The following is a 54,849-nucleotide window of genomic DNA, read 5'->3' as shown; positions in this document are numbered from 1 at the left end:
ATTGGGCGCGGGAGCGGCGCTCGCGGTGGCGGTTCCGGCCCAGGCACAGGCCTCGACGGTCACCGGCAGGCTGCGGCAGCTCGAGAAGCAGCACAACGCGCGCCTCGGGGTGTTCGCCGCGGACACCGGCACCGGTCGCACGGTGCTGCACCGCGCGGACGAGCTCTTCCCGATGTGCTCGACCTTCAAGACCATCGCGGCCGCCGCGATCCTGCGCAAGGACCGCGACGGGACGTTGCTGGGCAAGGTGATCACCTACACGAAGTCCGATGTGGACAAGTCCGGTTACGGGCCGATCACCGGCAAGCCGGAGAACCTCGCGAACGGCATGACCGTCTCGGCCCTGTGCGAGGCGACCATCACCTACAGCGACAACTGCGCGGCCAACCTGCTGCTCAGGGAACTCGGCGGCCCCACGGCGATCAGCCGCTTCAGCCGGTCCATCGGCGACCCGGTCACCCGCCTCGACCGCTGGGAGCCGGAGCTCAACTCCGCCGAACCCGGCCGCGTCACCGACACGACCTCGCCACGCGCCATCGGCCAGAGCTACGCACGCCTCACGCTGGGCCACGCCCTCAACTCGAACGACTCCGACCAGCTCACGAAGTGGCTGCTGGCCAACACGACCGGAGGCAAGCGCGTCCGCGCCGGGCTGCCGGCCGCGTGGGGCTGGGGCGACAAGACCGGCACCGGCAGCTACGGCACGACCAACGACGTGGGCATCGCCTACCCGCCCGGCCGCGCGCCGATCGTGATCGCCGTGCTGTCGACCCGCGAGGACGAGCCGACCGGTGCCGCGGACGAACCGCTGCTCGCCAAGACGGCCGAACTGGTGGCCGCGACGTTCAGCTGACAGCCGCTAGCCGCGTCGCCGCCGCACCGGCTACGGTGCAATGCGAATCTCGTTCACGTTCCCAAAGGCGGCGGCGATGCGGCGAGCGGTTCTCCTGACGGTCCTCTTCCTCCTCTCCCTGGTGATCACCCCCGTGCGCGCGGAGTCGTTCGACGGCTCCGAGCTGCGAGTGTCCGGCGGGGTCTTCCGCGACGAGCACGGCCGCGAGGTCGTGCTGCGCGGCTTCAACGTCTCCGGCACGGCGAAACTGGCCGAGCACCGCGGCCTGCCGTTCGCGAACGTCGCCGACGCGCGCAGGTCCGCGCGGGCGATGAAGCAGCTGACCGGCGCGAACGCCGTGCGGTTCCTGCTGACGTGGGCGTGGATCGAGCCGCAGCGCGGTCAGATCGACCACGCCTACCTCGACGGCGTCACGGACCAGTTGCGCGCCTTCACCGGCGAGGGCCTCCGCGTCTACCTGGACTTCCACCAGGACCTCTACTCGCGCCACCTGTTCAACAAGGACAGCTGGTACACCGGCGACGGCGCGCCGGCGTGGGCGGCGAGCGGCTACCCCAAGGAGTCGTGCGGGCTCTGCGTGCACTGGGGCCAGAACATGAAGAACAACAACGCCGTCACCGCCGCCACCTACGACTTCTGGCACAACAGGAACGGTGTGCAGGACTCGTTCGTCAACGCGGCCGGCGCAGCGCTCGAGCACGTCCGGGAAGCGCTGCCCTCCGGCGAGTTCAAGCTCGTCGCCGGGGTCGACCCGCTGAACGAGCCCTACGCCGGCAGGTACGACGCCGGGCAGACCTCCCAGACGTGGGAGCGCGACCTGCTGATGCCGTTCTACCAGCGGTTCCGCGCCGAGATGGACGAGGCGGGCTGGGCGCACAAGGCCGCGTTCGTCGAGCCGCTGGTGTTCTGGAACCAGAACGTCGACTTCTTCGCCGAACCCGGTGGCCTCACGCTCGTGCCGGGCCTCGGCGAGCGGTTCGTGTTCAACGCGCACTTCTACGACGGCAAGGCGCAGTCCGGGGTGCTCATGCCGGGCAAGGCCGCCGACGGCCAGTACACGCAGGCGTTCGGCACCATCCGCGACCGCGCGCGAGCCCTCGGCACGACCGCGATCGTCTCCGAGTTCGGGCACCCGGTCGCGGGCTTCACCTCCGACAAGACGCCGTCCGTGCTCAAGGCGATCTACCAGGGCCTCGACTCGACGGCACCGGGCGCGCGCTGGTGGTCGGCGCCGCGCGGCAGCGTGGTCTCGGGCAGCCAGTGGCACTGGGACACCAACTACGGCCGCCACCGCGAGCTCATGAACGACAACCCGAACAAGGTCAAGACCGACGGCGACGCCATGAACGACGAGCACTTCTCGGCGGTCCGGCTCGACGACGCGGGCACGCCGGTGCTGACCGTCGACCGGGCGGTCGTCGACCGCGTCTACCCGCAGGCCGTCGCGGGCACCACCCTCGCGTTCACCTACGAGGACCGGGTCTACCAGACCTGGCAGCAGATCCCGCTGCCGAACGTCCGCGCGCTCGTCGGCTCGGCGCAGTTCGCCGTCCTCGTCTGGGACTCGAACGGGGGCACCGCGCCGACCGAGCTGCACCTGCCCGCGTCACTGCGGTCGCCGCTGGTCGTCAGCTCGGCCTCGTCCACCGTCCAGGGCGGCAAGCTGCTGCTGCGGTCCGGCGCGGGCAGGCAGTTCGCGCTGGTCACGGCCCCGTCGAACGGCAACGTCGCGGCAGCGGAGGCCGAGCTCCGCCAGTGGTACGTAAGCTGGTGAGGTGCGAACTAGGCCCACTCTGAGCTGGTCGAACCGGGGCCCGTCACTGCCGCGCACCACCGCCCTCACCGACGTCGTGCCGATCGTCGCGCGGGGCGGGGTGCTGGTGCTCAGCGGCGCGGGCCTCTCCACCGAGTCCGGCATCCCCGACTACCGCGGCGAGGGCGGGTCCCTGCGCAAGCACACCCCGATGACGTACGAGGAGTTCACCACCAACGAGGCCGGCCGGCGGCGCTACTGGGCGCGCAGCCACGTCGGCTGGCGCACCATCGCCCGCGCGCACCCGAACGCGGGCCACCACGCCGTCACCAGGCTGGCACCGGTGCTCTCGGGCGTCATCACGCAGAACGTCGACGGCCTGCACCAGGCCGCGGGCTCGCGGGACGTCGTCGAACTGCACGGCGGGCTCGACCGCGTGATCTGCCTGGACTGCGGGCTGCTCTCGCCGCGGCTCGACCTCGACCGCCGCCTGCGCGAGGCGAACCCGGACTTCCACGCGACGACGGACGAGGTCAACCCGGACGGCGACGTCTTCCTGCCCGAGGACCAGGTCCGCGGCTTCGAGGTCGTGCCGTGCGAGGCGTGTGGCGGAGTGCTCAAGCCGGACGTCGTGTTCTTCGGCGAGAACGTGCCACGGCCTCGCGTCGAACAGTGCTACTCGCTCGTGGACAACGCACGGTCGTTGCTCGTCCTCGGCTCGTCGCTGACCGTCATGTCCGGACTGCGGTTCGTGCGCCGCGCGGCCACCGCCGGGATCCCGGTCGTGATCATCAACCGGGGTGAGACGCGGGGTGATCCACACGCCTCGCTGAGGGTGGACCTGCCGCTCGGGAAATCGCTCACGGAGCTGGCTGAAGTCGTTGTAGGGTAAGGAATGCAGACCTTTCCGGTCGACGACGTGACGCCCGTGACCGACGCTCTGCCCACCCGCCCGACCGCCGACCTGTTCCCCGGCGCGCTTGCCACCGGAGGCGACGCGCGGGTGCTGAAGCCGAACGGTGTGCACCCGCTGCTGCACGCGGTCGCCCAGGCCTTCGCCGAGCACCGGCCGTTGGTGCTGTCGCCGGACGCGGTGTGGCTGACGATCGCGCGGGGGATCTCCGAGCACGTGAAACTGCACGCGGAGGAACTGCGGCCGGCTCTGGTGGGGCACGAGGGCAAGAAGGCCCTGCGCGTGGAGTACGGCCCGGCCGACACGTGGGAGCAGATCGTGGAGGGGCTCGCGAAACAGGTGGGCGACCCGCTCTTCGAGTGCGACTTCAGCACCAGCACCGAGGTCGAACGGCTGGCGGGCCGGATCGCACTGCTCGACACGTATTCGCCCTTCCACGGCTACTGGATGATCTCGATCTGCGGCATCCCGTCGATCACGCTGACCGGGACGCCGGACGACTGGCGCCGCATCCGCGCCCGCGTCGACGACCTGCCGCGGTTCGGCCTCGACCACTGGCGCCGCTCGCTGGCCCCGATCGCCGACGAGTTCGTGCGCGCCGCGGACGGCGAGGCGGACAGGGCGTTCTGGCAGCGCGTCTACAACCCGGTCGACGCGTACGGCGGTGAACTCGTCACCGGCTGGATCACGCGCTTCTACCCGTACCTGGACCTCAGCGGGGGCGGGCTCGAGCCGAATCCGATGCTCGACCTCCCGCTCGGCGATCCGCGCGACCGCACGGATCTGGGCATCTCCACGGCTTCCGTGCCCGCCACCCTGTGCCGCGCGGTCATCGGCGAGGTCGCCGTGGACGCGGGGCTGGTCGGCGTCACCCAGCACGACAACGGCGCCCTGGAGCCGGTGGCGGGCTGGGCCGTGTCGTCCGCGCCGGTGGACCTCGCGGCCGCGCTGGACCGCGTGGTCGCCGAGCACGAGTCGACGCCTCCGCGTCCGGTGGAGGAGGTGGTGGAGCTCGGGGCGAACAAGATCGTCCTGCGCCACCAGGTCCAGGGCAGCGGCGAGCTGATCTCGCTCTACGGTCAACTGGGCACCGCGTCGCTGCACGGCGGCACGTGGCGGGTGCCCGCCTACGCCGAGGCGCGGGGCGAACGGATCGGCCGGCACCTCGCCCGGCCTGTGCTCGAGCACGTGGACGGACGCGTGGTCGGCGAGGTGTACGACTTCCCGAGCGGCCTGGTCCGCTGGGTGCTCTTCCGGCCCGGCGACGTGCCGCGGGACGTCCCGGTGCTCGGTGCCTCGCTCGCGCTCGTGCTGCTGTCGGTGCTGGAGCACGACGACGTCGGGCATCTGGAGACGCAGAGCCTGGCCGAACTACTGCCGTGAGCGGAATCTGTCCATCTCGCGCCGTTCCCGCTTCGTCGGCCGACCCGCACCCCGGTCCCGCCGCGCGATCGGCACCTCCACCGGCGGCTTCGGCGTGCGGTCGATGAAGCACATCGCCGCCACCTCCGCGCCGACGCGCTTCTGGATCACGCGCACGACCTCGACCACGCGGGTCTTGTCGCCGACGCGGGCCTTGACCTGGTCGCCGGGCACGACGGTGGTGGAGGGTTTCGCGGGCTTGTCGTTGATGCGCACGTGGCCGCCCCGGCACGCCTGCGCGGCGTCCGGGCGGGTCTTCGTCAGCCTGACCGCCCACAGCCAGCGGTCGATGCGCGTGGACTCCACCCCGCCATCATGGCACTCTCGGAGATCATGAGGCTTCTGGCGGTCGCTCTGACCCTCGCCGCGTCACTCACCCCCGTCGGCCCGCTCGGCGAGCTCACCGGCCTCGCCGTGCAGCGCGTCCAGGTGGCGGATCTGGTCGCGGCGGCCAAGTTCGGGACCACGCAACCGATCGACGACCCCGTGCGCGAGCAGCAGGTGCTCGACGGCGTGCGGGTCAGGGCGGTGGAGCTGCGGCTCGACCCGGAGAACGCGGCGCGGTTCTTCCGGGCCCAGATCGAGGCGAACAAGCTCGTGCAGCGCGGGCTCCACGCCCGCTGGACCGCGCACCCCGAGGAGGTGCCGACCCACCGGCCAGACCTCGCCACCGAGGTGCGGCCGATCCTCGACCGGCTCACGACCGGCATCCTGGCCGAGCTCAAGGACACCGAGGAGCTCCGCCGGCCGACGTTGCGGTGCGAGATCCACGCGACCATCGCGGAACGCTCGGCGGTGGTGGTGCACCGCCTCGACCGGTTGCACGAGGACGCGCTGGCCGAGGCGATGCGGACGGTCTGCTCCTGATCCGCGGAACTCAGATGTCCACTGTGGACTGAAGGCCGAGCATGCGGGCCAGGCCGGACAGTTCCAGCACCTTCGTCACCTGCTCGGACGCGGCGGAGAGCCGGAGCCCTCCTGCCGCGGCCGACGCGCGGGCGTGGCCGCGCACGAGCGCGCTCACCCCGCTCGAGTCGCAGAACGTGACGCCCGAGAGGTCGAGCACCACGTAGCGGTGGCCGTTGTCGAGCAGGCGGTCGAGCCGCGCGAGCAGCCGTTCCGAACCGGGACCGGCGAGCTCGCCGGACACCGTGACGAGGGTGGAGGCAGGCGACGACTCGGTCACCGTGACTTCGAGCATTTCGCAGCTGTACCCACTGGTGACCGCCGGGAAACTGACTTCCGTGCGCTTTTTGCTGACTTCTCTGCCGATCGGCTCCCACCTGCTGCCGACGATGCTGCCCCTCGCGCGGGCGTTGCACGCGAGGGGGCACGAGGCGGTGATCGCGACCGGACCCGCGCTGGCGCACGTCGAGCACACCGTCGTGATGCCCGACGTCCCGGCGCCGGCCGCGCCGCCTCCGTGGCGTCCGGAACGCGACGGCGTGCTGGAGGTGCCGCTCTTCTCCGGCCCGCTGGTGGTGGCGTTCGCCGCGAACGTCCTCGACTTCGCCCGCACCTGGCGCCCGGACGTGATCGTGCGCGAGACCAGCGAGCACGGCGGCCAGATCGCGGCCGAGGTGCTCGGCATTCCGCACGCACTCGTCGACATCGCCCCGTTCGTGCCGCTGGAGATCCCGCTGCTCGACGAGCTGGTGGACAAGGTCCGCGCGCGGTTCGGGGTCCGCGCCGCGGAACCCGCGCTCGTGGCTGGTCTGACGCCGCCCTCGTGGCACCCGGCGCAGCACCACTTCCGCGTGCCGATCGAGGAACCGCTGGAGGGACCGGAGATCGTCGCGTCGTTCGGCACTCATGCCCGGTGGCTGATGCCGGACTCGACGCTGCCGCACGTCCTCGTCGAGGCGCTCGGTCAGGTCGGCGTGAGCGCGGTCATCGCGACCGGACCCGGCGAGTGGACCGGCCCGCGCCCGGCGAACGTCGCCCTGGCGGAGGTGATCCCGCAGCAGCGGCTCCTCGGGTCCGCGAAGGTGTTCGTCACGCACGCCGGTTACGGCGGTGTGCGGGAGGCGCTGACCGCCGGGGTGCCGATGGTCGCGCTGCCGTTGTGCGCGGACCAGCCCCGCAACGCCGACCGCGTCCAGGAACTCGGCGCCGGAGTCCGGGTCGACGTGAAAGAACTGACCGCCGGCGTTCTCGCGGAAAAGATCGAGCACGTGCTGAACACGAAGACTTGTCACGACGCCGCCGCGAACCTGGCCGCGCAGATGATCGAATTAGAAGATTTCCGGAATATTCCTGACCACCTCGTATCCGCAGTGTGACGACTTTTTGGTTTTCGTCAAAAGCTTCGACGGCTTTTTCGTCCGTCTGGAGACTGGCGGTGGGGCAGGTGCTTGTTGGGGAGAACAGGTGGCCTGTACGAGGGGAATAACAGGGGGATATATGAAGAGGCACGTGCGCGACAGTTTCTTCGTCGTGGGCGAAGGTGTGCTGGAATTCGACGGCAGAGGTGAGGCGACCACGCGTCAGCCCTCCACGGCGGAGGAGTTGCGCAGGTTCCGGTTCTCGCGACTGGGACCGAAGGGACCCCGCACGGACGAGGCGACGCGGGTCGCGCTCGCCACCGCGATCACCGCGGACGTCCCGCAGCCCGACTCGGCCGACCCGGCCGTACCGGCGGGCTTCACCTACCTCGGCCAGTTCGTCGACCACGACCTGACCATGGACCGCACCGAGTCGCAGCTCGGGCAGGACGTCAACCTCGACGAGCTGACCCAGGGCCGCTCGCCCGCGCTGGACCTCGACTCGGTCTACGGCCGCGGCCCGCGCGACAAGGACGACCAGGTCTTCTACGCCCAGGACGGCGTGAAGCTCAAGGTCGGCACCACCACGCCGGTCCCGTTCCCGGACGAGGGCACCAACGTCCCGTTCGAGGGCTTCGACCTGCCGCGCCGCGGCGGGACGGCGGGCACGGCCGCGGACCGGCGGCTGCCGCTGATCCCGGACGCCCGCAACGACGAGAACCTCGTGGTGGCGCAGACGCACCTCGCGTTCATCCGCTTCCACAACCGCGTGGTCGACGAGCTCGCGCTCACCGGCCTCACGGGCGAGCGGTTGTTCCGCGCCGCCAAGGAGCTCGTGGTGCGGCACTACCAGTGGATGCTGCGGACCGACCACCTGCCGCGGATCATCGACCCGGCGATCGTGGACGACGTCTTCACCAACGGGCGCAGGTTCTTCGAGGTGCCCGGACGCTGCCGCGACCACTCGCCGACGATGCCGATCGAGTTCTCGGTCGCCTCGTACCGCTTCGGGCACAGCCAGGTCCGCGGCGCGTACCAGTGGAACCGGGTGTTCAACTCGACCGGTCCCGGCGGGATCGCGTCGCTGTTCGCGCTGTTCACCTTCACCGGTGTCAGCGGCAACTTCGACCCGAGCTCCGGCACGCCCGCCGACCTCGACGACGTGAACCGCGGCCCGATCTTCACGTTGCCCAGCAACTGGATCGCGGACTTCCGGCGGCTCTTCGACTTCACCGAGGCCGACCGCGACGACCTGGTCGCACCCGCGGAGCTCGGCGGCGGCAACGTCACCAAGCGGATCGACACGCTGCTGGTCGACCCGCTGACGCAGCTGCCGGCCGGCACGTTCGGTGGGCGCGGCACGCAGTTCCGCGAGATCGAGCGCAACCTCGCGTTCCGCAACCTGACCAGGGCCTCGATGATGGAGCTCGCGACCGGGCAGCAGATCGCCGAGCTGTTCGGCGTCGAGCCGCTCACCGCCGAGCAGATCCTCGTGGGCAACGGCGGCGCGGTCGTCGAGGGCCTGACCGAGGAGCAGAAGGCGCAGCTCGTCGCGGCCACCCCGTTGTGGTTCTACATCCTGCGCGAGGCGGAGGTCGGCAACGGGCTGATGGGCCCGGTCGGCGGCCGGATCACCGCGGAGGTCTTCCACCGCGCGATGGAGGGCAGCCGGATCTCGATCGTGCGCTCGCCGTACTGGCGGCCCACGCTCGGCCCGGACTCGAGCACGTTCCGCATGGTCGACCTGCTGCTGTTCGCGTTCGAGGGCAAGGCCGACCTGCTGAACCCGCTGGGCGACCCGGTCGTCTGATCCCACCTCGTTCGTCCTGTCTGGCTGGGTGGTGGCAGTCAGACAGGAGAGGGAGATCATGTCGCGTCCAGAAACCACACGTCGGAAGAGCGCTGGAGAACGGCTTACTCGATTTGCGCGCGAGTCCGGGATTCCGCTGCTGCGCGCCGGCCTCGGGGTCGTGTACCTCTGGTTCGGCGTGCTGAAGCTCTTTCCCGGGGGCAGCCCCGCCGAGGACCTCGTCGAACGCACGGTCTCCGCGCTGACGTTCGGGATCGTCCACGGGGACCTGGCCCGGATGAGTGCCGCGATCACGGAAATCGGGATCGCGCTGGTTCTGCTGAGCTTCCGCGCACCGCGCTGGTGCGCCGTTCTGCTGGTCGGTCACGTCGTGCTGGTGTCGACACCGCTGGTGTTGTTCCCCGGCGAGATGTGGTCCGGTCCGCTGCAGGCGTCGTTCGAAGCCCAGTACATCCTGAAGAACCTGGTGACCGTCGCCGCCGCGGTGGTCATCGCCTCATCGCACCCGAGGGTGCGGTGAACGGGAGCCGCTCGGCCGCGAAGGTCGGGCGGCTCCCGCCGTTGTACGGTGCTGGGAATGGGGGAAATGTTCGCGCCTTTGGCGCATCCTGCTTTCCGGTGGTTGCTCGCGGGCCGTCTCACGACGGTGATCGGCAACTCGATGGCACCGATCGCCCTGGCGTTCGCCGTGCTCGACCTGACGTCGTCGGTCACCTCGCTGGGCATCGTCGTCGCCGCGCGGTCGGTGACGAACGTGGTGTTCCTGCTGTGGGGCGGGGTGGTCGCGGACCGGTTGCCGCGCCAGCTCGTGCTCGCCGGGTCGTGCGCGGTCAGCTTCACGAGCCAGGCCCTGATGGCGGGGCTCGTGCTGGCCGGGACGGTGTCGATCCCGTGGTTCGTGGTGCTGTCCGCGGTCAACGGCATGTCGAGCGCCTTCGCGTTCCCGGCCTCCGCGGCGCTGGTGCCGCAGACGGTACCGGTGGAGCTGCGCCAGCGCGCCAACGCGTTGCTGCGCCTCTCGCTGAACAGCGGCAACATCGGTGGCGCGTCGCTCGGCGGACTGCTGATCGCGTTCACCGGCCCCGGCTGGGGGCTCGCGGTGGACGCCCTGTCGTTCGCGCTGGCCGGCGTGTTCTTCGCGTTCGTGCGGGTGCCCGCCGCCCGCGTCGCCGCCGAGCACAAGCCCTCGGTGTTCTCGGAGCTCAGGGTGGGCTGGACGGAGTTCGTGGCGCGGCAATGGGTCTGGGTCGTCGTCGTGGCCTTCACGTTCGTCAACGCGGCGTACGCGGGCGGCGTGTTCATCCTCGGCCCGGTGCTCGCCGACACCACGTTCGGACGCGAGGTGTGGGGCCTGGTCCTCGCCGCGCAGACCGCGGGCATGGTCGCCGGCGCCGTCGTCGCGATGCGGATCAAGGCCCGCCGCCTGCTGCTGGTCGGTGTCGCCTGCGTCGGCTCGTTCGCGCTGCTGCCGCTCGCGATGGTCCTGCACCCGGTGCCGTGGGTGCTCGTGCTCGCCGCGTTCGCGTGTGGGCTGGGCCTGGAGCAGTTCGGCGTGGCGTGGGAGACCTCGTTGCAGCACCACGTGCCCGAGGACAAGCTCGCGCGCGTGTACTCCTACGACATGCTGGGGTCGATCATCGCGATTCCGCTGGCCCAGCTGGCGATCGGGCCGGTGTCGCACGCGGTGGGCACGTCCGCCGCGCTGCTGGGGTGTGCGGCGATCTACGTGCTCGCGACCGCCGGGATGCTCGCGTCCCGGTCCGTGCGAACCGTGGAGAACACGCCCGTCGCGCAGCCGGTCTGACCAGGCCCTGTCCTGCGGTCCCCGCCGTCGCGCTGCTGTGCGCGGCCTGGTCGTCCGACGAGAAACCGGCGCCACGGCTCACACGGCGGCGGTGCCGATCAGCCCGTTGCGCGTCACCAACGCCGCGAGCTCGCTCTCGGTGAGGTCCTCGGTGCCGTCGGGCCGGCGCGGCAGCACCATGTACCGCGACTCCGCGTTGGCGTCCCACACCTCGATCCTGGTGCTGCCGGGCAGGGTGAGGCCGAACTGCTCCAGCACCTCGCGCGGGTGGCTCACCACCTTCGAGCGGTACGCCGGGCTCTTGTACCAGGTGGGGGACGGGCCGAGCAGCGAGAGCGGGTAGCAGCTGCAGAGCGTGCACACGATGACGTTGTGCACGTCCTCGGTGTTCGCGACGACGTGCAACTGCTGCACCTGGAGGCCGCCGCCCATCGAGAGGCCGAGCTCGGGCAGCGCGTCGTTGGCGTTGTCCAGCAGGCGTTCCCGGAAGCCGGGGTCGGTCCAGGCCCGTGCCACCACGCGGAAGCCGTTGGCGGGGGAGGCCCGGTGCGTGAACGCCTCCAGCGCGCGGTCGAGCTCCTGCGCGTCCAGCAGGCCCTTCTCCTCGAGGAGCGCCTCCAGTTCCCGGACCTGGGCGGCGATCGGGGAGTCGTCGTGGTCGTCACTCATCGCCGAGGTAGTCCTCCCAGAGGGACAGCGTCACGCTGTGGTCGCCGTGGCCGAAGAGCTCTCGCGCGGAGAAGCGCACGTGGTAGACCTGTTGGGGCTGCTGGACTCCCTGCGCGCTCAGGTCCGCCAGCGGGTGCACGCCGTCGCGGCCGACGACCGTGCCGACACGGCCGCGCGCGTAGTGCGGCAGCCTGGTGTGGTGGTCCGGGTCCACTGTGGACGTGCGGACGCGGTCGCCGGTGCGGAAGCGCTCAGACAACGCCGCGCTCCTTCAGCAACGTCCGGATCGCGCGGAACCAGTTCTCGTAGTACGACGACTCGTGCGACATCGTGCGTTCGACGGCGTCGCGGAACTCGTCCAGGTTGTAGACACCGCGTCCGATCAGGGCCCGGTTCATGGCCATGACGTGCGCCTCCCAGTCGGCGTGGAACGGCGGTTCGTCCAGTTCCTCCAGGACCGGGCCGAACCCGTCCTGGCCGCCGACGTCGTTGATCCTCGGCATCTCACCTCCTGCGCTCAGCCAGATTCTGCGCCGCCTCCCGCCAGTTCGGGAAGTGGAAGTCGAGCCCGGCCTCGCGGAGCCGGCCCGGTACGACGCGGCGGCTCTTGAGCAGCAGCTCGGTGTCGCTCCTGATCGCGAACGCGCCGATCTCGGCCATCCAGCTCGTCGCGGGCAGTCCGACCGGCACCTTCCAGGCCCGGCGCAGCTCGCGCATGAAGTCCCGCTGCGGCAGCGGCTGAGGTGCCGCCAGGTTGACCGCGCCCGCGATCGGTTCCCTGATCAGCAGCGCGACCGCCCGCACGAAGTCGTCGTCGTGGATCCACGAGACGTACTGGCGTCCGCCCGCCACCGGTCCGCCGAGGCCGAGCCGCGCGAGCCACGACAGGTAGTCGAACACGCCGCCCCGGTCCGGGCTCATCACCATCGCCGCGCGCAGGGCGACCTTGCGGGTGCCCGGCGTGTCGGCCTCGTCGAGCTCGGCCTCCCAGCGCTTGGCGATCTCGACGCTGTACGCCCAGTAGCCCGGCACGTCCGGCTCGCGGCCGCCCATGACGCCGGTCGCCTCGTCGTTCGGTGCGTCGAACCGGTGCGCGTAGATCGTCGCCGTGCTCATCTGCAGCCACACCGCGGGCGGGTTCTCCGCCTTCGCGATCGCCTCGCCGACGACGCGCGCCGAGTCGACCCGCGAGCGCATCATCTGGCGGAGGTTCTCGGCGGTGTAGCGGCAGCTCACGCTCCGCCCGGCCAGGTTGACCACGACGTCGGCGCCGTCGATCTCGCCGGCCCACGCACCGAGCGAGTGACCGTCCCAGCGGATGTCACCGCTGGTGCGGCTGATGATCACCACCTCGTGGCCCGCCGCCCTCAACGCGCGGGTCAGCACGCCGCCGACCTGGCCGGTCCCGCCTGGAATCACGATCTTCATGTCGTCCGTCCCCCTCGCGGCCGACGCTAGTCCCCGGTTGCTGAGAGGTGTTTCAGTTATGCTCGCGCAAAACGCTCAAACGAACAGGCGGTCGGTCATGCGGGAGTCCAGCGAGGCCCGGCGGCAGCGGATCCTGGCCGTCACGGCGTCGCGCGGCACCGTCAAGGTGAGCGATCTGGCCGAGGAGCTCGACGTGTCGATCGTGACGATCCGGCGCGACGTCGAGGAGCTGGCCCGGCTCGGCAAGCTGCGGCGCGGCCACGGTGTCGCGCGGTCGCTCACGCCGGTCGCGCAGCCTGCGCCGGTCGAGGCGGCGAACGGGTCGGTCGCGCTGGTCGTGCCGGAGCGCCACACGTACCTCTACGAGACGATGAACGGCGCGCGCAAGGCCCTCGAAGAGGCCGGGATGCGGGTGGTCCTGCACATCGCGCCGCAGGTCAGGGGTGCCGAGTGGCCCATCGTCGAGAAGGCGCTGACCGAGCCGGTGCTGGGGCTGCTGATGGCGCCGCGGTGGCGCACGTCCGAGGAGGAGGCCGAGTACGACTGGCTCGCGGACACCGGTGTGCCGACCGTGCTGATGGAACGGCGACCGAGCGGTGGCCTGCGGGCGATGAACTCCGTGTGCTCGGACCACTGGTACGGCATGCATCTGGCCGTGCGGCACCTGACGGACCTCGGGCACCGTCGGATCGTGCTGGCCGCACGGGACGACAGCCCGACGGCACGGGTGTTGCGCAGGGCGTTCATGGAGATCTCGGCCGGGCTGGAGGACGCGGTCGTCATCGGCAGCTCGCCGGACGGAGATCTGGTGAACACGCTGCGGCGGCACCGGGCCACGGCGGCGGTGCTGCACGGTGACGAGGACGCGCTGATGCTGGTCCAGCAGATGACGGCGGCCGGCATCGACGTGCCGGGGAAGTGTTCGGTCGTGTCGTACGACGACGTGGTCGCGTCGCTCGGCAGCATCCCGCTCACCGCCGTCGCGCCACCGAAGACCGAGGTCGGCAAGGTGGCCGCCGAACTGCTGCTGCGGAAGCTGAAAGGCGAGGTCGCGGCCACCGAGCGGGTCGAGCTGCTGCCCACGTTGAAGATCCGCTCATCGACTGAGCGTTTGACCGTTTCTTGACGTAAAACCGATCAGGCGATCAGGATGCGATCCATGCGCCTGAGTCGTCGCACACTCCTCGCGGCGGGCCTCACGGCACCACTGGCGGCCTGTTCCACTCCGCAACGCCGCGGTGCCGGAGGCCCGGTAGAGATCACGTTCTGGTCGGCCCTGCGCGGTAGCCAGCAGGTCGTCGACGCGTTCAACTCCTCGCAGAACCGCATCAGGGTGGTCTTCCAGCAGATCCCCTCGGGTGGGCAGGGCGGGTACGCCAAGCTCAGCAACGCGGCTCGTGCGGGCAACGCACCGGACGTCGCCACGATCGAGTACCCGCAGGTCCCGGGGTACGCGATCGACGGCGTGGCCAGGGACATCACCGACCTCGTGACCGACCGCGTGAAGCAGAAGATCCTCCCGCAGGCCCTGAAGCTCACGACGTTCGACGACCGCGTCTTCAGCGTCCCCCTCGACGTCGAGCCGATGGTCCTGCACTACCGGGAGGACCTGTTCCGCGCCAACGGGTTCGAGGTCCCGGGGACGTGGGACGAGTTCGCGGACCTCGCCCGCGCCGTGCGCGCGAAGTTCCCCGACAAGCGCCTCACGATCTTCCCGACCGACGGCGCCATGCAGTTCGCCTGCTACGCCTGGCAGGCCGGCGCGCAGTGGTTCGACACCAGCGGGGGCAGGTGGCGCGTCTCGCTCGCCGACGAACCCACCCGGAAGGTCGCGGCCTACTGGCAGCGGCTGATCGACGAGGACCTGGTGTTCCGCAACGCGGGGGACAGCAAGCAGCACGACGCGCAGATCGGCCAGGACAGGGTGATCGTCCGGCTGAGCGGCGCGTGGGACGCGGGGGCGCAGATGCGGGCGAGGCCCGCGCAGAAGGGCAGGTGGCGCATCGCCCCCATGCCGATCTGGGACGAGCAGGTCGTCGGCACCCACGGCGGCTCCACGTTCGCCGTCACCAAGGACTCGCTGCAGCCCGAGGCCGCGATGGAGTTCATCGAGTGGCAGTGCACGCACCCGGACGCGCTGACCGCGCGGTTGAAGAGCGGCACCAGCAGCCAGTACCCGGTCGCGCCGGGCCTCGTCGAGGCGGGCGCCAAGGCGTTCCCCGGCGAGTACTACGGCGGCCAGGACATCTACCGGCTCTTCCAGCAGGAGGCGGACAAGATCCGCGACGGCTGGGTGTGGGGGCCGCGGATGACCGCCACGCAGAAGGTCATGCAGGACGGGTTCGCCCGCGCCGGAGCCGGTGTGGGGACGTTGCTCGACGCGGTGCGCGAGGCCCAGAGCGGCACGATGCCGGACCTCAAGGCACTTGGTCTGTCCACTGAGGAGGGTACGCGGTGAAGAACAAGCTCGCCTGCGCCCTGCTGATGGCGCCGTTCTTCCTGTTGCTCGTCACGGTGTTCCTCGTCCCCACCGGCACGGCGGTCTGGCTCAGCTTCTTCGCCGCCGACCAGCCGGGGCTGGGCTTCGGCCCGGAGAGCACCGTGTTCGTCGGCCTGCGCAGCTACGGTGCCGTGCTGAGCGACCCGACGTTCCTCACCAGCCTGCTCACCGTGCTGCTGTACTGCCTGATCTACATCCCGCTGATGGTGGTCGGCGCGCTGGGCCTCGCCCTGTTGCTGGACTCCGGCGTGGCGAAGCTGCGCGGCTGGATGCAGATGGGCCTCTACCTGCCGCACGCCGTTCCCGGCATCATCGCCGCCTTGATCTGGCTCTACCTCTACACCCCCGGCCTGAGCCCGATCATCGACCTGTTCGCCAAGGCCGACGTCGAGATCAGCTTCCTCGGCGTGAACACCGTGCTGCCCTCGATCGTGAACATCGCCCTGTGGAGCAACCTCGGCTACAACATGGTGATCTTCTACGCCGCGTTGCAGGCCGTGCCGCGCGAGGTGCTCGAAGCGTCCGTCGTGGACGGTGCCGGCCCGGTCAAGCAGGCGCTGCGGATCAAGACCCCGCTGGTGCGCGGCGCGATCGTGACGGTCGGCATCTTCACGCTGATCTGGGCGCTGCAGCTCTTCACCGAACCGGTGCTGCTGAGCCAGTCCACGCCGATGATCAGCGCCCGGTTCTCGCCCAGCATGTACATCTACGACGCCGCGTTCACCCGCAACAACTACGGCCTCGCCGCGGCCGCCTCCGTGATCTTGCTGGCCTTCACGGTCGCGCTGTCCTACGGCGTCACCCGCTGGACGAACAGGAAGGCCGCCTGATGACCCTCCTCGGCCGCACCACGGTGAACGTGGTCATCGGTGTCTCGGTGCTCTACACCCTGCTGCCGGTGATGTGGCTCGTGCTCGCCGCCACCAAGAACGTCGACGCGTTGTTCAACAGCGACCTGTTCGGCGGGTTCTCCTTCGTGGAGAACGTCAAGAACCTCTTCGCGATGGACAAGGGCCTGTACCCGCGCTGGTACGCCAACAGCCTGCTGTACGCGGTGATCGGCGCGGCCGTCAGCGCGTTCGTCTCGATCGCGTGCGGCTACGCGTTCGACAAGTACGCGTTCCGGCACAAGGAAAAGCTCTTCGGCCTCGTGCTCGCTGCGGTGATGGTGCCGCAGACAGTGCTCGCGCTACCGCTCTACCTGATGGCGTCCGAGGCGGGCCTGGTGAACACGTTCTGGGCGGTGTTCATCCCGGCGCTGTTCAACCCGTTCGGGGTCTACCTCGGCCGGATCTTCGCCCAGGGCTACGTGCCCGACGAGGTGCTGGAGGCCGCCCGCATCGACGGTGCCGGCGACCTCGCCACGTACTTCAAGGTCGCGTTCCGGATGCTCGGAACCGGTGTCGTCACGCTCTTCCTGTTCCAGCTCACCACGATCTGGAACAACTTCTTCCTGCCGATGGTGATGTTGTCCGACCAGTTGCTCTACCCCGTCAGCCTCGGCCTCTACCAGTGGAACAGCTCGGCCACTGTCTCTCCCGAGTACTACCCGGTGGTGATCATGGGATCTCTGTTCGCGGTGCTGCCGCTGATCGTCGCGTTCATGTTGCTGCAACGGTTCTGGAAGGCCGGCCTGACCGCGGGAGCCGTCAAGTGAGGGCCGCGGGCGTGATGTCGGCGGAAGCCGCCGCCGCCGTCCTCACGCCCGTGCTCGCCGACCTGCGCCCGCTCTGCGACTTCGCGGGCGTGTGGCCGGACTTCGCGGCCGTCCCGGACGTCGACCTGCTCGTCACGGGCTGGGGCTGCCCGCCGATCACCGCCGAGGTGCTGGCGCGGATGCCGCGGCTGCGCGCGATCGTGCACACCGCGGGGTCGGTCAAGGGCTTCGTCACCGACGCCTGCTGGGACCGCGGCATCGCCGTGTCGTCGGCCGCGCAGGCCAACGCGCTGCCGGTCGCCGAGTACACGGTCGCGATGATCCTGCTGAGCGGCAAACGGGTGCTGGAGCGCGCCCGCGAGTACCGCTCGACGAAGCGGATGTCGGTGTACGAGGTGCCGTCGTCGGTGGGCAACTTCGGCGCCACGGTCGGCATCCTGTCCGCGTCGATGATCGGCCGCCGGGTGGTCGAGCTGCTGCGGCCTTACGATTTCGAGGTGCTGGTGCACGACCCGTTCGTGACCGAAGTGGACGGTGCCGAGTCCGTGAGCATCACCGAGCTGTTCGAGCGGAGCGACGTCCTCAGCGTGCACACACCCCTGCTGCCGGAGACGGTCGGACTGGTGAGCCGCGACCTGCTGCGGCGGCTGCGCGACGACGCCGTGCTCATCAACACCGCGCGGGGTGCCGTCGTGGACCAGGACGCGCTGGTGGCGGAGGTCGGCCGGATCCGGGCCGTGCTCGACGTGACCGATCCGGAGGTGCTGCCGGCGGACCACCCGCTGTGGCACCACGACAGCGTGCTGATCACGCCGCACCTGGCCGGGTCGCAGGGCAACGAGTGGGGGCGGCTCGGGCGGCACGCGGTGCGGGAGGTCGGGCGGTGGGTCGCGGGGGAGCCGTTCGAGACACCGGTGCCGGCGGACCGCAGGGAGCGGATCGCATGAGTTCCGGAAGAGCGCACGCGCCGTCGAACGACCCGAAGGGACCACACCGCGTGAAGCTGCCCGAGCCCGACCACGTCCTCAGCCCCTGCACCGGTCTCACCCGCGCCCACTGGGTCGCGGCCGCCGACGGGCTCCTCGCCGCCGCCTGGCGCCACGCGTCCCCGGACCAGGCCTTCCTCGACCTCCCGGGCCGCCCCTCCCGCAGCGGCGTCCGCTCGGACGGGCTCGAGGGCTACGCCCGCACGTTCCTCGCGGCGGCCTTCCGCACCGCGCACGGCGAGGACCCGCACCATCTGCTGGAGCGCTACGCGGCAGGTCTGGCCGCGGGCACGGCGGGGGAGTGGCCCGCGATCTTCGACGTCGGCCAGCCCATGGTCGAGTCCGCCTCCGTCGCGCTGGGCCTGCGCCTCACCAAGCCCTGGCTGTGGGACAAGCTGCCCGAACCCGTTCAGGACCGCGCCGAGGTCTGGTTGCGGGAGGCGCTGCGGCACGTGCCCGCAGCCAACAACTGGTACTTCTTCCCGTACACCGTCGCGTCGTTCCTGGAGGCGGCCGGGCGCGGCGACGACGAGACCCGCCGGGCGAAGCAGCGCGCGATGGATCTGCTCGAAGGCTGGTACGTCGGCGACGGCTGGTACTCCGACGGCGACGGGCGCGCCTTCGACCACTACAACGGCTGGGCGCTGCACCTCTACCCGGCGCTCGACGCGCACCTGGCCGGCCGGCCGGTCACCACGCACCTGCGCGAGCACCTCGAGAGCTTCCACCTCCTGTTCGGCGCGGACGGCGCACCGCTCTACTTCGGACGGTCGCTCACCTACCGGTTCGCCGCCGCGTCCGCCGTGGCGCTGGGGGCCGTCACGGGGGAGACGCCGTTGACGCCCGGCCACTCGCGCCACCTGATCAGCAACGCGCTCAGGTACTTCCTCGACCGGGGCTCGCTCACCGACGGGCTGCTCAGCCTCGGCTGGCACGGGCCGCACGAGGCGAGCCTGCAGCCCTACTCGGGACCGGCATCGCCCTACTGGGCGTCGAAGGCGTTCGCCTGCCTGCTCGCCGGACCGGACCATCCACTGTGGACCGCGACGGAGGAGGCGCCGGACGCGGACCGGACGCTCGCGCTGCCGGGACCGGGCCTGTTGATCCAGCGGCACCACGGCGTCACCAGGCTGCACAACCACGGCAGCGACCACGTCCGGCCGTTCGAGGGCGAGCACGCGACCGACGACGACCCGCTCTACAGCCGGTTCGCCTACTCGACGGCCACCGGCCCGACCTCGAAGCACAACGTCGCCGACAACCACCTGAGCCTGCTGGTCAGGGGCGATCGCAGCGTGCGCCGCAGGATCCACCCGCTGGGCGCGCGGGACAACTGGGCCGCGTCGTGGCACCGGCCGGTGTTCGAGGCGAACCAGCCGATGGTGCCGGGACTGCGGGTCGAGAGCGTCACGGCCGTCTGGGGCGACCAGGAGCTGCGGATCCACCGGGTGGTCGGCGCGCCGCCGGGCACCGTCGCGGAGCTGACGGGTTGGGCCACGGACCTGCCGGCCCAGCTCGTGGGCGTGCGCGGCTGGACCGGGCGGGAGACGCGGACGGCGCCGCAGGGCACCGCGTTCACCACCAAGGCGGACGTCCCGGTGCTGACCGCCGAGGTCGAGGGCACCACGACCCTGGTGGCCGTCGCGGTGCTCGGCGGCACCGTCGAGGACACCGACTGGGACGCCCGCGTCGACGAGATCCTGGCTCTCACGCTCGACCGCTCGGGGTAACGCGGGGGCGGCAGGCTCGATGAACGGGTGTGCGCCTCACCCTCCTCGCCGCCACCGCCTTCCTGCTCGCCGCCTGCACCTCCGAGCCGGACGCCGCCCCGACCCAGGCCCCCGCGACCCAGACGACCGTCGAGCAGCCCGCGGGCACCGGCCCGACCTGCGCGAACGCCAACTCGTCCGTCGTGGGCAAGGCGCTCAACCTGCGGCTGCAGGGCCAGCGGGAGTCCGTCGACAAGGCCGTCACGACGTGCAACTACGTGGGCGCGGGCATGCCGGTCGAGGTGCGGTTCACCACGAACGCGACCGCCGCGACGTTCGCCAAGGGCAAGCCGGAGAAGGCGAAGGCCATCGAGGGGCTGTTCGACGAGGCCTACGAGAGCAGCGCGGGCGGCGCCGAGACCGCCCAGCACACGGTGGCCGCGCGCAAGGGCAAGACGCAGATCGAGGTCATGTCGCCCGCGGGCGTCGAGCCGTCGAAGAAGCTGATCTCGGACCTGTTCAGCCGGATCTAGACCGGGACGTCGTAGAACCTGGGCGGCGTATCCGCGCCCAGCAGGACCCGCCGGCAACGTTCTACGCCACTAGACCGGGACGTCGTAGAACGTCATCACCCGCGCACCCGGCGCGAGCCACGGCTCCAGCAACGCCCGCGCGCGCTCCGGCTCGCGGTGGAACAGCGCGACCCGCACCGCGAACACCAGGTCGAACCGCCGGTCGCCGAGGCTCATGTCCTCGAGCGACGCGATGAGGAACTCCGCCTTGCCCGACGCCACGTACGGCGCGTTGCGGCGGGTGGCGGCCTCGACCATCTTCACCGAGCGGTCGATCGCGGTGAGCGTGCCGGTGGACAGCACCTGGCACACCATCGTGGCGGCCACGCCCTGCCCGCACCCGATCTCCAGCACCCGGTCGGAAGGCCGGACCGCGAGTTGGCCGACCACACCCCGCAGACGCTCGCTCATGGTCCACATCATGCGTCAGGGCGGCGGGCGGGGCTACTCCCGCAGCCCCGCCGCGCGACGATCAGCCCAGACCGCCCAGGTTGACCATCCAGTTCACCCCGAACCGGTCGACGAGGTCGCCGTACTCGTCGCCCCACATCTGCTTCTCCAGCGGAGTACCGACCTCGCCGCCCACGGCGAGCTTGTCGAAGTACTCGCGCAGCACCTCCTCGTCGCCGGACAGCGACACGGTGATGCGGGAGCCGGACCGGTACTCCATGCCGGGCGGCGTGTCGGACGCCATGATCGTGTAGCCGAGCTCGGTCTCCAGCTGCGCGTGCATGATCTGGTCCGCCTGCGGCGTGTCCTGCATCCCGAACTCGCCGAAGGTGTTCATCTTCAGCTCTCCGCCGAAGACCGAGTGGTAGAACTCCATCGCCTCGCGGGCCTGGCCGTCGAAGCTGATGTACGGGTTGAGGCGAGTGGCCACCGGAATCGCTCCTTCTGCGAGAAGTAGGGGTCGAATCCTCGCAAAGCCTTGGCACGCCTACAACTTGAACTTATTCCGTGACTCCCGGGTCACCCTGCGCGACCTTGCCCGCGTACACGAGTGTGGCCTCCGGCGTGAGCGGGTGGAACGTCCCGGCCCGCACGTCGCGGTACGCGCGCTCGAGCGGTGACCGGCGGAAGAACGACCGTCCACCCAGGACCTCCATCGCGGTGTCGACGACCTCGATCGCCTCCAGCACGGCCTGGCGCTTCGCGAGCATCACGGTCGTGACCGTCTCGGCGCCCGCGGTGTAGTCGTCGCCCAGCTCCTCGATCGAGCCCATCAGCGACCACCACGCGGTGCGCAGCTTGTAGTCCATGAGACCGATCTGCCGCGTGGCGTTCTTCGACGTCGACCGCACGGCCACGTCCCGCGCGCCCGCCGCGATGCCGTAGTACGTCGACCCGACGACCGGCGCGAAGTGCACGACCGCCGCGAACAGGGGAGCGCCGAACTCGCCGTACGGGCGGCGGGCGGCGATCTTCTCGGCCGGGATGAACACGTCCTGCAGCACGACGTCGTGGCTTGCCGTGCCGCGCATGCCGAGCGTGTCCCAGGTTTCCTCGATGCGCACGCCGTCGGCGTTGAGCGGGGCGCTGAAGTGCAGCACCTCGTCGCCGAGCACGGCGCACGTGGCCACCACGTTCGCCCGCGGCGACTGGCTGCAGAACGCCTTGCGCCCGTTGACCAGGAACCCGCCGTCGACGGGCGTCGCGGTCGTGGTCGGCCAGAGCCAGTCCGACCCGCCGCTGGTGGCGATGACCAGGCCCTCCGCGGCCACGCGCCGCAGCACGCCCTCGGCGTCCGGCGCGCCCTTGCGGCGCCGGTAGCACTGCATCAGCGTCAGGTACAGGTGCATGGTGACCGCGAGCGCCGTGGCGCCGTCGTGCCGGGCGAGCTCCGCCTGGGCGTAACAGACCTGGCGCATCGTGGCGCCGAGCCCGCCCAGTTCCTCGGGTACGGCCAACGCCAGGTAGCCCTCCTCGCGCATGGCCTCGTAGGCCTCGCTCACGAACGTGGCGTCCCTGTCGTGCTCGGCCGCGTGGGCCGCCGCGATCGCGCCGATGCGCGCCGCCATGTCGGTGAACTTCGCGTCGTCTTCTCTGGTGACGGTCGGGAACGTGCTGGTCACCGGCCGTGTCTCGAGTGTCGTCATGGGACAAAGGTAGGAACGCGCAACCCCCGCGGGTAGTTCTGAAAGTGAACCGGACAGCGGTAACGAAACGGCCGTCGCGGCGGAGACTCCAGGTGTGAGGACCTACGCGCAGTACTGCCCGATCGTCCGCGCCGTCGAGGTGCTGGGCGACCGGTGGACGTTGCTGATCTTGCGGGACATGCTCGTCGGCGCCTCGCGCTTCAACGAGCTCTCGCGCGGCCTGCCCGGCCTCTCACGGGCCCTGCTGTCCCGGCGGCTGCGGCAGCTGGCGGGCGACGGCCTGATCGTGCGCACGGGCGACGGCTACACGCTGACGCCGGCGGGCGAGGCCCTGCGGCCCCTGGTGTTCGGCCTCGCCGACTGGGGCGCCCGCTACGCGTTCGGCGACCCGCGCGCCGACGAGCTCGACCCCGAGGTGCTGATGTGGTGGATGCACGGCCGCATCGACACCGGGTCGCTGAGCAAGAGGGCGAACATCGAGGTCCACATCAGCGACCGCCGCCGCACGTTCTGGCTCGTCGTCGAACCCGGTGACGCGTCGGTCTGCTACACCGACCCCGGCCTGGAGGTCGACGCGGTGATGGCGTCCGACATCGCCACCCTCTACCGGATGTGGGGAGGAGAGGTCGACCTGCTCGACGCGGTGCGCGCGGGCACCATCGAGCTGACCGGTCAGCGCTGGGTCGTGCGGGGTCTGCCGGAGTGGCTGAAGCTCAGCCCCGTGGCCGACATCGTGCGTGCCGCACGCGTCTGACCAGCGCGAACAAGATTTTTCGAAGTTTTCTGGGTCGTCGTGTCGATCCGGACTGGTGCCCGTTCGACGCATCAGTGGAAGGACACGACAGCCCAGGAGGAACTCGACATGACCGCCACGATCGCCGCCCCCGCCGCCACCAACAAGTCGGCCGCCGCCCGCCACCTGACGCTCGTCACCCGCGTGCTGACCGGCCTGCTGTTCACCGTGACCGGCTTGAACGGGTTCCTGAACTTCATGCCCGCGCCGGATCCGAGCACGATGGCGCCGGCCGGGGTCGCGTTCACCGCCGCGCTCCACGCCACCGGCTACATGCTGCAGCTGGCGTCCGGCGTGCAGCTCGTCGCGGGCGTCCTGCTCGTCGTCGGCCGGTTCGTGCCGCTGGCCCTCGCGATCCTCGCGCCGATGGTGGTGAACATCTTCCTGATCCACGTCTTCCTGGAGCCCTCGGGCCTCGGCATCGCGATCGCCGTGGTGGTGGCCGAGATCGGCCTCGCGTGGGCGTACCGCGACAAGTTCCGCCCGATGCTGCAGGCTCGCTAGACGCCCCAGGCGAAATCCCCCGCAGGCCGTGTGCCTGCGGGGGATTTTTCGTTGTGTAACAAGGTTTTTGCTCGTCGACGTCGATCCGGGTGGTCCTGGTTCGACGTGTCTGTGAGAGCCGGAAACGTTGGGAAGGAACGGAAATGTCCACCACCCGCTGCGCCACCGCCGTCCTGCGAGTGCTGGTCCGCGGCCGGGTCGTGGACGTCCTGCCGACCGTGCTGGACCTGCTGCTGGACACGGGCCACCTGCTCACCGCGGTGCTCGTCGCGCTGGTCGAGCTCGTCGTGGCGCTCCTACCGGACGAACGCGGCCAGCAGGGCCTGCACCTCGTAGACGTCGACGCCCTTGCCGAACTGCTTGGAGATCGGCGTGTCGTGGCTGGAGACCCAGATCTTGAGCTCCGCGTCGAGGTCGAAGTGGCCGGCCGTCTCGACTGAGAACTGCGTGATCGCCTTGTAGGGCACCGAGTGGTACTCGACCTTCTTGCCCGTCATCCCCTGCTTGTCGACCAGGATCAGCCGCCGGTCGGTGAACAGGAACGAGTCCCGCAGCAGCTGGTACGCCGCGTGGATCTGCTCGCCGTGCGACAGCAGCCGCCCGAACTCCTTCACGGCGTCCCGCGGGTCGAGCTTCGACGCGTTCCCCATCATTCCGCTGAGAAGTCCCATACGTCCACGTTTACCAGGCTTTCCGAAAGCTTGTCCCGATCTTGGGTCCGCACTGTCCGGACGCTTCCCGTCGTAGCCCGAAAGTGGATCTCAACAACCACTCGATCGGGGAGAAGAACACGATGCGAAAGCACCTCACCGCCGCTGCCGGACTGGCGGGAGTGACCGCGCTGCTCGTCGGCTGCGCCAGTGCACCAGCGCAGACGGCCGCCACCCCAGAAGCGGTGCCCACGCCGGAGCAGATCAAGGCGTTGTTCGCCGACTGGAACGCCGCCCTCGCAACGGGGGACCCTCAGAAGGTGGCCGACCGCTACGCACCGAACGCGGTGCTGCTGCCCACCGTCTCGAACCAGGTGCGGTCCACGCGGGCCGAGATCGTCGACTACTTCGAGCACTTCCTGCAGGGCAGGCCGAGCGGCAGCATCCTCGACTCGCACGTCGCGGTCCTCGACGCCGACGACGCGATCGACGCCGGCACCTACCGGTTCGCGCTCACCCAGGACGGCAGGCCGACGACCGTGGACGCGCGCTACACGTTCGTCTACGAGAAGGTCGGCGGCTCGTGGCTCATCGTGAACCACCACTCGTCGGCGATGCCGGAGCGAGCCTGATCCGCACGCACAGGCCGCCGGTGCCCGCCGCCTCCAGCGACACCGCGCCGCCGTCGTCGGTGACGAGTTGCTTCACGATCGCGAGACCGAGGCCGGACCCGCCCTTGCCGGTGAGGCCCTGACCGCGCCAGAACCGGTCGAACGCGCGCGCCCGGTCCGCCTCGGGCAGCCCCGGTCCGGCGTCGATCACCTCCACCAGGCCGGGCCGCGTCGTGCGGACGAGGACCGTGGCGCCGTCCGGGGACACCTCCAGCGCGTTGGACAGCACGTTGTCGAGCACCTGCTCGAGGTGGCCGGGCGTGGCGAGGACGCGGATGTCGAACCCCTCGCTCACCAGCGAGATCGAGCGCTCGTCGGCTGCGGCGCGCCACGCGGTGAACCGCTCCGCGACGACGTCGAGCACCTGCACCGGCTCCGGGTGCGCGACGTCGGCCTCGGCGCGGGCCAGCGCGAGCAACCCGTTGACCAGCCTCGACATCCGCACGACCTCGGCCGCCGCCATCTCGACGTCCTCGCGGACCAGCGGGTCGTCGACGCCGTCCGCCACGTTGTCGAGCGACAGCCGCAGCGCCGTCAGCGGGGTGCGGAGCTGGTGCGAGGCGTCGCCGATGAACGCGCGCTGCGAGCCGACCAGCGTGCCGATCGTCTCGGTGGCGGTGTTGAGGGTGCGGGCGAGCGTGCGGGTCTCGGGCGGTCCCGTCTCCCCGGCCCGCGCGGTCAGGTCGCCGTCGCGCAGCCGGCCCGCCATCGCGTTCAGCTCGCGCAACGGCCTGGTCACCCGTTTCGCGAGCCACAGCCCCAGGAACGCCGCCACGATCAGCACGCCCACGGCGAGCGCGGCGCGGAAACCCCAGATCTGCCACAGCCTGTCGACGATGGGTCCGTCCGGATAGGACAGCCGGATCGCGCCGACCACCGCGCCGTCGGGTGTTTTCGCGGGCACGGTGAGCTTCAGACCCTCGTCGTCCCACACCGTCGACCCGGCCTGTGGTTCCAGCACGTCGATCTGGCCGGGCGTCTGCCGTTCGTAGGCGTCCACCAGGGCGTTCAACGACCGCGTGTCCCCGGACGCGAGCAGCAGCGCGGCGGTGTCGGCCTCACGCCGAGCGGTGTTCACGGCGTCGTCGTAGAGCTGCTGGTTGAGCGTGAACGCCACCGGCACGGTGAACGCCGCGATCGCGATCGCCACCAGGAGCACGTAGCTCCAGGCGAGCTGCCGGATCACGCGAGCACCAGCCGGAACCCCACGCCCCGCACGGTCTCCAGCGAGGCCGCGTCACCGAGCTTGCGGCGCAGCACCCCGACGTGCACGTCGAGCGTCTTGGTGGGCCCGAACCAGTTCTCGTCCCACACCGCCTCCATGATCTGCTCGCGGGTGAACACCGCGCCGGGGTCCTCGGCGAGGAACGCCAGCAGGTCGAACTCCTTCGGCGTCAGCTCGACCTCGGCGCCGTCGAGGTGCACCCGCCGCCCGCGCCGGTCGATCCGCACCCGACCACGAGCCTCGGGTTCACGCTGCGAGGGCTGCACCCGCCGCAGCACCGCCCGCATCCGCGCGACGACCTCGCGCACCCCGAACGGCTTGGTGACGTAGTCGTCCGCGCCGATCTCCAGCCCCACCACCCGGTCCACCTCGTCGGACCGCGCGCTGATGACGATGATCGGCACGTCCCCGCGCGCCCGCAGCTCGCGGCAGACGTCGAGGCCGTCCATGTCGGGCAGCCCGAGGTCGACCAGCACCACTGCGAAGTCGCCGGCGTCGAGAGCCTCCGCGCCCGTGCGCACCCACCGCACCTCGAAGCCGTAGCGGGACAGGCCTCGCGTGAGCGATTCCGCGATCGGCTCGTCGTCCTCCACCAGCAGCACCCGCATGGTGCCTGATCATTCCACCGATCGAGGGAGGGCGTTCCACAGCCGGATGCCGCTGACAGCGGCCGCGTTCCGGCACGGGATTTCTCGGTGACAGCGCACCCGGACCGTCCACGCGGTCGGGCGCTCGCGAGCCTCGCGACGGGGCGGTGGGCTTCGTGTCGCATTACCTGATCGTGTCGTGGCCGCAGGTGGTCATACTGGCCCGCATGCGGAGGCTGACGCTCGCGCTCGTGCTGTTCCTCGCCGCCTGTTCCCCAGGAGGCGCCGACAACGGCGTCGCCTTCACGCCCGTGGGCCTCACGGCCACGCCGGAAGCGTTGGCCACCCACGGCGACATGCTGGTCATCGGCACCCGCCCGTCCGACCACCCCGAGCTCGTCACGCGCACCAAGGACGGCACGCTGACGAACTCCCGGCTGACCCCGGCGACCCCGTACGGCAAAGAGGCGCACTGGTACGGCATCACCTCCGACGGCACCACGATCACCGGTGTCGGCGGCGAACGCGGGGGAGCGCACGGCAACGTGCGGTGGAGCGCGTGGACCGGCGACACCCGTGCCATCACGGAGAAACCGCAGGCCTTCAGCACGTTCGGCGGTTACGGCGCGGGCGAGCTGATCGGACCGGTGCGCACGGCACGGGGGCCGCTGATCATCGGCACCTGGCAGAGCGCCAAGGCGGGCCTCGACATCGCGGCCTGGACCTACGCCGCCGACACCTGGACCCGCCAGCCCTCCGCCGGCACCGTTCTCGAGAGCTCCCAGGAGCTGCTGCGCTTCCCGCTGGCCGTCACGCCGGACGGCGACGGCGCGCTGGTCGCGGGCTGGCAGATCGCGAAGGGCGTGGTGAGCGCGGCGGTCTGGCAGTTCGACGGCACCACCTGGACCACCGCCACCCTCCCGGACGGCGACGCCGCGCTGGCCGGCCGGTGCTGGGGCGGCACCTGCCACGTCGTGGGCCGGGCGCAGGGCAGGCTCGCGTGGTGGTCGGGATCCGGCCAGGACTGGAAGAAGCTCGCCACCCCGGACGTGCCGGTGGGGGACGACGCCGTGCTCGCCGCACCCGTGGACGTCGGCGGCACACCCACTCTCTTCGTCGACCACGGCGGTGTGAAGCTGGTGTCCGAAAAGGACGAAAAGTCGGCGGACGGACCCTCCGGTGAGGTCGCGGCGGTGGAGAAGGTGGGCGATCAGGTCTTCGTGATCGCGGGCGGACGGTTGTGGCGCCTTTCCTAGGCTGCCCTGAACCATCCGTTGTGACGCGGTTCACGCCGTTCGGTCTAGCCGCTTCTGAGCTGCACGGACGTCCGCCCTGCTCCGCATCGATGCAGTTACGGTGGACGCTTGAAGCGCTCCTCAGCGTGATGCCTGATTCCGATCACATTGCGCTGCTTGTCCCACGTCTTCTGGTCAATGCATTCACCCAGATGCGTCACATCCATCCGTGGTGAGACAGAACTTCACGGTGAATACAGCGATCCGGCCGCACAATGGTCACGCTTGGACACACAATTCGCGAGCGTCAACTGTTGATGTGGCTGTTCGCCCGACCAATCGTTCACGCATGGGTGACTATGGCCCGGTCAGTGGGCCTCCACGCAATGGTGGGGGTGGGCAGCGGTCCGCCTGAACGGCGGTTAATCTCTTGCAACTCGTCCACTGCAATCCAGTGAGTCGACGTCGCAACCACCGGGGAGAGGACTGAACACGGGTGGCCGGATTTCTGTTGCGGCGGTTGGTCAACTACGTGGTGCTCGCCCTAGTGGCGACGTTCCTCGCGTTCACGTTGGCCTCCGCCACCTTTGACCCGATCGGGGTGTTGCAGCAACGCAACCCACCGCCACCCGCGGCCTCGATCGAGGCGAAGAAGAGAGACCTTCACCTCGACCAGCCGATCCCCCAGCGGTTCGTGACGTGGATGGGTGGCGTGGTGCAGGGCGACTTCGGTCGCACGGTCGCCGACCGCCCGATCACCGACGAGCTCGGCCGGCGCATCGGCGTGAGCCTGAGGCTGTTCCTGCTCGGCATCACGTTCGGCATCATCTTCGGCGTGCTGCTCGGCGTGGTGAGCGCGATCCGGCAGTACAAGTTCAGCGACTACTTCGCGACCCTGTTCAGCTTCATATTGCTGTCCATGCCGGTCCTGGTGCTGGGCCCGCTGCTCAAGCTGGGCGCGCAGGGCCTCAACGACGCGCTGGGCAGCAACGTGCTGATCTTCGTCGGTGAGACGACACCGGGCTTCCAGGGCAACTGGTTCGAAGGGCTCGTCGACCGGCTGCAGCACCTGGTCCTGCCGACGCTCGCCATCGCGCTCGGCCAGATCGCCTTCTACAGCCGCTACCAGCGCTCGTCGATGCTCGACGTGCTCGGCAGCGACTTCCTGCGCACCGCGCAGGCCAAGGGCCTCACGCGCCGCAAGGCGTTGTTCAAGCACGGCCTGCGCACCGCGCTGATCCCGATGGCGACGCTGTTCGCGTTCGGGTTCGGCCTGCTGGTCGTGGGCGGCACGTTCACCGAGAAGATCTTCACCTGGTACGGGATGGGCGACTGGCTGGTCGTCGGCATCGGCTCGCAGGACGCGAACATCACCGCCACCGTGACCCTCTTCGTCGCGGTCTGCGTGTTGTTCTCCGGCTGGCTCGCCGACGTGCTGTACGCCGCGCTCGACCCCCGAATCCGCGTGAACTAGGCAAGGTGACGACGACGTGACCGTGATCCTCAACGAGGGCGACGCCGCCGGAACCACCGGTGCCGCCTCGGGCAGCCCCGTCGACGCGGCGCCCGAACCCGAGAAGGCGATGACGCGCGGCAGGCTCGTGCTCATCCGCTTCATGCGCAACAAGCTCGCCCTGGTCGGCCTGGTGATCATCATCGGGATGTACCTGATGGCGTTCGTCGGTCCGCTGCTGTCCAAGTGGACCTACGACCAGCAGGACTACGCGGCGTTCCTCGAGCCGCCCTACGCCGACCACATCTTCGGCACCGACAAGATCGGTACCGACATGTTCGCGCTCACCATGCGCGGACTGCAGAAGTCGCTGATCATCGGCCTGCTCGTGGCGCTGATCTCGACGACCATCGCCGCGGTCGTCGGCGCGGCCGCCGGGTACTTCCTCGGCATCGCCGACAAGACGCTCATGTGGGTCGTCGACCTGCTGCTGGTGCTGCCGTCGTTCCTGATCATCGCGATCCTCAGCCCGTGGTTCCGCGGCAAGTCGTGGTGGCTGCTGGTGCTGATGCTCGCGGCGTTCCAATGGATGATCACCGCTCGCATCGTGCGCGGCATGACGCTGACGCTGAAGGAACGCGAGTTCGTGAAGGCGGCCAAGTTCATGGGCCAACCGGCACGCAAGATCATCGCCAAGCACATCGTGCCGAACATGGCGTCGCTGCTCATCATCGACGCGACCATCAACGTCGGTTCCGCCGTGCTCGCCGAGACCGGTCTGAGCTTCTTCGGGTTCGGCGTCCAGTCGCCCGACGTCTCGCTCGGCACCATGATCGGCCTGTACGCCGAGTCCGCGACGACCTTCCCGTGGCTGTTCCTGTTCCCGGCGGGCTTCCTCGTCGTGTTCGTGCTGGCCGTGAACTGGGTCGGCGACGGGCTTCGCGACGCGCTCGACCCCACCTCGACGCGCGTGCGCCGCAAGGAGAAGAAGACCAAGGAGAAGGCCGCCTCATGACCACCTCGGAGATCCAGTTCGACACGCCGGCGAACCCGGTCGTCGACGGCCCGGTTCTGCAGGTCGAGGACCTCCACGTGTCCTTCCCGAGCGAGGCGGGCCGCGTGCACGCCGTGCGCGGCCTGAGCTACGAGGTCTCGCCCGGCGAGGTCCTCGGCATCGTGGGCGAGTCCGGCTCGGGCAAGTCCGTGTCGTCGCTCGCGGTCATGGGACTGCTGCCGTCCTCGGCCCGCATCACCGGCTCCATCAAGTTCCAGGGCCGTGAGCTGATCGGCCAGAGCGACACCGAGCTCTCGAAGATCCGCGGCCGCCGCATCTCGATGGTGTTCCAGGACCCGCTGTCCGCGCTGACGCCGGTCTACACCGTCGGCGACCAGATCGCCGAGGCGATCCTGGTGCACAAGAAGGGCGCGGTGTCCAAGGCCGCCGCGGCCAAGCGCTCGATCGAGCTGCTCGACCTCGTCGGCATCCCGAACGCCGCGGAGCGCGTGAAGGCGTTCCCGCACGAGTTCTCCGGCGGCATGCGGCAGCGCGCGGTGATCGCGATGGCGATCGCCAACGACCCGGACCTGATCATCGCCGACGAGCCGACCACCGCGCTCGACGTGACGGTGCAGGCGCAGGTGCTGCAGCTGCTCGAGACCGCGCAGGAGGTCACCGGCGCGGGCATCGTGATCATCACCCACGACCTCGGCGTCGTCGCCGGGTTCGCGGACCGCCTGATGGTCATGTACGCGGGCCGCGCCGTCGAAAAGGGCAAGGTCGACGACATCTACCAGCAGCCGCGCATGCCGTACACGCTCGGCCTGCTCGGCTCGATCCCGCGCCTCGACGTCAGCGAGAAGCAGGCGCTGGTGCCGATCAAGGGCCAGCCGCCGTCGCTCACGGACCTGCCCCCGGGCTGCCCGTTCGCGCCGCGCTGCCCGATGGTCGTCGACGCCTGCCACACCGCCGAGCCGCCGCTGGTGGACGTCGACGGGTCGGTCGAGCACGCCGCCGCCTGCATCCGCACCAACGAGATCGCCGCGACCGACGCCGAGGGCGCCGAGGCCGCGGTCGAGATCTTCGGCGCCGAGGTGGCCGACGAGCCCGAGGTCGCGAAGATCCCGCGCGACCAGCGCGACATCGTGCTGGAGCTCGACCAGCTCGTGAAGGAGTACCCGGTCAACAAGGGCGTGGTGTTCAAGCGCCGCGTCGGCACCGTGCACGCGGTGGCGGGCATCTCGTTCGACATCCGCGAGGGCGAGACCCTGGGCCTCGTGGGCGAGTCGGGCTGTGGCAAGACCACGACGCTGATGGAGATCCTCGGCCTGCACAAGCCGATGGGCGGCGGGATCTCCGTGCTGGGCACGGACGTGGCGACGGTGAACAACAAGCGCCGCTTCGAGATCCGCCGCGACATGTCGGTGGTCTTCCAGGACCCGATGGCGTCGCTCGACCCGCGCCTCACGATCCACGACTGCATCGCCGAGCCGATGCAGGTGCACGGCTACGCGAAGGACGACATCAACCGGCGCGTGCCGGAGCTGATGCGCCTCGTCGGCCTGCGTCCCGACCAGCTGTCGCGCTACCCCGGTGAGTTCTCCGGCGGTCAGCGCCAGCGCATCGGCATCGCGCGGGCGCTCGCGCTCGAACCGAAGCTCGTCGTGCTCGACGAGCCGGTGTCGGCGCTGGACGTCTCCATCCAGGCGGGTGTCATCAACCTGCTGGAGGAGCTCAAGTCCAAGCTGGGCCTGGCCTACCTGTTCGTGGCACACGACCTCTCGGTGGTGCGCCACATCGCGGACCGGGTGGCCGTCATGTACCTCGGGAAGATCATCGAGATCGGCGAGGTGGACTCGGTGTTCGAGACGCCGCGCCACCCGTACACGCAGGCACTGCTGTCGGCGATCCCGATTCCCGACCCCGTCAAGGAGCGTCAGCGGGAGAGGATCATCCTCACCGGCGACCTGCCGAGCCCGGCGAACCCGCCGTCCGGCTGCCGCTTCCGCACCCGCTGCTTCCTGCACGCGTCGCTGCCTCCCGAGAAGCAGCGCCAGTGCATCGAGGTGGAACCACCGCGCGAGGTCCAGGCCGCCGACCACGAGGCCGCCTGCCACTTCGCCCAGATTCGCCAGGTCCTCTGATGCATCCGTCGCCTCAGAACACGGCCTGCGAGCACGAAGGAACAGTGTCCCCGGCAACTGGTGTCCGGGCACGAGGGAGGTTCACGACAGTGAGTCGACGTACCAAGGTGGGAGTGGTCGCCGTTGCTGCGGTCGCACTCACGCTGACCGCGTGTGGTGGTCCCAGCAACAGCGGGGGCAACTCCGGTCTCAAGGGCGCGGACAACACGATCGGCCAGGCGGACATCAACCCGCAGGACGCGGCCAAGGTCAAGGACGGCGGCGAGTTCCGCTGGCCGGTCGACCAGCTGCCGGACAACTGGAACTACAACCAGCTCGACGGCACCAACGCCGACGGCCGCCGCATGATCGACACGATGATGCCGAACCTGTGGAAGCAGAAGGCCGACGCGACCTTCGAGATCAACAAGGACTACCTCGAGGACGCGAAGCTCGCCTCCTCCGAGCCGCAGGTCCTCGAGTTCAAGATCAACCCGAAGGCCAAGTGGTCCGACGGCTCCGCGATCTCGTGGCAGGACTTCGAGGCGATGTGGAAGTCGCTGAGCGGCGCCGACAAGGCCTTCGAGGTCGCCGGCACCACCGGCTACGAGGACATCGAGAAGGTCGAGAAGGGCGCGTCCGACCAGGACGTGAAGGTCACCTTCAAGAAGAAGTTCGCCGAGTACAAGGGCATGTTCTCGCCCCTGTACCCGAAGTCCATGTCCTCGGTCGCCGAGGAGTTCAACAAGGGCTGGGCGGACGCTCCCAAGGTCACCGCGGGTCCGTTCAAGATCGGCACGATCGACCGCACCGCGAAGCTCGTGACCGTGGTCCAGGACCCGGCGTGGTGGGGCGACAAGCCCAAGCTGGAGAAGATCACGTTCCGCCAGGTCGACCGCCCCGCGCTCGCGGACGCGCTCGCCAACGGCCAGATCGACTTCTTCGACATCGGCTCGAGCATCGACAACTTCACGCGTGCCAAGTCGATGCAGGGTGTGACGATCCGCCAGGCGATCACGCCGGACTACTCGCACATCACGTTCAACGGTGCGGACTCCTCGATCCTCAAGGACCCGAAGCTCCGCGTCGCGCTGACCCGCGGCATCGACACCAAGACCATCACGAAGGCCCTCCTCGGCCAGATGATCAAGGGCGACGCGCAGGTCACCGGTAACCACTTCTTCCTGCTGGGCTCGGCCGGCTACAAGGACAACTCGGCCGTCGCCTCGTTCGACAAGGAAGCCGCGAAGAAGCAGCTCGACGAGCTGGGCTGGAAGCTCGAGGGCGAGACGCGCAAGAAGGACGGCAAGGAGCTCGTCGTCCGCTACGTCATCCCGACCCCGAACCCCACCTCCGACCAGATCGCGAAGCTCGTGCAGTCGCAGCTGAAGGAGGTCGGCGCCAAGGTCGACATCCAGGCCGTCCCGTCGACCGACTTCTTCAAGCAGTTCGTGAACGTCGGCAACTTCGACATGACCGGCTTCCGCTGGCTGGCCTCGGCCACGCCGATCTCGGACAGCAAGGGCATCTACTACCTCGACCCGGCCAGCACCAACCAGAACTACGGCCGCATCGGGTCCGAAGAGGTCAACAAGCTGCTCGAGCAGGCCGTCGGCGAGCTCGACGACACCAAGCGCCTCGAGATCGCCAACGAGGCCGACAAGAAGATCTGGGAGCTGGGCCACCAGCTGCCGCTGTACCAGCTGCCCGGCGCGGTCGCGGTCAAGAGCAACGTCGCCAACTTCGGTGCCGTCGCGTACGCGAACCGTCCGTACGACTACATCCACATGGGCTTCACCGAGTGATGTGTAGTTAGGCTGTTCGACGGCCCGGCGGGTCTCCCCGCCGGGCCGTTTCTTTCTGTCTGGAGCCTGCTTTGTTGCGTACCAGGGTTCGCGCGCTGCGCTACGGCCTGTTCACCACGGCACTCGTGCTGGCCGTGAGCGTCCTCCTCGGTCTGTTCTCGTGGCTGTCCTATTCGGACGCGCGAGCGGAGCTGACGCCGTTGACGGCGCGGGCCACGGGCGAGGTCGTGTCCTTTTCGGACGGTGTGGTCGAGGTGCGCTGGCCCGCCGGGACCGCCCGCGTCGCGTACGAGAACGGCGACCGGATCGTCGGGAAGCAGACGCAGATCGCGTTCGACCCGGCCGACCCGTCGCGCGCGGTGCTGCCCGGCTCCGACCTGATCCTCGCCGCCGACCAGGCGTTCAGCGGCGTGACGTTCGCCGCCGCGGTGGCGTTGCTGGTGCTGCTCGCGTCCGGCGTGCGGCTCTTGCTCGCGGTGCGGGCGGTACGTGCCCCGGCGACCACCGCCTCGGTGCGGCGGATCCGGTTGCAGTCCGGCCTGATGGTGCGCTCGTGGCTGGAGATCGACGGGCCGACCGAGCGCTGGCTGCCCGTCTACTACGACCCGGTGCTCGTGACGCTGCCGTCGCCGGCGGAGGTAGAGCTGCGCGGCGGGCGGGTCGCCGTGATCGACGGGGTGACCGTCTACCCGTCCGGCCGCCCGGTGACGAGGCACCCGCGCGGCCGCCGCCTGGACAACCCCGTGCGCCCCGACCCGGAGACGCGGGCGCCGCGCGGCCTGCTCACCCAGCTGCGGGTGGACGCGGTGTTCATGGTGCCCGCGCCGTTCGTGGGCATGTTCTGGGCCTACGTGGACGAGAGCGGGTTCGTCGGCTGGCTCGTCGCGACGGGGGTCGCCGCCGTGCTCGGCCTGTGGTGGGCGTCCTTCCGGGGTTCCGACCCGTCGTAATGCTTCGTGCCCGGTGAGCGACCTCCTTCCGTAGGAGGCCGCTATGACCGACGTCACACTGCGCGTGCACGAAGACGGCGCCGACGACGAGCGCATCGAGCAGCTCACGGCGTTCCTGAGGACGGAGCTCGGAGAACTGGTCGCCGTCTCCGGCGTGCCGGGCGAGGCCCCCGCCGGGGCCAAGGCCGTCGACCTGAACGAGCTCGGCACCCTGCTGACCACCATCTCCCAGTCCACGGTGCTGGCCGCGCTGATCAACGCGGTGTCGTCGTGGCTCGGGCAGCGGCGCGAGCGGTCCGTGACGGTCGAGGCCGACGGCGAGTCGCTGGAGCTGACCGGCGCCCCCACCCCGGAGGAACTGGCGGCGCGGTCCGCGTGGCTCGGCCGCCACCTGCACCGCCACGCGCTGATCATCGCGAGCCACGAGTTCGCCGACCCGGGCCTGTCCTCGCTGCGCGCCCCGGCCCACGACGCCGCCCGCCTGGGCGAGGTGCTGGCGGACCCGCGGATCGGCGCGTTCGACGTCAGCACCCTGATCAACTCCTCGGCCGCCGAGATCAACGAGGCCGTCGAGGACTTCTTCGCCGACCGCGACCCCGACGACCTCCTGGTCCTGCACTTCTCCGGCCACGGCGTGAAGGACGAGGCCGGCGAGCTGCACTTCGCCACGTCCGGCACCAAACTCGCGCGCCTGGCGGGCACCGCCGTGTCCGCGGACTTCGTGGCCCGCCGCATGAACCGCTCGCGCTCCCGCCGCATCGTGCTGCTGCTCGACTGCTGCTACTCCGGCGCGTTCGGCCGGGGCATGGTCGCCCGAGCAGGCGGCGCGGTGAACCTGGAGGAGCAGTTCGGCGGCAGCGGCCGCGCCGTCATCACGGCGTCGTCGGCCATGGAGTACGCCTTCGAGGGAGCGGCCGTCGCCGACGCGTCCGAGAGCGAGCCGTCGGTCTTCACCTCGGCCCTGGTCGAGGGCCTGGAGACCGGCGACGCCGACCGCGACCAGGACGGCCACGTGGGCCTCGACGAGCTGTACGAGTACGTCTACGACCGGGTCCGCCGCGTGACCCCGCACCAGACCCCGGGCAAGTGGATGCTGGACGTGCGCGGCGACCTGCGCATCGCCCGCCGCGCCCGCCCGGTGTCGAAGCCGGCCGCGCTGCCGTCGGAGCTGCAGGAGGCGATCGACCACTCGCTGCCGGGGGTGCGGGCCGGGGCGATCCCGGAGCTGCGGCGGATGCTGTCGGTGGCGCACGCGGGGAGGGTGCTGGCGGCGCGGCTCGCGTTGCGGCGGCTGACGGAGGACGACAGCCGGATGGTGGCGGGGGCGGCGCGGGAGGCGCTGGGGGAGAAGGCGGCGGATGCGGGATTGCCGCCGCTGGGTAAGACGACGGCGGATGAGGGGACAGCCCCGCCGCCGCGCTCCACACGTGACCCCTCCTCCCGAACCTCCCCGCCGTCGCCGACCTCGAAGCTGGGGACCGCGGACGACCTCGCGGCCCGAAAACTGTCGGTGCTGCCTGAGAAGATTGGAGTGGGGGCCGAATCCCCCCAGGGGGCCGGCGAGTCGGTATCGATTCCGAGGCGTGCGGTGGCAGCGGACCGCCCGGCGAAGCCCGAGCACCGCGCTACTGGGATGCGCGAACCTGAGGGCAGCGCGCCCGCTACCCGAGAACGTGCCGAGCGCACGGCTCCCGCAACCCGAGAACGTGCCGGGCGCGGGGCTCCCGCCACCTCAGAACCCGCGCTCCTGCCCGTACTGCCGCGCCTCACGGCAGGTCTCGCCCTCACCCTCCTCGTCATCGGCCTCGCGACCGTCCACGGCGACTTCAACCCGTTCGCCTTCACGTTCGGCCTGATCTGGCCGTGGGCCCTGGCAGCGGCACTCTTCACGCTCACCTGCCGCGACCACCCGTGGGTCCCCGGCGCTGCTCTAGGCCTCCTGGCCGGCACGACGGGCCTGCTCAGCGGCACCACCACCGACCAGTGGCTCCCACTGGCCCTAGCCGCCACTGCGATCGCCACAGCCACCGCAGCCCGCCCCTGGTGGCTCGCGGCAACAGGCGGAGCGCTGGCCGCGGTCGGCGTCTACGTCGTCGTGGCCTTCTCCAACGACCTGATGTCGTTCAACGGCGACGGCGAGGAGGTGCTCCTGATTGTCGTCGGAGGCGCGCTCGCACTCGTCGCGGCCTACCGGGCGTGGCAAGAGCAGCAGTGGCTCAGCGCGATCGCGCCCGCCCTCCTCCTGCTGGACGCGGTGGTGACCATGACGGCCGAGCCGCCGCCCTACGTCCTGCACGCGAGCCTGGCGGGCCTGGTCGTGATCCCGGCGATCGCGGTGGTCACCACCGGTGTCGCCCGGTTCGCGGCGGTCGTCGCCGTTGCCGCCGGACTGCTGATCCGCGCCAACGAGTACGTGGCCGCCTCCGAACCGACCTTCGCGACGGTCGGCCACGTGGCGCTGCCGCTCGCCGCGGCGGTGATCGCCTACTTCTCGCGTTCCCGCTGAGCCTTGCGCCGCTTGCCCTCGTGCATCGCGGCGACCCGCGCCACCGGGATCGTGTGTCCCTCGGCGATCAGGTCGTCCGGCAGGCGTTGCGGCGCGGGCATCAGCGACGCCCACGGGTCGCCGTCGAAGCGCGTCCGCACGGTGAAGTCGGCCGGCGTGACGTCGCGCAGCGACTCCCACGGGACGGGGAACGAGATCGGCAGGCCCTCGCGCAGGCGTGGCGAGTACGCGGCGACGACCGTGGCGCCCCAGGCGCGCGTCGAGTCCAGGAACACCTTCCCGCCGCGTTCGGCACGGATGTACGCGGTGGTCGCCAGTTCCGGGTCGAGCTTCTCCGCGCGGGCCGCCACCGCGCGGGTCGCGGCGGCCACGTCGTCGGGGGAGTGCTCCGCGAGCGGCACGAAGATGTGCACTCCCTTGGCGCCGCTCGTCTTCACCACGCTCGCCAGCCCGCAGTCCTCCAGCGCCGACCGGATCAGCAGCGCCGACCCGACCACCACGTCGAACCCGGCGCCCTCGGGCGGGTCGATGTCGAGCACCATGTGGCTCTGCACGTGGTCCTCGCCGAAGTGGTCGCCGAGGTACAGCGGCACGTGGTACTCGACGGCCCGCTGGTTCGCGAACCACATCAGCGTCTGCTTGTCGTCGCAGACCGCGTACTTGATCTTGCGGTGCGACGCCTCCGCCCACACCTCGACGGTCTTCACGTACGACGGCGTGTACTTGGGGACGTTCTTCTGCATGAACGGGTCCTGGCCGCGCAGGATCCGCCACACCGACAGCTGCCGGCCCGCGAGGACCGGCACGAACCGGTCGGCCACGAAGTCCAGGTACTCCACCAGGTCGCCCTTGAGCAGCCCGCCGAACAGGGGCTGGTCGAGCGACGAGAACTTCAGCGGGCTACTGCTCATCCGGCACCTCGAGTTCGTCGCGGGCGGCCCACTCCAGCAGCGGTTCGATCGACCAGACCGCGTCGTCGATCCCGGCGTGCAGGTCGCCCAGTTCGGCGTAGCGCTTCGGCATGGTGGCGATGGTGAGGTCGCGCGGGTCGACGTCCGCGATCTCGTCCCAGCGGATCGGCGCCGACACCGTCGCCTCGGCGTTGCCGCGCACCGAGTAGGCGCTGGCGATCGTGTGGTCGCGCGCGTTCTGGTTGTAGTCCACGAAGACGAGCGACGGATCGCGGTCCTTGCGCCACCACGTGGTCTCCACGTCGTCGGGCGCGCGCCGCTCGACCTCGTGCGCGAACGCCAGCGCCGCCTTGCGCACGTCCTGGAACCCGAACGACGGCTTGATCCGCACGTAGATGTGCAGGCCCTTCGACCCGGACGTCTTCGGGAACCCCGTCGCGCCCAGCTCGGCCAGCACCTCCTGCGCCACCAGCGCCACCCGCCGCACGCGGTCGAACGAGCACGTCGGCCCCGGGTCGAGGTCGATGCGCCACTCGTCGGGCTTCTCCGTGTCGGCGGCGCGCGAGTTCCACGGGTGGAACTCCACAGTGGACATCTGCACCGCCCAGATCACGTCGGCGACGTGCGTGACGCACAGCTCGTCGGCGTGGCGGTTGTAGCGGGGGAAGTGCACGCGCACGGTCCGCACCCACGGCGGTGCGCCGTGCGGAAGCCTTTTCTGGTGCACCTTCTCGCCCGTGACGCCCTCGGGGAAGCGGTGCAGCATGCACGGCCGTTCCCGCAGCGCGCGGACGATCCCGTCACCGACGGACAGGTAGTAGTTCGCGAGATCCAGCTTCGTCTCGCCACGCGCGGGGAAGTAGACGCGGTCGGGGTTGGAGATCCGCACGACGCGGTCCTCCACCTCGAGCTCCACAGCCGGGGACTTGCCCATGCCCACCAACCTAACCGGTCGTCCGCCGTCGATCCTTGTAGTTTGCGACGGTGGACTTGTTTTCGCTTGCGCTGGGGGCGCTGCTGAACGCGGTCGGCGAGCTCACCGACGACGACTTCACCCGGCCGTCCGGGTGCGAGGGCTGGCTGGTGCGGGACCTGGTGTGCCACCTCGTGATCGACGCGCAGGACGTGCTGATCACGCTGGTCACGCCCACCGCGGACCCCGTGACGCACGACGCCGTGACGTACTGGCGGGTCGCGCACGAACGCACTGACGACCCGCTGGCCGCGCTGACGGTGCGGCTCGCCGCCGCGTACGGCGAGCCGTGGCTGCTCCAGCACCACGTGGACGACGTGGGGCAGGCGGCGTTGCGCGCGGCGCAGCTCGCCGACCCGACGCTCAAGGTGAGCACCCAGGACATGGTGCTGTGCACGTCCGGCTACCTGGGCGCGTACGTGTGGGAGTGGACGCTGCACCACCTGGACCTGGTCGCGCACCTGCCGCACCTGCCGGGACCGCCCGACCGCGCGCTGGCCAGGTGCCGCGAGGTGTTCGAGACGATCGCCGCGCCGTTTCCCGCCGAGTGGTCCGACGTGGACGTGCTGCTCGTCGGAACGGGACGGCGCGCCCCGAGCGAGTCGGAGCGCGCCGAACTGGGGGACCTGGCGATCCCGTACGTGCTGGGTTAGGCCTCTTCGGCGTCCTGGCGGGCCTTCTCCGCGAGGCGCGCCTCCTCGGCCTTGAACTCCTTGTAGGTGGCGCGCTCGCGCACCAGCCAGTCCGGGTTCTCGTCCTTGATCGCCGTGATCTGCTCGGTGGTCAGCGCGTCGGTGATGCCGGCGCGCACCAGGCCCGACGTCGAGATGCCGAGCTTCTGCGCGATGAGCTGCTTCGGGTGCGGGCCGTTGCGGCGCAGGTCCGCCAGCCACTGCGGCGGGTTCGCCTGCAGCTCGTTCAACTCGTCGCGCGACACGACGCCCGCCTGGAACTCCTCGGGGGTGGCCTCGAGGTACACGCCGAGCTTCTTGGCGGCGGTGGCGGGCTTCATGGTCTGCTGCGACTTCATGCGGAAAGGGTAACGGGCTCGTCCGGTAGCCTCAGCACGTGACCGGATCGTTCACGCTCGCGTACGTCCCAGGCGTGACGCCGGGCAAGTGGGCGCGGGTCTGGCAGGAACGCCTGCCGGAGACCGAGCTGACCCTCGTGCAGGTACCCGGCGCCGACGCCGCCGCGAAGGTGCGCTCCGGCGAGGCCGACGCCGCGCTGCTGCGGCTGCCCGGCGACCGCGCGGACCTGCACGCGATCCCGCTCTACACCGAGACGAGCGTCGTCGTGTTCCCGAAGGACCACGAGTTCGCCGCCGCCGACGAGCTGTGGCTGTCCGACCTGGCGGAGCACGTCCTCTGGCAGCCGCTCGACGACACGCTCGCGTGGGACGCCGTGCCCGGTCAGCCGCCCGTCGAACGGCCGGAGACCACCGCGGACGCGGTCCAGATCGTGGCCGCGGGGGTGGGACTGCTGGTCGTGCCGCAGTCGCTCGCGCGGCTGCACCACCGCAAGGACTTGAAGTACGTGCCGCTCGCCGACGCGCCGCAGTCCCGCGTCGCGCTGTCGTTCCCGATCCGCGACGAGAACCCCGAGCTGGTCGAGCACATGATCGGCATCGTCCGCGGCCGCACGGTCAACAGCACTCGCGGCCCCGCGGCGGAACCGGCGAAGAAGAAGCCGCAGCCGCACCAACAGCAGCAGCGGAGGGGCCCCGCACCTCAGCAGAAGAAGCAGCCCGCCAAGCGAGTGAAGCCCCGTCGCGGTCGCTGACCGTCCACTCAGGACTGCTGCTGCGCGGCGATCTGCTCGCGCATCCGGTCCTCCTGGGCCTGGATCTCCGGCGTGATGACGTCCGCGAACGCCTCGGCGCCGTGGACCTGGCGGATCTCGACCTCGCCCTCCTGGAACGGCGCCTTCTTCAGCCACTCCACCGCGTCCTGCAGCGACGGCAGCTCCCAGATCCAGAAGCCCGCGATCAGTTCCTTGGACTCGGTGAACGGTCCGTCGACGACCGTCGAGGCGCCCTTGCCGTCGAACCGGACCCGAGCGCCCTTCGCGCTCGGGTAGAGGCCGTCGCCCGCGAGCATCACGCCGGCCTTGACGAGCTCCTCGTTGTAGTTGCTCATCTCGGCGAGCTCTTCGGTCGTCGGCATCGCGCCGTTCTCGGTCTCGGGCGTGGCCTTGACGATGACCATGAACCGCATCTCGATCTCCTCTGGCTCGTGTCTGGTGCGTTTCTACCCAGGCGTCGATCGGGGTCCCCGCTGTTTCGACCGGCTCCGGTCGATTGTGACTGGGGTCACACTGACGGGCGTTGGTTAGGGTGGAGGACATGCGCGAAGACGTCGACTGGATCCTCGAGAACTGCCAGGTCTGGGCCGTCGTCGGCCTCTCGGACAACCCGTCGCGCGCGGCCCACGGCGTGGCGAGGTTCCTGCAGCAACGCGGCAAGAAGATCGTGCCGGTGCACCCGTCCGCCGAGACCGTGCACGGCGAGCAGGGCTACGCGACGCTCGCGGACATCCCGTTCGAGGTCGACGTCGTGGACGTGTTCCGGCGCTCCGAGGACGCCGGGCAGTTCGCGGACGAGGCCGTCGCGATCGGCGCCAGGGCCGTCTGGTTCCAGCTCGGCGTGGTCGACGACGAGGCGTACGCGCGCACCCGCGAGGCAGGCCTGCGGATGGTGATGGACGTCTGTCCCGCGATTGAGTGGCGCTCCCGTTGAACGAGTAGCTAACCTGCTGTGGTCGTCTCCGGGCACCTGGGGGTTCCGGGGAGGCACAGCCTGGGGGGCTCGATTCAGCATGCTCGTAGAGATTGCCGCGCTGCGGTCCGCTGACTCGCCACGACTGCGTGGCAGCAGCGAGGAGTTCGTCCGTTCACTGGCGTCGTCCGGCGCCCACCTCTCACCCATCGTGGTGCACCGCCCGACGATGAAAGTCGTCGACGGCACCCACCGCCTCAAGGCCGCCGTCCTGCGCGGCTGCCGCTCCGTCGAGGTCGAGTTCGTCGACGGCCCCGCGGAGGACCTGTTCGGCCTGGCCGTGTCGCTGAACCTCGCGACCCTGTCCACCGCCGACCGCGAGGCCGCCGCCCGCCGCCTGCTGCGCTCTCATCCGCAGTGGTCCGACCGCGCGATCGCTGCCGCCACCGGCCTCGCCGCCAAGTCCGTGGGCGTGCTGCGCCGCGCCGTCGGCGGCCAGGCCCCGGTGCGAGTCGGCCGTGACGGCAAGGTCAGGCCGGTCAACTCCGCCGCGGGCCGCCGCCTCGCGGGCCGGATGGTGCAGGAACGCCCCGACGCGTCGTTGCGCGACATCGCCCGCGCCGCCGGCGTGTCACCGGGCACCGTGCGCGACGTCCGCCGCCGGATCGGCGCCGGGCTCGATCCGGTGCCGGAGCGGATGCGCGCCGCCGAACGCGCCGAGGCCGTGCTGCCCGCCGGGCGGACCGAGGTGCGCGACCCCGACGCCACGCTGCCGATCCTGCGGCGTGATCCGTCGCTGCGGTTCAACGAACACGGTCGGCTGGTGCTGAGGTGGCTGGAGTCGCACTCGGTGTCGTCCGGGGAGTGGGCCGCCGTGGTGGCCGGGGTGCCGTCGCACTGCCGGGAGCTGGTGGCGGACATGGCCCGCGGGTGCGCAGAGGCGTGGGTGGAGATGGCCGAGGCGCTGGAGCGCGAGGACCGGGCGGCCGTCTAGCGGTCCGGTGGGTCGCCCGGGCGGATCCGCGTGATTCGGCTGTACGGAGTACAGCGTTCCGCTACCGTCTGGTCACGTGATGTCACGGGCGACCCTGGGGGACGCATGATCGACCCTGAGCAGCTGCTCAGCCAGTACGAGGGACGGCTCGCCGAGGCGCAGGCCAAGAGCGACGCCATCCGCGAGAACCTCGCGCACCTGCAGGTCACCGAGAGCAGCCCGGACGGGCAGATCACGGTGACCGTGAACGACTCGGGCAACCTGGTCGGCCTGCAGCTGGGACAGGCGCTGCAGCGCAAGGACGGCAACGCCGTCGCGCAGGACGTCCTGCGCACGCTGCAGGCCGCGCAGAGCAGGATCGCGAACACGGTCCAGGAGGCCATGGCGCCGTTGATGGGCGCCGACTCCGAGGCCATGCACATGATGATGGACAAGCTGCGCAGCGCCCAGCCGCCGCCTCCGCCCGAGCAGTACGCGCCGGGCGGCGGCAGGTGGGCGCCCACCGAGCAGCGCCTGGGGGCCATCGAGGACGACGGTGTCGCGCCGCCACCTCAGACCCGCCCGCAGCAGCCTCCGCGACCGCCCCGCCACCGGTCGGACGACGAGGACGACGACTTCGGCAACGGAGGATTTCTCCGATGAACTACCGCATCGACCTCGGCGAGCTGGAAAGCCACGCCGGACGGGTCAGCGAGATCGGCGGACGCGTCAACACCGCCGTCGGCGCGGGCAACGCCTCGGACAACCCCGAGGCGTTCGGGCTGCTCGGCATTCCGCTCGCGGCCATCTGCTCCGGGGCGCAGCACATGGCGATGAACGTGCTCAAGGAAGCCGCCGAGGCCGCCACTGACCACCACAAGCGGGTGATCGCGTGGCGTGACGACGTCAAGAACAACGAAGAGGCGCAGCGCGACCGCTTCAAGGTGGAGGACTGATGACGACCGCCAGCGTGGGGCCCGCGCAGCCCCCGAACCCGTTGATCCGCGAGGGTGCCGAGACCGCGGACACCGAGGGCGCGCGGATGTTCCACGACGCCACCCAAGCGGTGAGCGGCTTCGCCGACGGCAACTGGGCCGAGGGCCTGCTGAACATGGCGAGCGCCGCCGGCGACTTCGCCAAGTTCGCCCTCGATCCCCTCGCGTACCTCGTGAGCGCGGGCATCGGTTGGTTGTTCGAGCACGTCAGCTTCCTTAAAGAACCGCTGGACTGGCTGACGGGCGACCAGCAGACGCTGGACGGCATGTCGCAGACGTGGCAATCGGTCGGCAGCTACCTGGGCGAGATCTCCACCGACCTGAAGAACGTCGTCAACCAGGACACCGGCCAGTGGCTGGGCGACGACTCGGTCGCCTACCGGACGTTCGGCCAGGACCGCGCGGACACCTACGGTGCCGTCGGCACCGCGGCCAGCGGCATGGGCATCCTGATCACGATCTGCCGGACGATCCTCAAGGTCGTCCGGGACATCGTGCGCGACCTCATCTCCGAAGCGGTCGGCAAACTGATCAGCATCTGCCTGCGCTGGGCTCCGGCGATGGCCGCGTTCGGCGCGGGGGTGGCCGGCGCCGTCGCCGAGTGCGTGCCCACCGCGGTGCGCTACGCGAACAAGTGCATCGAGTGGTGCCGCAAGCTCACCAGCGCGTTCGGCAAGGCAGGCGGTCTGTTCAAGAAGCTCGACGACATCCTCGCCAACGCCAGCAAGAACCTCGCCAAGAGCGGTGACGACTTCGTGACCGTGCTTCGAGCGACGAAGGCCGCGGACGTCGCGCGCAAGACGAGGGCGTTCGACTTCGGTCAGATGATGTCGGAGGGCGGTCAGGCGGCCAAGAAGGTCCTCGTCGACGGCCTCACCGGTCTGCCGAAGGACATCGGTCCGGCCATGGGGGAGGAGTTCCGCAAGGAGGTCGCCAAGGTCTGGGACAACGGCGGCTGGCTGAGCTGGCGCGAGCTCAAGCAGAAGGAAGCGGAAGAAAAGGCCAAGAACCGATGAAAGCTCTGTACCGCGTCTTCGCCTTCCTGATCGTTCCGTTCCTCGGCTACCTGCTCGGCGCCACGATCTTCAACTTCTTCTGGGACCAAGCCGAACCCGGCGACCTGAAGAACGCCGACATGATCGCGGTGGCGCAGTCCTGCGAACGCAAGGGGCCGGTGGCCTGGCGAGGTTTCGGCTACCACTACGACTGCAAGATCGAGCGCAGGTTCAAGAGCGGCACCGTCAACACCTCGACCGTGACCGGCTGGCTGGACCCGTCGGACATCGGCAAGGAGTACGCCGCCCACACCATGCGGCGTGCGCAGGTCGCGCCAGACGAACGGCCTCATGTGTTCGTCGGCTGGCTGTGCACGTTCGTCTTCGCGATCCTGTACCTCTTCGTGATCGCGAAGGTCGCTGTGCCGGCTTTCCCGGAACGGTATCTGCAGGTGCCCGAGGACCTCGAGCAGCCGGAGACCAAGCCCTAGGCGAAGAGGATCTCGCCGATCTCGCGCGCGACGTCGCGGCCCGACGCGGGACGCAGGCGGGACAACAACTTGCTGAACGCGGTCAGGTCGATGTGGACGGTCGCGGACCGCACCTGGCGGATGTCGTCCAACAGGTCCACGACCAGTGCGCAGGCGTGGTCGACGTCGCCCGCCGAGGCGTGGGCGAGTGCCCTGCGGAGACCGAAGCGGGTGCGGGCGCGCAGGGCCGTCGGCGCGATCAGCGGCATCTGGGTGTCCAGGATCTCGGCGGCCTCGGCGTGGCGGCCCAGGTCGTGGAACGACCACGCCTTCGCGATGGCCACCTGGTCGACCAGACTCGTTGAGCCGTAACGGGATTCGCTCAGGGCGCGCTGGAGTTCGGCCGCGCGGTCGAGGGCGGTCTGGCAGCGGTCGGCGGCTCCTGCGAGGGCGTAGCCCTGGGCTTCGCGCAGGGCGGCGGCGGCCTGCACCGCGATCGAACGGGACTTGCCGGCCTTGCGGGCGTAGCCGACGGTGGCGTGGGCGTCGCCGCGGTACAGGTTGAACTCGGAGATGCGGACGCAGGCCCAGGAGGCCAGTTCCGGGTCGCCGCCCTTCGCCGCGTACTCGACGGCGCGCCGGGTGAGTTCGGCGGCCGAGCCGTCGTCGCCGCGTTCCTGTTCCATCCAGCCCGCGTACTCGGCGTACCGGGCTGCCAGCAGCCACAGGCCGCGGCCGAGGCCGGGGTCATCCGCGGAGCGGGCCATGGAGCTCAGCACGTCGATCTGGGGGCGCAGGCTCGGCAGCACCACGTCGGAGCTCAGCCGGTGACCGAGGGCGCGGTGGTGGTCGAACATCGAGTCGAACGTGAGCAGCGTCGAGTGGTCGCTCGGGATCGGCCGGGCCGGGGCGTCCGCCAGCTCGATCAGGTGACCGTCAGCCTGGAGGACGTTGTCGAAGAGCCTGGCCATTTCGGGGTTCGGGTGAACCTGGCCGTTCTCGATCTTGCTGAGGTGTCCCTTGCTGTACGGTACGAGACCGGTCATCTGACTGAGCGAGAGCCCGCGCTCGTTGCGCAGGCGGCGAACCTCCTGGGCGAACGTGGGCGACAACGGCATCACCCCCTCCCCCGGAAGTGTGGACGTCGTCAAACACCCGATTGCGGAATGTCCATTAATTGGCCTGTGATTGACGATCAACTGGGGCTATCTGGAGCGGTCGGCGATGGTTCCATGTGAGTCATGGTGATGACGCGGTCCGACGAGGCGGCTGGTGTGGTGATGGTCTGGCAGCGCTTGGCGACCAACGTGGTCCACCGGTCGCAGTGGTTCGAGGTGCACTCCGACAGCGTCGTCAGACCCGATGGCGGTCGCGGCACCTACACGCACGTGGTCGCCCCGGGATCGGTCACGGTCCTCGCGATCCAGGACGACGACGAGGTCGTGCTGACCCGCCAGTGGATCTACACCCACGGCGGCACGGAGTGGCGGCTGCCCGGCGGCGCCGTCGACGAGACCGACGCCGATCCGCTGGCCGCGGCCCGCCGCGAGCTCGCGGAGGAGACGGGGCTGCGCGCGGCGAAGTGGGAGCGGCTCGGCCAGATCCACGGCGCCGACAGCCTCAGCAACCACGTCGACCACATCTTCCTGGCCACCGACCTCACCCAGGGCGAGCCGTCGCTCGAACCCGGTGAGGCGGACCTGCGCGTGCGCACCATGCCGTTCTGCCACGCGCTCGACCTGGTCCGCCAGGGCATGCTCCCGCACGCCGGCAGCTCGCACGCGCTGCTCGTCATGGCGCTGCGCCGCACGACCCAGAAATAGAGTTTCCCGCAGGGTTTCATCATTTAGGTGGAAACAGGAAACCCGTTCTCATTCGACCGGCGAAAAGCCACTCTTGGTGCATCGGCGAGAACATCAGCCCGAAAGCCAGTCAGAATGAGAAGGTGAGTTTCTCGATGAGAATGATCTGCTCACTCGCCACCGTTATGAAGGTTGCCGCGATCTGCCTTTTCGTGGGATTCATGGCCGGCAGTGTCTTCATCGCAACGGTGATCTGACTCGACTTCGGACTGCGGTTCTCCCTGTTCATCAAAGGGAGGTGTCAGCCGTGGAACCGCACTTCTGCATCGAGCTGGTCTGAGCGTCTCCGGTCAAGCGCGTGGCGTCCACTGGACCCCGTAGCCGCGGCCCTGACGAGGGTGGGGGAACTGCACGTCGATCTCCCCGATCTCGTCCAGCGGCAGCGTCTGCGGCCAGGGCGTCAGGTCATCGGTGTCGCGCGCGAGGGCTTCCTCGACGCGCCACACCGATTCCGGGAGGTCGTCCCGGTCGAACCGCACCCGCAACCGGAACGACTCGCACAACCGCTCCGGCCAGAACACGTAGGTCGGACGCATCGATTGTCCGCGCGGTACGCGAACTTCGAGCGCGAACTGGTGCGTTTGCCCCGCGTTGAGGGGTCGGGGCAACCGCAGCTTCATCAGGAAGCGCCGCGGTGACGGACGTTCGTGGCCGATGAGCTCGACTCCGTGCAACACCTCCACGTCCAGGTCGCCTGGAGTACCACCGGGCGTGGGGGCGGGGATCGTGATGGACCACGCGATCTCGTTGACACCGTCGGTGTCGGCCACCACGGTCCGGCGTTCCGTGCACGCGGGCGTCGGACCGTCCAGCTTCAGCAGCGCGTCGAACTCCTTGACGTGCCAATGTTCCGACGGCGCGACCAGCGTCGTCGAGGGGGCCGGCTGCAGCGCCACTTCCACCAGGCGCTGCAGTCCGGCGTCCATCCTCCTGCGCACCGTGCGCGCGCCGCGGTCCTGCTGCCGCGCGAGCCACTCGATGCGTTCGTTGAGGAACCGGAACTGCGCGTCGTCGTGCAGTCCGAGCGGCGCCAGAACCGCGTTGCGGACCTCCACCGGGAAACCGCGCGCCGCGTTCGCGACCCACTCGCGCAGTTTCGTGCGCACCGCCTCCGCGCCGTCGGTCTCGACGATGCCGCACACCCGGCGCAGCGCCGGTCCGACGTGCAAGTCGATACCGGGAGTCTGCACGCCCCGCCCGCGGCACAGGGTGCGCAGTTCTTCCATCAGCTGGTCAGGTGCGACAGACATCCGTCCTCCGCGCGGAAATGCTTTGCCGGGCATGTCGGGCTTACCTGATCGGACGTTACTCCGGATGCACCATCCGGGTGAACGTGAATGGAGGCGGGCGCAGCGATTCTTCTACACCGTCTCGCAAGATGATCACCGCCGAACGACTGATGTCGTGACCCGGCTTCCAGCGGTAACGTGCTGGTCACGGGCGGTGACTCCCTCCGGTCGCCGCCAACCCTGCCGATGGAGGTTGTATTCGTGCTGCGCACAATAGTGAGCGTTGCCGCGGTGTTGTCGCTGGTCAGCGGCGTCCCCGCGGTGGCAGCGCCGGCCGAGGGCGCCTATCTGCTCCAGTTCCGCACCACCCTGAACGACGGCCAGCGCCACCAGCTCCAGGGACTCGGCGTCCGGCTCGGCGCGTTCGTCCAGGACGGCACCTACCTGGCCCGCATGACGAACACCGCGCGCGTGTCGCGGCTGAGCTACGTCAAGGGGGTGCAGCCGTTCCAGGCCCAGCCGCAGATCATGGCGCTGGGCGGCTCGTCCGACTACCTGATCACGCTGGTCGAGCAGGACGTGCGCGACCAGAAGGCCGTCGCCGCCAAGGTGAAGTCCTTGGGCGGCACGGTGAACGTCATCTCCGAGAGCCGTGAGCACATCATGGCCACCCTGGACGCCGGGCAGGCCGCGCAGCTCGCGAAGCTGCCGGCCGTGATCGCGATCGACCCGGTGTCCGCGCCGGAGACCGACATGGCGATCTCGCGCGAGTCGTCCGGTGCCAACCACATCGAGAGCGCCGGCGGCTACAAGGGCCAGGGCGTGCGCGGTGAGGTGATGGACGGCGGATTCCGCATCTCGCACCAGGAGTTCCGCGCGAAGCCGCCGATCCAGCACACCGCGAACTCGACGAACACCTCGCACGGCACCGCGACGTACGGGCAGATCTTCGCGTCCGGCGTCTCGTCCGCGCACCGCGGCCTGCTGCCGGAGGGCCAGGGCATCACGGCCGTCTACAACTCCGGTGACCGCTACGCCCACACCAAGCGGCTCGTCGACCCCGCGGGCCAGTACCGCGCGGTGTTCCAGTCCAACAGCTGGGGCGACTCGCTCACGACGTCCTACACGTCGATCTCGCAGCAGATGGACCGGATCGTGTTCGACCACGACCTGCTGATCTGCCAGTCGCAGAGCAACGCGGGCACCAGGAGCTCGCGGCCCCAGGCGTGGGCGAAGAACGTGCTCTCGGTCGGCGGCCACTACCACTACAACACCCTCGACCGCGCCGACGACAAGTGGAACGGCGGAGCGTCGATCGGCCCCGCCGCAGACGGCCGCATCAAACCCGAGCTCTCCAACTACTACGACCGCATCGACACCACGACCTCCACCAGCGACACCGCCTACACGACGTCGTTCGGCGGCACGTCCGGCGCCACGCCGATCACCTGCGGCAACGCCGGTCTGCTGTTCCAGATGTGGGCGGACGGCGTGTTCGACGGCGGTCCCGGCAAGGGCCGTGACGTGTTCACCGCGCGCCCGCACGCGGCCACGGCGAAGGCGTTGCTGGTCAACACCGCGAACCAGCACACGTTCTCCGGCACCACCCACGACCAGACCCGCACGCACCAGGGCTGGGGCACGGCGTCCGTGCGCAACCTGTACGACCGCGCCAAGGCGGGCGGCTGGAAGCTGCCGGTGCTGGTGAACGAGACCGACCTGCTCACGACCGGTCAGTCGCGCAAGTACACCTTCACGTCCACCGGCCAGCCCCTGCGCGCCACCCTGGCGTACACGGACCCGGCCGGGTCGCCGACCGCGGCCAAGGCGACGGTCAACGACCTGTCGCTGAAGGTCACCGCCCCGAACGGCACCGTCTACTGGGGCAACAACGGCCTGCTGGCCGGCAACTTCTCCACGTCGGGCGGCTCCGCGAACACCGTCGACACCGTGGAGAACGTGCTGCTCCAGACCGCGGCCGCGGGCACCTGGACGATCGAGGTGATCGCCACCTCGGTCAACGTGGACGGTCACGTCGAGACCGCCGCGACCGACGCCGACTACGCGCTGGTCGTGTCGTAGGGGCTATTCGAACCTGGCCGGGTCGCCCGCGCCGTAGCGGATGATCTCGGCCTCGCCGCTCGAGAAGTCCACCACCGTGGTGGGCGTGGTGCCGCACTCCCCGGAGTCGATCACCGCGTCCACCACGTGGTCGAGCCGCTCCTTGATCTCCCAGCCGTCGATCAGGGGCTCGGCCTCGTCGGGCAGCAGCAGCGTGGACGTGAGCAGCGGCTCACCCATCGCCTCCAGCAGCGCCTGCGTCACCACGTGGTCGGGGATGCGCGCGCCCACCGTCTTCTTCTTCGGGTGCATCATCCGGCGCGGCACCTCCTTGGTGGCGGGCAGGATGAACGTGTAGTTGCCCGGCGTGGACGCCTTGACCGCGCGGAACACCGCGTTGTCCACCACCACGAACTGGCCGAGCTGGGCGAAGTTCTCGCACATCAGCGTGAAGTGGTGCTTGTCGTCGAGCTTGCGGATCTCCCGGATGCGGTCGATGCCGTCCTTGTTGCCCAGGCGGCAGCCCAGCGCGTAGCAGGAGTCGGTCGGGTACGCGATCAGGCCGTCCTCCTGCAGGATCCGCACGGCCTGGTCGATGGCGCGCTTCTGCGGGTTGACCGGGTGGACGTCGAGGTACTTGGCCATGGCGAGTGAGCTTAGGCTCTTGATCTGGGGCGCGGCATTTCGGCTGGCCCGCGTTGCTAACCTGGGAGGACTTCTTCCACCCCGGTTATGGAGACCCCCAGCGATGCTCGACCGTGCCGTCGTCGACGCCCTCTTCCCCTCGGACCTGCCCGAGCCGTCCCACTGGGAGGAGCAGTACCCGCCCCGCGGGCTCGGCGAAGGCGCGAAGGTCGTCCGCCTGGGCCCGTCGCCGACCGGGTTCCTGCACATCGGCGGCCTGTACGTCGGGTCGATCGACCGCGACATCGCGACCCACTCCGGTGGCTCGTACATCGTGCGCGTCGAGGACACCGACCAGGCCCGTGAGGTCGAGGGCGCCGTCGCGCAGTTCAACCAGGCCTTCGAGTACTTCGGCATCCAGCCCGACGAGGCCGACGAGGTGGGCGCGTACGGCCCGTACCACCAGTCGAAGCGCGAGCAGATCTACCTGACCTACGTGCGCGAGCTGCTGCGCGAGGACAAGGCGTACCTGTGCTTCGCGACGAAGGACGAGCTCGCGGACATCACCGCGCGCCAGCAGGCCACCAAGCTCCCCACCGGCTACTACGGCCGCTGGGCGATCTGGCGCGACAAGACGGCCGAGGACGTTGCCGAGGCACTGGAGGCCGGCCGCCCGTACGTCGTCCGCTTCCGCTCGCCGGGCAAGGCGGGGGAGCGCACGTCGTTCGTCGACGCCATCCGCGGCACCCTGGAGCACGAGGCCAACCGCAACGACGTCGTCATCCTCAAGGCGTCCGACCAGTCCCCGCGCCTGCCCACGTACCACTTCGCGCACGCCGTCGACGACCACCTGATGCGCGTGAACCTGGTGATCCGCGGCGAGGAGTGGATCTCGTCCGTCCCGACGCACCTGCAGCTGTTCGACGCCCTGGGCTTCGAGCGGGTCGAGTACGCCCACATCGCGCCGCTGATGAAGCAGCAGGGCGGCTCCCGCCGCAAGCTGTCGAAGCGCAAGGACCCCGAGGCGTCCGTCGAGTTCTTCATCGAGGCGGGCTTCCCCGCCGAGGCCGTCCAGTACTACCTGCGCGGCCTCGTGAACGCCCGCCTGGCCGAGCTCCCGCTGGCCGAGGCCCTGGAGGCCCCGATCTCCCTCGCCGAGTGCGGCGTGGCGGGCCCGCTCGTCGACCTGGTGAAGCTCGACGACATCTGCGCCGACTACGTCGCCACCCTCTCCGGCGAGGAGATCATCGACCGCGTCTCGGAGTGGGCGGCCACGTACGACCCCGAACTGGTCGAGGTGCTCGCCGCCGAGCGCGACGCGGCCCTGGCTGCCCTGCGCGTCGAGCGCGGCCCGGAGGTCGCGAACCCGCGCAAGGACCTCCGCAAGTGGTCGGACTTCCGCACCGCCTACGGCTTCTTCTTCCCGTCGCTCTTCCCGCTGGTCTCCGACCGGACCGACGAGCGCCTCGGCGGCCTGTCCCCGGACCTGATCGCGGCCTTCGCCGCGGACTTCGCCGACGGCTACGCCGACCTCGAGGACGGCCAGGAGTGGTTCGGCCAGATCCGCGAGCTGGCCGCGAAGCACGGCTTCGCCCCGAACCCGAAGGAACTGAAGAAGAACCCGGACGCCTACCCGGGCTCGATCCGCGAGGCGGCGCAGCTGATCCGCGTCGCCCTCACCGGTTCGAAGGCCAGCCCGGACCTGCACGCGGTGGCCCGCACGCTGGGCACCGACGAGGTCCTGCGCCGGGTGCGCGCCCTCGCAGGCTGACGTGTGTACCGACGGCCCCGGGTTTCACGGAAACCCGGGGCCGTTCGTCATCCGGTGCTCGACCCACGTCCGGGCCGCCTCGGTGGCCGCTGTGCCCGCGAACCTCCGGCCCCACAGGCACACCAGCGACGCCGCGAACGCGGTGATGGCCTCGGCGGGGGCGTCCCGGAACGCGTCGAACTGCGCGGCCCATTCCTCCGCCGGTCCGGGCTCGTGCCCCTCCGCCACGAGCCGCACGACCGTGAAGGCGGGGTCGATCCACGCCGCGCCGATCCGCCACCACGCCCAGTCGACGACACGAGCGGTATCGGCCACGAGGATGTTCAACGGGTTGAGATCCGAGTGGACCAGGGTCTGCCCGTGCATGTACCGAGGAGCCCGTGCCGCCAACTCGTCGGTCTCGTTCGCCAGCGCCGCCTCCCAGTGAGCGGCGATCATCCGCCGAGTCGCCGGTGGCGTGATGCCCGCGATCCTGGTGACAGCGTCCGCCACCAGGGGGAGATCGGCCGAGCCGGGGTACAGGTCGGCGTGCCGCCCGGAGACGTGCTCGAACCCGAGCAGCAGCCAGCCCTCTTCCTCGACCTGCCACAGCAACCGTGGAGCCAGGTCTCCTGGCAGGTGGGAACTCACCGCCGCCTCGTTGCGGTGCATGACCGCCTGCGAACTGCCGGTTCTGCCTCCTTTGCAGAACACCGGTCCCTCCGCTGTCGTCAGCGACGCGGCGAACGCGGAGTTGCGGCCGACAGAAGCGGATTCCGCTCTCCGCACCGCACCGGTGTGGTCCTGCACGGCGACGCGCACGCCGACGGGCAGATCGCGCCACTCGAAGCGGTCGATCATCTGCGTTCCTCAGTTCGGATCTTCGCCTTGGCCGCAGGTGGTGCAGCCCGAGTGGCACTGTGAACAGCGGCCTTCGCCGGCCAGCCACAACTCGGCGTGGAACGGCAGTCCGGCAGCCTTGATCGCCTCCACAGTAGGACCGAGAGCCTCCGCTGTCGTGCGACGCACCGGTGCGTCGAACTCGTCCGGGACGTGGTGGATGAACCTCCCGGCCGTGCGATCGCAGAAGTCCGCGTAGTCGCGGGTGTTGAGGATGAACTGGTGCCAGCCCAGGTCGACCTGCCTGCTCGGCCTGAACCCGCGGTGAGGTGCGGCCGCGCACACCGTCAGGAAGCTGATCGTGTCGACGACGATCCGGTCGGCCTCGACCACGGTGATCGAGTGCTCGGCGGCCAGTTGGAGGCGCAGTCGGTGCCGGACCTCGGACGGGACGGCGGCGGGGGCGCAGGTGATCGCTGACATCTACATCTCCTGATCTTCCAGAGCATCGGTGA

58 protein-coding genes (1 of these 58 running past the window's edge) are annotated in these 54,849 nt (G+C 70.0%); 37 read left to right on the top strand and 21 right to left on the bottom strand.

Annotated elements, in window-relative coordinates; all coding sequences use genetic code 11:
* The 4 genes from bla to ABZX02_RS06065 form a co-directional block, all read left to right on the top strand.
* On the top strand, positions 1-853 hold the 3' portion of the coding sequence (gene bla / locus ABZX02_RS06080) for a class A beta-lactamase (protein ID WP_355295306.1). 29 nt of this gene lie to the left of the window's left edge; the window shows 853 of its 882 coding nt (coding positions 30-882); its start codon lies off the left edge, out of view; the stop codon is at positions 851-853.
* Between the two features lie 76 nt (positions 854-929).
* Positions 930-2,627: a cellulase family glycosylhydrolase gene (locus tag ABZX02_RS06075; protein WP_355295304.1), complete on the top strand. Its 1,698-nt coding sequence runs from the start codon at positions 930-932 to the stop codon at positions 2,625-2,627.
* A 1-nt stretch (position 2,628) separates the two neighbouring features.
* On the top strand, positions 2,629-3,498 hold the full coding sequence (locus ABZX02_RS06070; RefSeq protein ID WP_355295302.1) for an NAD-dependent protein deacetylase: 870 nt from the start codon (positions 2,629-2,631) through the stop codon (positions 3,496-3,498).
* Between the two features lie 3 nt (positions 3,499-3,501).
* Positions 3,502-4,902 (top strand): DUF4419 domain-containing protein, encoded by a 1,401-nt coding sequence (locus tag ABZX02_RS06065; protein WP_355295300.1) that lies wholly within the window; start codon positions 3,502-3,504, stop codon positions 4,900-4,902.
* Here the strand turns inward: ABZX02_RS06065 and ABZX02_RS06060 are convergent.
* Positions 4,891-5,247, bottom strand: a complete 357-nt coding sequence (locus ABZX02_RS06060) for an RNA-binding S4 domain-containing protein (protein WP_355295298.1) — start codon at positions 5,245-5,247, stop codon at positions 4,891-4,893. The genes ABZX02_RS06065 and ABZX02_RS06060 overlap by 12 nt on opposite strands.
* 9 nt (positions 5,248-5,256) lie before the next feature.
* Between ABZX02_RS06060 and ABZX02_RS06055 the strand changes: the two genes are divergently transcribed.
* Positions 5,257-5,808, top strand: a complete 552-nt coding sequence (locus ABZX02_RS06055) for a chorismate mutase (protein WP_355295296.1) — start codon at positions 5,257-5,259, stop codon at positions 5,806-5,808.
* 10 nt (positions 5,809-5,818) lie between these two features.
* Here the strand turns inward: ABZX02_RS06055 and ABZX02_RS06050 are convergent, their stop codons facing one another.
* Positions 5,819-6,142, bottom strand: a complete 324-nt coding sequence (locus ABZX02_RS06050) for an STAS domain-containing protein (protein ID WP_355295294.1) — start codon at positions 6,140-6,142, stop codon at positions 5,819-5,821.
* Between the two features lie 43 nt (positions 6,143-6,185).
* On the opposite strand from ABZX02_RS06050, the gene ABZX02_RS06045 reads away from it, so the two are divergent.
* The 4 genes from ABZX02_RS06045 to ABZX02_RS06030 all read left to right on the top strand — a co-directional run bounded on the left by ABZX02_RS06045 (position 6,186) and on the right by ABZX02_RS06030 (position 10,819).
* Entirely contained in the window at positions 6,186-7,223 is a 1,038-nt protein-coding gene (locus ABZX02_RS06045) for a glycosyltransferase (protein WP_355295292.1), read from the top strand.
* A 133-nt stretch (positions 7,224-7,356) separates the two neighbouring features.
* Positions 7,357-9,015, top strand: coding sequence for a heme peroxidase family protein (locus ABZX02_RS06040; RefSeq protein ID WP_355295291.1), 1,659 nt, complete (start codon positions 7,357-7,359; stop codon positions 9,013-9,015).
* A 58-nt stretch (positions 9,016-9,073) separates the two neighbouring features.
* Entirely contained in the window at positions 9,074-9,535 is a 462-nt protein-coding gene (locus tag ABZX02_RS06035) for a hypothetical protein (RefSeq protein WP_355295289.1), read from the top strand.
* Positions 9,536-9,592: 57 nt separating this feature from the next.
* Positions 9,593-10,819, top strand: coding sequence for an MFS transporter (locus ABZX02_RS06030; RefSeq protein WP_355295287.1), 1,227 nt, complete (start codon positions 9,593-9,595; stop codon positions 10,817-10,819).
* Positions 10,820-10,897: 78 nt separating this feature from the next.
* On the opposite strand, the gene ABZX02_RS06025 is transcribed toward ABZX02_RS06030, so the two are convergent.
* From ABZX02_RS06025 to ABZX02_RS06010, 4 genes are read right to left on the bottom strand one after another with little or no spacing between them, the layout of a single operon-like run.
* On the bottom strand, positions 10,898-11,488 hold the full coding sequence (locus ABZX02_RS06025) for a nitrile hydratase subunit alpha (protein WP_355295285.1): 591 nt from the start codon (positions 11,486-11,488) through the stop codon (positions 10,898-10,900).
* Positions 11,481-11,747, bottom strand: coding sequence for an SH3-like domain-containing protein (locus ABZX02_RS06020; protein ID WP_355295283.1), 267 nt, complete (start codon positions 11,745-11,747; stop codon positions 11,481-11,483). Before ABZX02_RS06020 ends, ABZX02_RS06025 begins: the two co-directional genes overlap by 8 nt.
* On the bottom strand, positions 11,740-11,991 hold the full coding sequence (locus ABZX02_RS06015) for a hypothetical protein (RefSeq protein ID WP_355295281.1): 252 nt from the start codon (positions 11,989-11,991) through the stop codon (positions 11,740-11,742). Before ABZX02_RS06015 ends, ABZX02_RS06020 begins: the two co-directional genes overlap by 8 nt.
* Before the next feature lies 1 nt (position 11,992).
* On the bottom strand, positions 11,993-12,916 hold the full coding sequence (locus ABZX02_RS06010) for a DUF1731 domain-containing protein (RefSeq protein ID WP_355295279.1): 924 nt from the start codon (positions 12,914-12,916) through the stop codon (positions 11,993-11,995).
* A gap of 97 nt (positions 12,917-13,013) precedes the next feature.
* Here ABZX02_RS06010 and ABZX02_RS06005 point away from each other — a divergent pair, with 97 nt between their 5' ends.
* Genes ABZX02_RS06005 through ABZX02_RS05975 form a run of 7 tightly spaced genes read left to right on the top strand, consistent with a single transcriptional unit; the run spans position 13,014 to position 20,301 of the window.
* Positions 13,014-14,042: a substrate-binding domain-containing protein gene (locus ABZX02_RS06005; protein WP_355295277.1), complete on the top strand. Its 1,029-nt coding sequence runs from the start codon at positions 13,014-13,016 to the stop codon at positions 14,040-14,042.
* A 33-nt stretch (positions 14,043-14,075) separates the two neighbouring features.
* Complete coding sequence (locus tag ABZX02_RS06000; RefSeq protein ID WP_355295275.1) at positions 14,076-15,374, top strand: extracellular solute-binding protein; 1,299 nt, start codon at positions 14,076-14,078, stop codon at positions 15,372-15,374.
* Complete coding sequence (locus ABZX02_RS05995; RefSeq protein WP_355295273.1) at positions 15,371-16,246, top strand: sugar ABC transporter permease; 876 nt, start codon at positions 15,371-15,373, stop codon at positions 16,244-16,246. Before ABZX02_RS06000 ends, ABZX02_RS05995 begins: the two co-directional genes overlap by 4 nt.
* Positions 16,246-17,073 (top strand): carbohydrate ABC transporter permease, encoded by an 828-nt coding sequence (locus tag ABZX02_RS05990; protein ID WP_355295272.1) that lies wholly within the window; start codon positions 16,246-16,248, stop codon positions 17,071-17,073. Before ABZX02_RS05995 ends, ABZX02_RS05990 begins: the two co-directional genes overlap by 1 nt.
* Positions 17,070-18,020 (top strand): hydroxyacid dehydrogenase, encoded by a 951-nt coding sequence (locus ABZX02_RS05985; protein WP_355295270.1) that lies wholly within the window; start codon positions 17,070-17,072, stop codon positions 18,018-18,020. The genes ABZX02_RS05990 and ABZX02_RS05985 overlap by 4 nt, the downstream gene beginning before the upstream one ends.
* Entirely contained in the window at positions 18,017-19,789 is a 1,773-nt protein-coding gene (locus tag ABZX02_RS05980) for a DUF2264 domain-containing protein (protein ID WP_355295268.1), read from the top strand. Before ABZX02_RS05985 ends, ABZX02_RS05980 begins: the two co-directional genes overlap by 4 nt.
* Positions 19,790-19,818: 29 nt before the next feature.
* Positions 19,819-20,301 (top strand): hypothetical protein, encoded by a 483-nt coding sequence (locus ABZX02_RS05975; RefSeq protein WP_355295266.1) that lies wholly within the window; start codon positions 19,819-19,821, stop codon positions 20,299-20,301.
* A gap of 69 nt (positions 20,302-20,370) precedes the next feature.
* On the opposite strand, the gene ABZX02_RS05970 is transcribed toward ABZX02_RS05975, so the two are convergent.
* From ABZX02_RS05970 to ABZX02_RS05960, 3 genes are all read right to left on the bottom strand, one after another.
* Complete coding sequence (locus tag ABZX02_RS05970; RefSeq protein ID WP_355295264.1) at positions 20,371-20,751, bottom strand: class I SAM-dependent methyltransferase; 381 nt, start codon at positions 20,749-20,751, stop codon at positions 20,371-20,373.
* 61 nt (positions 20,752-20,812) lie between these two features.
* A complete protein-coding gene (locus ABZX02_RS05965) occupies positions 20,813-21,220 on the bottom strand; it encodes a VOC family protein (RefSeq protein ID WP_355295263.1) in 408 nt (135 codons plus the stop codon).
* A 70-nt stretch (positions 21,221-21,290) separates the two neighbouring features.
* The gene (locus ABZX02_RS05960; protein WP_355295262.1) at positions 21,291-22,436 is read right to left on the bottom strand and encodes an acyl-CoA dehydrogenase family protein; all 1,146 of its coding nucleotides are present in this window, start codon (positions 22,434-22,436) and stop codon (positions 21,291-21,293) included.
* Positions 22,437-22,530: 94 nt separating this feature from the next.
* Between ABZX02_RS05960 and ABZX02_RS05955 the strand changes: the two genes are divergently transcribed.
* On the top strand, positions 22,531-23,190 hold the full coding sequence (locus tag ABZX02_RS05955) for a helix-turn-helix domain-containing protein (protein ID WP_355295260.1): 660 nt from the start codon (positions 22,531-22,533) through the stop codon (positions 23,188-23,190).
* A gap of 108 nt (positions 23,191-23,298) precedes the next feature.
* Positions 23,299-23,733 (top strand): DoxX family membrane protein, encoded by a 435-nt coding sequence (locus ABZX02_RS05950; protein WP_355295258.1) that lies wholly within the window; start codon positions 23,299-23,301, stop codon positions 23,731-23,733.
* A gap of 296 nt (positions 23,734-24,029) precedes the next feature.
* Here the strand turns inward: ABZX02_RS05950 and ABZX02_RS05945 are convergent, their stop codons facing one another.
* Positions 24,030-24,404 carry a PH domain-containing protein gene (locus ABZX02_RS05945; RefSeq protein ID WP_355295257.1) on the bottom strand — a complete coding sequence of 125 codons (375 nt, stop codon included), beginning with the start codon at positions 24,402-24,404 and terminating at the stop codon, positions 24,030-24,032.
* A gap of 122 nt (positions 24,405-24,526) precedes the next feature.
* On the opposite strand from ABZX02_RS05945, the gene ABZX02_RS05940 reads away from it, so the two are divergent.
* On the top strand, positions 24,527-25,015 hold the full coding sequence (locus ABZX02_RS05940) for an SgcJ/EcaC family oxidoreductase (protein WP_355295255.1): 489 nt from the start codon (positions 24,527-24,529) through the stop codon (positions 25,013-25,015).
* On the opposite strand, the gene ABZX02_RS05935 is transcribed toward ABZX02_RS05940, so the two are convergent.
* Positions 24,972-26,240, bottom strand: coding sequence for a HAMP domain-containing sensor histidine kinase (locus tag ABZX02_RS05935; RefSeq protein ID WP_355295253.1), 1,269 nt, complete (start codon positions 26,238-26,240; stop codon positions 24,972-24,974). The genes ABZX02_RS05940 and ABZX02_RS05935 overlap by 44 nt on opposite strands.
* On the bottom strand, positions 26,237-26,887 hold the full coding sequence (locus tag ABZX02_RS05930; protein ID WP_355295251.1) for a response regulator transcription factor: 651 nt from the start codon (positions 26,885-26,887) through the stop codon (positions 26,237-26,239). Before ABZX02_RS05930 ends, ABZX02_RS05935 begins: the two co-directional genes overlap by 4 nt.
* A gap of 155 nt (positions 26,888-27,042) precedes the next feature.
* Here ABZX02_RS05930 and ABZX02_RS05925 point away from each other — a divergent pair, with 155 nt between their 5' ends.
* From ABZX02_RS05925 to ABZX02_RS05895, 7 genes are all read left to right on the top strand, one after another.
* On the top strand, positions 27,043-28,122 hold the full coding sequence (locus ABZX02_RS05925; protein ID WP_355295249.1) for a hypothetical protein: 1,080 nt from the start codon (positions 27,043-27,045) through the stop codon (positions 28,120-28,122).
* A 475-nt stretch (positions 28,123-28,597) separates the two neighbouring features.
* Positions 28,598-29,575, top strand: a complete 978-nt coding sequence (locus tag ABZX02_RS05920; protein WP_355295247.1) for an ABC transporter permease — start codon at positions 28,598-28,600, stop codon at positions 29,573-29,575.
* Between the two features lie 16 nt (positions 29,576-29,591).
* Entirely contained in the window at positions 29,592-30,569 is a 978-nt protein-coding gene (locus tag ABZX02_RS05915; protein ID WP_355295246.1) for an ABC transporter permease, read from the top strand.
* On the top strand, positions 30,566-32,695 hold the full coding sequence (locus ABZX02_RS05910) for an ABC transporter ATP-binding protein (RefSeq protein WP_355295244.1): 2,130 nt from the start codon (positions 30,566-30,568) through the stop codon (positions 32,693-32,695). Before ABZX02_RS05915 ends, ABZX02_RS05910 begins: the two co-directional genes overlap by 4 nt.
* A gap of 89 nt (positions 32,696-32,784) precedes the next feature.
* Positions 32,785-34,479, top strand: coding sequence for an ABC transporter family substrate-binding protein (locus ABZX02_RS05905; protein ID WP_355295243.1), 1,695 nt, complete (start codon positions 32,785-32,787; stop codon positions 34,477-34,479).
* Positions 34,480-34,553: 74 nt separating this feature from the next.
* Complete coding sequence (locus ABZX02_RS05900) at positions 34,554-35,429, top strand: hypothetical protein (protein ID WP_355295241.1); 876 nt, start codon at positions 34,554-34,556, stop codon at positions 35,427-35,429.
* A gap of 43 nt (positions 35,430-35,472) precedes the next feature.
* Positions 35,473-37,935: a caspase family protein gene (locus ABZX02_RS05895; protein WP_355295240.1), complete on the top strand. Its 2,463-nt coding sequence runs from the start codon at positions 35,473-35,475 to the stop codon at positions 37,933-37,935.
* Here the strand turns inward: ABZX02_RS05895 and ABZX02_RS05890 are convergent.
* Positions 37,914-38,846 carry an ATP-dependent DNA ligase gene (locus ABZX02_RS05890; RefSeq protein ID WP_355295238.1) on the bottom strand — a complete coding sequence of 311 codons (933 nt, stop codon included), beginning with the start codon at positions 38,844-38,846 and terminating at the stop codon, positions 37,914-37,916. The genes ABZX02_RS05895 and ABZX02_RS05890 overlap by 22 nt on opposite strands.
* On the bottom strand, positions 38,836-39,780 hold the full coding sequence (gene ligD, locus ABZX02_RS05885) for a non-homologous end-joining DNA ligase (RefSeq protein WP_355295237.1): 945 nt from the start codon (positions 39,778-39,780) through the stop codon (positions 38,836-38,838). Before ligD ends, ABZX02_RS05890 begins: the two co-directional genes overlap by 11 nt.
* A gap of 50 nt (positions 39,781-39,830) precedes the next feature.
* Between ligD and ABZX02_RS05880 the strand changes: the two genes are divergently transcribed.
* Entirely contained in the window at positions 39,831-40,472 is a 642-nt protein-coding gene (locus ABZX02_RS05880) for a maleylpyruvate isomerase N-terminal domain-containing protein (protein WP_355295235.1), read from the top strand.
* Here the strand turns inward: ABZX02_RS05880 and ABZX02_RS05875 are convergent.
* Positions 40,469-40,831: a DUF5997 family protein gene (locus ABZX02_RS05875; RefSeq protein ID WP_355295829.1), complete on the bottom strand. Its 363-nt coding sequence runs from the start codon at positions 40,829-40,831 to the stop codon at positions 40,469-40,471. The two genes, ABZX02_RS05880 and ABZX02_RS05875, sit on opposite strands and share 4 nt — an antisense overlap.
* A gap of 56 nt (positions 40,832-40,887) precedes the next feature.
* On the opposite strand from ABZX02_RS05875, the gene ABZX02_RS05870 reads away from it, so the two are divergent.
* Entirely contained in the window at positions 40,888-41,601 is a 714-nt protein-coding gene (locus ABZX02_RS05870; RefSeq protein WP_355295233.1) for a LysR family substrate-binding domain-containing protein, read from the top strand.
* Positions 41,602-41,609: 8 nt separating this feature from the next.
* On the opposite strand, the gene ABZX02_RS05865 is transcribed toward ABZX02_RS05870, so the two are convergent.
* Positions 41,610-42,035 carry a YciI family protein gene (locus ABZX02_RS05865; RefSeq protein ID WP_355295232.1) on the bottom strand — a complete coding sequence of 142 codons (426 nt, stop codon included), beginning with the start codon at positions 42,033-42,035 and terminating at the stop codon, positions 41,610-41,612.
* A gap of 128 nt (positions 42,036-42,163) precedes the next feature.
* Between ABZX02_RS05865 and ABZX02_RS05860 the strand changes: the two genes are divergently transcribed.
* From ABZX02_RS05860 to ABZX02_RS05835, 6 genes are all read left to right on the top strand, one after another.
* Positions 42,164-42,556 carry a CoA-binding protein gene (locus ABZX02_RS05860; protein WP_355295230.1) on the top strand — a complete coding sequence of 131 codons (393 nt, stop codon included), beginning with the start codon at positions 42,164-42,166 and terminating at the stop codon, positions 42,554-42,556.
* A 79-nt stretch (positions 42,557-42,635) separates the two neighbouring features.
* On the top strand, positions 42,636-43,529 hold the full coding sequence (locus ABZX02_RS05855) for a ParB N-terminal domain-containing protein (RefSeq protein ID WP_355295228.1): 894 nt from the start codon (positions 42,636-42,638) through the stop codon (positions 43,527-43,529).
* Positions 43,530-43,634: 105 nt separating this feature from the next.
* A complete protein-coding gene (locus ABZX02_RS05850; protein ID WP_355295227.1) occupies positions 43,635-44,171 on the top strand; it encodes a YbaB/EbfC family nucleoid-associated protein in 537 nt (178 codons plus the stop codon).
* On the top strand, positions 44,168-44,464 hold the full coding sequence (locus ABZX02_RS05845; RefSeq protein ID WP_355295225.1) for a hypothetical protein: 297 nt from the start codon (positions 44,168-44,170) through the stop codon (positions 44,462-44,464). Before ABZX02_RS05850 ends, ABZX02_RS05845 begins: the two co-directional genes overlap by 4 nt.
* Positions 44,464-45,519 (top strand): hypothetical protein, encoded by a 1,056-nt coding sequence (locus tag ABZX02_RS05840; RefSeq protein WP_355295223.1) that lies wholly within the window; start codon positions 44,464-44,466, stop codon positions 45,517-45,519. Before ABZX02_RS05845 ends, ABZX02_RS05840 begins: the two co-directional genes overlap by 1 nt.
* Positions 45,516-45,989, top strand: coding sequence for a DUF6346 domain-containing protein (locus ABZX02_RS05835; protein ID WP_355295221.1), 474 nt, complete (start codon positions 45,516-45,518; stop codon positions 45,987-45,989). Before ABZX02_RS05840 ends, ABZX02_RS05835 begins: the two co-directional genes overlap by 4 nt.
* Here the strand turns inward: ABZX02_RS05835 and ABZX02_RS05830 are convergent.
* A complete protein-coding gene (locus ABZX02_RS05830) occupies positions 45,986-47,086 on the bottom strand; it encodes a helix-turn-helix transcriptional regulator (RefSeq protein WP_355295219.1) in 1,101 nt (366 codons plus the stop codon). The two genes, ABZX02_RS05835 and ABZX02_RS05830, sit on opposite strands and share 4 nt — an antisense overlap.
* 123 nt (positions 47,087-47,209) lie before the next feature.
* Between ABZX02_RS05830 and ABZX02_RS05825 the strand changes: the two genes are divergently transcribed.
* On the top strand, positions 47,210-47,791 hold the full coding sequence (locus ABZX02_RS05825) for an NUDIX hydrolase (protein WP_355295218.1): 582 nt from the start codon (positions 47,210-47,212) through the stop codon (positions 47,789-47,791).
* Positions 47,792-48,120: 329 nt separating this feature from the next.
* Here ABZX02_RS05825 and ABZX02_RS05820 read toward each other — a convergent pair whose 3' ends face one another.
* Positions 48,121-49,080, bottom strand: coding sequence for a hypothetical protein (locus ABZX02_RS05820; protein ID WP_355295217.1), 960 nt, complete (start codon positions 49,078-49,080; stop codon positions 48,121-48,123).
* Positions 49,081-49,320: 240 nt separating this feature from the next.
* Between ABZX02_RS05820 and ABZX02_RS05815 the strand changes: the two genes are divergently transcribed.
* On the top strand, positions 49,321-51,141 hold the full coding sequence (locus tag ABZX02_RS05815; protein ID WP_355295216.1) for a S8 family serine peptidase: 1,821 nt from the start codon (positions 49,321-49,323) through the stop codon (positions 51,139-51,141).
* 3 nt (positions 51,142-51,144) lie between these two features.
* Here the strand turns inward: ABZX02_RS05815 and ABZX02_RS05810 are convergent, their stop codons facing one another.
* Positions 51,145-51,765 (bottom strand): L-threonylcarbamoyladenylate synthase, encoded by a 621-nt coding sequence (locus ABZX02_RS05810; RefSeq protein WP_355295215.1) that lies wholly within the window; start codon positions 51,763-51,765, stop codon positions 51,145-51,147.
* Positions 51,766-51,868: 103 nt separating this feature from the next.
* On the opposite strand from ABZX02_RS05810, the gene ABZX02_RS05805 reads away from it, so the two are divergent.
* Positions 51,869-53,515, top strand: a complete 1,647-nt coding sequence (locus ABZX02_RS05805; RefSeq protein WP_355295213.1) for a glutamate--tRNA ligase family protein — start codon at positions 51,869-51,871, stop codon at positions 53,513-53,515.
* A 24-nt stretch (positions 53,516-53,539) separates the two neighbouring features.
* On the opposite strand, the gene ABZX02_RS05800 is transcribed toward ABZX02_RS05805, so the two are convergent.
* Positions 53,540-54,355, bottom strand: a complete 816-nt coding sequence (locus tag ABZX02_RS05800) for a hypothetical protein (RefSeq protein WP_355295211.1) — start codon at positions 54,353-54,355, stop codon at positions 53,540-53,542.
* 9 nt (positions 54,356-54,364) lie between these two features.
* Positions 54,365-54,817 (bottom strand): hypothetical protein, encoded by a 453-nt coding sequence (locus ABZX02_RS05795; RefSeq protein WP_355295210.1) that lies wholly within the window; start codon positions 54,815-54,817, stop codon positions 54,365-54,367.
* Positions 54,818-54,849 lie beyond the last annotated feature (32 nt).

It is taken from the genome of Lentzea sp. NPDC003310, from assembly GCF_040610935.1.
In the GTDB taxonomy this organism is placed as follows: domain Bacteria; phylum Actinomycetota; class Actinomycetes; order Mycobacteriales; family Pseudonocardiaceae; genus Lentzea.
This window is presented reverse-complemented; position numbering and strand designations above follow the sequence as displayed.

Excerpts from the sequence above, each read along its gene's own strand:
- ABZX02_RS06075 (WP_355295304.1), top strand. The coding sequence starts at position 930 with ATGCGGCGAGCGGTTCTCCTGACGGTCCTCTTCCTCCTCTCCCTGGTG.
- ABZX02_RS06065 (WP_355295300.1), top strand. The coding sequence starts at position 3,502 with ATGCAGACCTTTCCGGTCGACGACGTGACGCCCGTGACCGACGCTCTG.
- ABZX02_RS06055 (WP_355295296.1), top strand. The coding sequence starts at position 5,257 with ATGGCACTCTCGGAGATCATGAGGCTTCTGGCGGTCGCTCTGACCCTC.
- ABZX02_RS06050 (WP_355295294.1), bottom strand. The coding sequence starts at position 6,142 with ATGCTCGAAGTCACGGTGACCGAGTCGTCGCCTGCCTCCACCCTCGTC.
- ABZX02_RS06035 (WP_355295289.1), top strand. The coding sequence starts at position 9,074 with ATGTCGCGTCCAGAAACCACACGTCGGAAGAGCGCTGGAGAACGGCTT.
- ABZX02_RS06030 (WP_355295287.1), top strand. The coding sequence starts at position 9,593 with ATGGGGGAAATGTTCGCGCCTTTGGCGCATCCTGCTTTCCGGTGGTTG.
- ABZX02_RS06025 (WP_355295285.1), bottom strand. The coding sequence starts at position 11,488 with ATGAGTGACGACCACGACGACTCCCCGATCGCCGCCCAGGTCCGGGAA.
- ABZX02_RS06015 (WP_355295281.1), bottom strand. The coding sequence starts at position 11,991 with ATGCCGAGGATCAACGACGTCGGCGGCCAGGACGGGTTCGGCCCGGTC.
- ABZX02_RS06010 (WP_355295279.1), bottom strand. The coding sequence starts at position 12,916 with ATGAAGATCGTGATTCCAGGCGGGACCGGCCAGGTCGGCGGCGTGCTG.
- ABZX02_RS06005 (WP_355295277.1), top strand. The coding sequence starts at position 13,014 with ATGCGGGAGTCCAGCGAGGCCCGGCGGCAGCGGATCCTGGCCGTCACG.
- ABZX02_RS06000 (WP_355295275.1), top strand. The coding sequence starts at position 14,076 with ATGCGCCTGAGTCGTCGCACACTCCTCGCGGCGGGCCTCACGGCACCA.
- ABZX02_RS05990 (WP_355295272.1), top strand. The coding sequence starts at position 16,246 with ATGACCCTCCTCGGCCGCACCACGGTGAACGTGGTCATCGGTGTCTCG.
- ABZX02_RS05980 (WP_355295268.1), top strand. The coding sequence starts at position 18,017 with ATGAGTTCCGGAAGAGCGCACGCGCCGTCGAACGACCCGAAGGGACCA.
- ABZX02_RS05970 (WP_355295264.1), bottom strand. The coding sequence starts at position 20,751 with ATGAGCGAGCGTCTGCGGGGTGTGGTCGGCCAACTCGCGGTCCGGCCT.
- ABZX02_RS05960 (WP_355295262.1), bottom strand. The coding sequence starts at position 22,436 with ATGACGACACTCGAGACACGGCCGGTGACCAGCACGTTCCCGACCGTC.
- ABZX02_RS05950 (WP_355295258.1), top strand. The coding sequence starts at position 23,299 with ATGACCGCCACGATCGCCGCCCCCGCCGCCACCAACAAGTCGGCCGCC.
- ABZX02_RS05945 (WP_355295257.1), bottom strand. The coding sequence starts at position 24,404 with ATGGGACTTCTCAGCGGAATGATGGGGAACGCGTCGAAGCTCGACCCG.
- ABZX02_RS05940 (WP_355295255.1), top strand. The coding sequence starts at position 24,527 with ATGCGAAAGCACCTCACCGCCGCTGCCGGACTGGCGGGAGTGACCGCG.
- ABZX02_RS05930 (WP_355295251.1), bottom strand. The coding sequence starts at position 26,887 with ATGCGGGTGCTGCTGGTGGAGGACGACGAGCCGATCGCGGAATCGCTC.
- ABZX02_RS05910 (WP_355295244.1), top strand. The coding sequence starts at position 30,566 with ATGACCACCTCGGAGATCCAGTTCGACACGCCGGCGAACCCGGTCGTC.
- ABZX02_RS05895 (WP_355295240.1), top strand. The coding sequence starts at position 35,473 with ATGACCGACGTCACACTGCGCGTGCACGAAGACGGCGCCGACGACGAG.
- ABZX02_RS05890 (WP_355295238.1), bottom strand. The coding sequence starts at position 38,846 with ATGAGCAGTAGCCCGCTGAAGTTCTCGTCGCTCGACCAGCCCCTGTTC.
- ligD (WP_355295237.1), bottom strand. The coding sequence starts at position 39,780 with ATGGGCAAGTCCCCGGCTGTGGAGCTCGAGGTGGAGGACCGCGTCGTG.
- ABZX02_RS05875 (WP_355295829.1), bottom strand. The coding sequence starts at position 40,831 with ATGAAGCCCGCCACCGCCGCCAAGAAGCTCGGCGTGTACCTCGAGGCC.
- ABZX02_RS05865 (WP_355295232.1), bottom strand. The coding sequence starts at position 42,035 with ATGCGGTTCATGGTCATCGTCAAGGCCACGCCCGAGACCGAGAACGGC.
- ABZX02_RS05860 (WP_355295230.1), top strand. The coding sequence starts at position 42,164 with ATGCGCGAAGACGTCGACTGGATCCTCGAGAACTGCCAGGTCTGGGCC.
- ABZX02_RS05855 (WP_355295228.1), top strand. The coding sequence starts at position 42,636 with ATGCTCGTAGAGATTGCCGCGCTGCGGTCCGCTGACTCGCCACGACTG.
- ABZX02_RS05850 (WP_355295227.1), top strand. The coding sequence starts at position 43,635 with ATGATCGACCCTGAGCAGCTGCTCAGCCAGTACGAGGGACGGCTCGCC.
- ABZX02_RS05845 (WP_355295225.1), top strand. The coding sequence starts at position 44,168 with ATGAACTACCGCATCGACCTCGGCGAGCTGGAAAGCCACGCCGGACGG.
- ABZX02_RS05840 (WP_355295223.1), top strand. The coding sequence starts at position 44,464 with ATGACGACCGCCAGCGTGGGGCCCGCGCAGCCCCCGAACCCGTTGATC.
- ABZX02_RS05835 (WP_355295221.1), top strand. The coding sequence starts at position 45,516 with ATGAAAGCTCTGTACCGCGTCTTCGCCTTCCTGATCGTTCCGTTCCTC.
- ABZX02_RS05830 (WP_355295219.1), bottom strand. The coding sequence starts at position 47,086 with ATGCCGTTGTCGCCCACGTTCGCCCAGGAGGTTCGCCGCCTGCGCAAC.
- ABZX02_RS05825 (WP_355295218.1), top strand. The coding sequence starts at position 47,210 with ATGGTGATGACGCGGTCCGACGAGGCGGCTGGTGTGGTGATGGTCTGG.
- ABZX02_RS05820 (WP_355295217.1), bottom strand. The coding sequence starts at position 49,080 with ATGTCTGTCGCACCTGACCAGCTGATGGAAGAACTGCGCACCCTGTGC.
- ABZX02_RS05810 (WP_355295215.1), bottom strand. The coding sequence starts at position 51,765 with ATGGCCAAGTACCTCGACGTCCACCCGGTCAACCCGCAGAAGCGCGCC.
- ABZX02_RS05805 (WP_355295213.1), top strand. The coding sequence starts at position 51,869 with ATGCTCGACCGTGCCGTCGTCGACGCCCTCTTCCCCTCGGACCTGCCC.
- ABZX02_RS05800 (WP_355295211.1), bottom strand. The coding sequence starts at position 54,355 with ATGATCGACCGCTTCGAGTGGCGCGATCTGCCCGTCGGCGTGCGCGTC.
- ABZX02_RS05795 (WP_355295210.1), bottom strand. The coding sequence starts at position 54,817 with ATGTCAGCGATCACCTGCGCCCCCGCCGCCGTCCCGTCCGAGGTCCGG.